At 29.5% G+C, this 57671-nt stretch carries 52 protein-coding genes, 1 pseudogene, 1 riboswitch and 1 other annotated feature; of the genes and pseudogenes, 45 read left to right on the top strand and 8 right to left on the bottom strand.

Annotated elements, in window-relative coordinates:
* The first annotated feature begins 583 nt into the window (after nt 1-583).
* The 13 genes from KQI86_RS05920 (at nt 584) to abc-f (ending at nt 13679) form a co-directional block, all read left to right on the top strand.
* On the top strand, nt 584-1516 hold the full coding sequence (locus KQI86_RS05920) for an ABC transporter ATP-binding protein (protein ID WP_216438365.1): 933 nt from the start codon (nt 584-586) through the stop codon (nt 1514-1516).
* A 25-nt stretch (nt 1517-1541) separates the two neighbouring features.
* Complete coding sequence (locus tag KQI86_RS05925; RefSeq protein WP_216438366.1) at nt 1542-2318, top strand: ABC transporter permease; 777 nt, start codon at nt 1542-1544, stop codon at nt 2316-2318.
* A complete protein-coding gene (locus KQI86_RS05930; RefSeq protein WP_216438367.1) occupies nt 2311-3357 on the top strand; it encodes an ABC transporter permease in 1047 nt (348 codons plus the stop codon). Before KQI86_RS05925 ends, KQI86_RS05930 begins: the two co-directional genes overlap by 8 nt.
* 572 nt (nt 3358-3929) lie before the next feature.
* On the top strand, nt 3930-4508 hold the full coding sequence (locus KQI86_RS05935; protein ID WP_216438368.1) for an RNA polymerase sigma factor: 579 nt from the start codon (nt 3930-3932) through the stop codon (nt 4506-4508).
* Nucleotides 4498-4806, top strand: a complete 309-nt coding sequence (locus tag KQI86_RS05940; RefSeq protein WP_216438369.1) for a hypothetical protein — start codon at nt 4498-4500, stop codon at nt 4804-4806. The genes KQI86_RS05935 and KQI86_RS05940 overlap by 11 nt, the downstream gene beginning before the upstream one ends.
* A gap of 14 nt (nt 4807-4820) precedes the next feature.
* Nucleotides 4821-5417, top strand: a complete 597-nt coding sequence (locus KQI86_RS05945) for a zinc ribbon domain-containing protein (RefSeq protein ID WP_216438370.1) — start codon at nt 4821-4823, stop codon at nt 5415-5417.
* A 195-nt stretch (nt 5418-5612) separates the two neighbouring features.
* On the top strand, nt 5613-6128 hold the full coding sequence (locus tag KQI86_RS05950) for a hypothetical protein (RefSeq protein WP_216438371.1): 516 nt from the start codon (nt 5613-5615) through the stop codon (nt 6126-6128).
* 279 nt (nt 6129-6407) lie between these two features.
* A complete protein-coding gene (locus KQI86_RS05955) occupies nt 6408-7112 on the top strand; it encodes a response regulator transcription factor (RefSeq protein WP_216438372.1) in 705 nt (234 codons plus the stop codon).
* Between the two features lie 18 nt (nt 7113-7130).
* On the top strand, nt 7131-8744 hold the full coding sequence (locus tag KQI86_RS05960; protein WP_216438373.1) for a sensor histidine kinase: 1614 nt from the start codon (nt 7131-7133) through the stop codon (nt 8742-8744).
* Nucleotides 8745-8969: 225 nt separating this feature from the next.
* Nucleotides 8970-10274, top strand: a complete 1305-nt coding sequence (locus tag KQI86_RS05965) for a GAF domain-containing sensor histidine kinase (protein WP_216438374.1) — start codon at nt 8970-8972, stop codon at nt 10272-10274.
* Nucleotides 10275-10304: 30 nt separating this feature from the next.
* Nucleotides 10305-11162 carry a DMT family transporter gene (locus tag KQI86_RS05970; RefSeq protein ID WP_246582703.1) on the top strand — a complete coding sequence of 286 codons (858 nt, stop codon included), beginning with the start codon at nt 10305-10307 and terminating at the stop codon, nt 11160-11162.
* Between the two features lie 106 nt (nt 11163-11268).
* Nucleotides 11269-11415 carry a hypothetical protein gene (locus KQI86_RS05975; RefSeq protein ID WP_216438375.1) on the top strand — a complete coding sequence of 49 codons (147 nt, stop codon included), beginning with the start codon at nt 11269-11271 and terminating at the stop codon, nt 11413-11415.
* A gap of 371 nt (nt 11416-11786) precedes the next feature.
* Nucleotides 11787-13679: a ribosomal protection-like ABC-F family protein gene (gene abc-f, locus KQI86_RS05980; RefSeq protein ID WP_216438376.1), complete on the top strand. Its 1893-nt coding sequence runs from the start codon at nt 11787-11789 to the stop codon at nt 13677-13679.
* Nucleotides 13680-13787: 108 nt separating this feature from the next.
* Here abc-f and map read toward each other — a convergent pair whose 3' ends face one another.
* Nucleotides 13788-14657, bottom strand: coding sequence for a type I methionyl aminopeptidase (map, locus tag KQI86_RS05985; protein ID WP_216438377.1), 870 nt, complete (start codon nt 14655-14657; stop codon nt 13788-13790).
* Nucleotides 14658-15050: 393 nt separating this feature from the next.
* Between map and KQI86_RS05990 the strand changes: the two are divergent.
* The 5 genes and pseudogenes from KQI86_RS05990 (at nt 15051) to def (ending at nt 17863) form a co-directional block, all read left to right on the top strand.
* Nucleotides 15051-15326: pseudogene (locus KQI86_RS05990) on the top strand (CD3324 family protein).
* A 383-nt stretch (nt 15327-15709) separates the two neighbouring features.
* Nucleotides 15710-16315, top strand: coding sequence for a CatB-related O-acetyltransferase (locus KQI86_RS05995; RefSeq protein ID WP_216439509.1), 606 nt, complete (start codon nt 15710-15712; stop codon nt 16313-16315).
* Nucleotides 16316-16537: 222 nt separating this feature from the next.
* The gene (locus tag KQI86_RS06000; protein ID WP_216438378.1) at nt 16538-16747 is read left to right on the top strand and encodes a helix-turn-helix transcriptional regulator; all 210 of its coding nucleotides are present in this window, start codon (nt 16538-16540) and stop codon (nt 16745-16747) included.
* Between the two features lie 118 nt (nt 16748-16865).
* Complete coding sequence (locus KQI86_RS06005; RefSeq protein ID WP_216438379.1) at nt 16866-17402, top strand: nucleoside 2-deoxyribosyltransferase; 537 nt, start codon at nt 16866-16868, stop codon at nt 17400-17402.
* Between the two features lie 11 nt (nt 17403-17413).
* Entirely contained in the window at nt 17414-17863 is a 450-nt protein-coding gene (def, locus tag KQI86_RS06010; RefSeq protein WP_216438380.1) for a peptide deformylase, read from the top strand.
* A 202-nt stretch (nt 17864-18065) separates the two neighbouring features.
* Here def and KQI86_RS06015 read toward each other — a convergent pair whose 3' ends face one another.
* Together KQI86_RS06015 and KQI86_RS06020 are read right to left on the bottom strand one after the other, a co-directional pair.
* Nucleotides 18066-18446, bottom strand: a complete 381-nt coding sequence (locus KQI86_RS06015) for a hypothetical protein (protein WP_216438381.1) — start codon at nt 18444-18446, stop codon at nt 18066-18068.
* A gap of 192 nt (nt 18447-18638) precedes the next feature.
* Nucleotides 18639-18884, bottom strand: a complete 246-nt coding sequence (locus KQI86_RS06020) for an AbrB/MazE/SpoVT family DNA-binding domain-containing protein (RefSeq protein WP_216438382.1) — start codon at nt 18882-18884, stop codon at nt 18639-18641.
* A gap of 219 nt (nt 18885-19103) precedes the next feature.
* Here KQI86_RS06020 and KQI86_RS06025 point away from each other — a divergent pair, with 219 nt between their 5' ends.
* From KQI86_RS06025 to KQI86_RS06050, 6 genes are all read left to right on the top strand, one after another.
* Entirely contained in the window at nt 19104-22031 is a 2928-nt protein-coding gene (locus tag KQI86_RS06025) for an insulinase family protein (RefSeq protein ID WP_216438383.1), read from the top strand.
* 186 nt (nt 22032-22217) lie between these two features.
* Nucleotides 22218-23972, top strand: a complete 1755-nt coding sequence (locus KQI86_RS06030) for a flavocytochrome c (RefSeq protein WP_216438384.1) — start codon at nt 22218-22220, stop codon at nt 23970-23972.
* Nucleotides 23973-24031: 59 nt separating this feature from the next.
* Nucleotides 24032-24274: a binding site (T-box leader), on the top strand.
* 82 nt (nt 24275-24356) lie between these two features.
* The gene (locus KQI86_RS06035; protein ID WP_216438385.1) at nt 24357-24857 is read left to right on the top strand and encodes a tryptophan transporter; all 501 of its coding nucleotides are present in this window, start codon (nt 24357-24359) and stop codon (nt 24855-24857) included.
* Between the two features lie 51 nt (nt 24858-24908).
* On the top strand, nt 24909-26213 hold the full coding sequence (locus KQI86_RS06040) for a M48 family metallopeptidase (protein ID WP_216438386.1): 1305 nt from the start codon (nt 24909-24911) through the stop codon (nt 26211-26213).
* 18 nt (nt 26214-26231) lie between these two features.
* A complete protein-coding gene (locus KQI86_RS06045) occupies nt 26232-26870 on the top strand; it encodes a hypothetical protein (RefSeq protein ID WP_216438387.1) in 639 nt (212 codons plus the stop codon).
* 146 nt (nt 26871-27016) lie between these two features.
* A complete protein-coding gene (locus tag KQI86_RS06050) occupies nt 27017-28804 on the top strand; it encodes a putative bifunctional diguanylate cyclase/phosphodiesterase (protein WP_216438388.1) in 1788 nt (595 codons plus the stop codon).
* A gap of 186 nt (nt 28805-28990) precedes the next feature.
* Here the strand turns inward: KQI86_RS06050 and KQI86_RS06055 are convergent, their stop codons facing one another.
* Entirely contained in the window at nt 28991-29917 is a 927-nt protein-coding gene (locus KQI86_RS06055; protein ID WP_216438389.1) for a DUF4349 domain-containing protein, read from the bottom strand.
* A gap of 154 nt (nt 29918-30071) precedes the next feature.
* On the opposite strand from KQI86_RS06055, the gene KQI86_RS06060 reads away from it, so the two are divergent.
* The 18 genes from KQI86_RS06060 (at nt 30072) to KQI86_RS06145 (ending at nt 49869) form a co-directional block, all read left to right on the top strand.
* The gene (locus tag KQI86_RS06060; RefSeq protein WP_216438390.1) at nt 30072-31232 is read left to right on the top strand and encodes an amidohydrolase; all 1161 of its coding nucleotides are present in this window, start codon (nt 30072-30074) and stop codon (nt 31230-31232) included.
* 24 nt (nt 31233-31256) lie between these two features.
* Nucleotides 31257-31967: a nucleotidyltransferase domain-containing protein gene (locus KQI86_RS06065; protein WP_216438391.1), complete on the top strand. Its 711-nt coding sequence runs from the start codon at nt 31257-31259 to the stop codon at nt 31965-31967.
* Between the two features lie 110 nt (nt 31968-32077).
* Nucleotides 32078-32251, top strand: coding sequence for a MarR family transcriptional regulator (locus tag KQI86_RS06070; protein WP_216438392.1), 174 nt, complete (start codon nt 32078-32080; stop codon nt 32249-32251).
* Between the two features lie 267 nt (nt 32252-32518).
* The gene (locus KQI86_RS06075; RefSeq protein ID WP_246582704.1) at nt 32519-34180 is read left to right on the top strand and encodes a MutS family DNA mismatch repair protein; all 1662 of its coding nucleotides are present in this window, start codon (nt 32519-32521) and stop codon (nt 34178-34180) included.
* A gap of 7 nt (nt 34181-34187) precedes the next feature.
* Nucleotides 34188-34796, top strand: coding sequence for an SOS response-associated peptidase (locus KQI86_RS06080; RefSeq protein WP_216438394.1), 609 nt, complete (start codon nt 34188-34190; stop codon nt 34794-34796).
* A 205-nt stretch (nt 34797-35001) separates the two neighbouring features.
* Entirely contained in the window at nt 35002-35904 is a 903-nt protein-coding gene (locus tag KQI86_RS06085; protein WP_246582705.1) for a ComEC/Rec2 family competence protein, read from the top strand.
* Nucleotides 35905-35929: 25 nt separating this feature from the next.
* Entirely contained in the window at nt 35930-37519 is a 1590-nt protein-coding gene (locus tag KQI86_RS06090; RefSeq protein ID WP_216438395.1) for an ATP-binding protein, read from the top strand.
* A 6-nt stretch (nt 37520-37525) separates the two neighbouring features.
* Nucleotides 37526-38197, top strand: coding sequence for a response regulator (locus tag KQI86_RS06095; RefSeq protein ID WP_216438396.1), 672 nt, complete (start codon nt 37526-37528; stop codon nt 38195-38197).
* 255 nt (nt 38198-38452) lie between these two features.
* Nucleotides 38453-39625: an NAD(P)-dependent malic enzyme gene (locus tag KQI86_RS06100; RefSeq protein ID WP_216438397.1), complete on the top strand. Its 1173-nt coding sequence runs from the start codon at nt 38453-38455 to the stop codon at nt 39623-39625.
* A 45-nt stretch (nt 39626-39670) separates the two neighbouring features.
* Nucleotides 39671-40915 (top strand): dicarboxylate/amino acid:cation symporter, encoded by a 1245-nt coding sequence (locus KQI86_RS06105; RefSeq protein WP_216439511.1) that lies wholly within the window; start codon nt 39671-39673, stop codon nt 40913-40915.
* A gap of 21 nt (nt 40916-40936) precedes the next feature.
* The gene (gene cuyB / locus KQI86_RS06110) at nt 40937-41629 is read left to right on the top strand and encodes a cysteate racemase (RefSeq protein WP_216438398.1); all 693 of its coding nucleotides are present in this window, start codon (nt 40937-40939) and stop codon (nt 41627-41629) included.
* Between the two features lie 61 nt (nt 41630-41690).
* Nucleotides 41691-43103, top strand: a complete 1413-nt coding sequence (locus tag KQI86_RS06115) for an aspartate ammonia-lyase (RefSeq protein WP_216438399.1) — start codon at nt 41691-41693, stop codon at nt 43101-43103.
* 285 nt (nt 43104-43388) lie between these two features.
* Entirely contained in the window at nt 43389-43931 is a 543-nt protein-coding gene (locus KQI86_RS06120) for an NADH peroxidase (RefSeq protein ID WP_216438400.1), read from the top strand.
* A 132-nt stretch (nt 43932-44063) separates the two neighbouring features.
* Nucleotides 44064-44170: riboswitch (TPP riboswitch) on the top strand.
* Between the two features lie 129 nt (nt 44171-44299).
* Complete coding sequence (gene thiC / locus KQI86_RS06125) at nt 44300-45613, top strand: phosphomethylpyrimidine synthase ThiC (protein WP_216438401.1); 1314 nt, start codon at nt 44300-44302, stop codon at nt 45611-45613.
* A complete protein-coding gene (gene purF, locus KQI86_RS06130; protein WP_343216147.1) occupies nt 45614-46978 on the top strand; it encodes an amidophosphoribosyltransferase in 1365 nt (454 codons plus the stop codon). It abuts the gene before it with no gap.
* Between the two features lie 93 nt (nt 46979-47071).
* Nucleotides 47072-47269: a DUF4177 domain-containing protein gene (locus KQI86_RS06135; RefSeq protein WP_216438402.1), complete on the top strand. Its 198-nt coding sequence runs from the start codon at nt 47072-47074 to the stop codon at nt 47267-47269.
* A gap of 403 nt (nt 47270-47672) precedes the next feature.
* Entirely contained in the window at nt 47673-47927 is a 255-nt protein-coding gene (locus tag KQI86_RS06140) for a hypothetical protein (RefSeq protein WP_216438403.1), read from the top strand.
* Nucleotides 47928-48162: 235 nt separating this feature from the next.
* Complete coding sequence (locus tag KQI86_RS06145) at nt 48163-49869, top strand: ABC transporter ATP-binding protein (RefSeq protein WP_216438404.1); 1707 nt, start codon at nt 48163-48165, stop codon at nt 49867-49869.
* Between the two features lie 318 nt (nt 49870-50187).
* On the opposite strand, the gene KQI86_RS06150 is transcribed toward KQI86_RS06145, so the two are convergent.
* The 4 genes from KQI86_RS06150 to KQI86_RS06165 all read right to left on the bottom strand — a co-directional run bounded on the left by KQI86_RS06150 (nt 50188) and on the right by KQI86_RS06165 (nt 55228).
* Nucleotides 50188-52524 carry an ABC transporter permease gene (locus KQI86_RS06150; RefSeq protein WP_216438405.1) on the bottom strand — a complete coding sequence of 779 codons (2337 nt, stop codon included), beginning with the start codon at nt 52522-52524 and terminating at the stop codon, nt 50188-50190.
* Complete coding sequence (locus KQI86_RS06155) at nt 52521-53204, bottom strand: ABC transporter ATP-binding protein (RefSeq protein WP_216438406.1); 684 nt, start codon at nt 53202-53204, stop codon at nt 52521-52523. The genes KQI86_RS06150 and KQI86_RS06155 overlap by 4 nt, the downstream gene beginning before the upstream one ends.
* Nucleotides 53205-53269: 65 nt before the next feature.
* A complete protein-coding gene (locus KQI86_RS06160; RefSeq protein WP_216438407.1) occupies nt 53270-54514 on the bottom strand; it encodes a sensor histidine kinase in 1245 nt (414 codons plus the stop codon).
* A complete protein-coding gene (locus tag KQI86_RS06165; RefSeq protein ID WP_216438408.1) occupies nt 54515-55228 on the bottom strand; it encodes a response regulator transcription factor in 714 nt (237 codons plus the stop codon).
* Between the two features lie 747 nt (nt 55229-55975).
* Between KQI86_RS06165 and KQI86_RS06170 the strand changes: the two genes are divergently transcribed.
* The 3 genes from KQI86_RS06170 to KQI86_RS06180 all read left to right on the top strand — a co-directional run bounded on the left by KQI86_RS06170 (nt 55976) and on the right by KQI86_RS06180 (nt 57194).
* The gene (locus KQI86_RS06170; protein WP_216438409.1) at nt 55976-56644 is read left to right on the top strand and encodes a DUF6773 family protein; all 669 of its coding nucleotides are present in this window, start codon (nt 55976-55978) and stop codon (nt 56642-56644) included.
* 36 nt (nt 56645-56680) lie between these two features.
* Entirely contained in the window at nt 56681-56875 is a 195-nt protein-coding gene (locus KQI86_RS06175) for a helix-turn-helix transcriptional regulator (RefSeq protein ID WP_216439513.1), read from the top strand.
* Nucleotides 56876-56936: 61 nt separating this feature from the next.
* Entirely contained in the window at nt 56937-57194 is a 258-nt protein-coding gene (locus KQI86_RS06180) for a hypothetical protein (RefSeq protein WP_216438410.1), read from the top strand.
* The last annotated feature ends 477 nt before the right edge of the window (nt 57195-57671 follow it).

Raw genomic sequence — 57671 nt, forward strand, 5'->3', positions numbered from 1 at the left:
CTATAATACTAAGAGACTACAAAAAAGATTAAACGGCCTAAGCCCAATGGAATTTAGAGCTTTGACCGGTTAGGTCAATTTTTGTTATTTTCACTGTCTACTTGACAGGGTGCAGTTCAGGTCAAACATGTACAGCATCTTAACGGTATTTTTCTAAAATAAATTAAGAATTTCTAGATTTTGCTCAAATGCATAGAGCACATTAAATAGCATTTTTAAGTTTTGCACAATAAAATTAAAAAGTAGATATTTGAGATAAAAATTGATTGCATCTCATGTTAAGTGTAACATTTTTTTATTACAAAATTCTTTTCCTTAAATATTTGTAAAACATAAAAGAGCTAAGCATGTAGTGAAATAGCGACTTTTTTCGGAGCGGCTTCACTATATGCTCAGCTCTTTGCTTTGTATCTCCAATTATCTTTGTAAAAACTTATAATTGTAAAATCAAATTAGTCAATTTTGCCCTAATCCTTATTAAAAATGACTTAAGTCACTTCAACTTATGACTTAGAGTTATGATTTAACATACTAAGATTTTATAAAATATAAGTATAAGTAAATAAAAGGGGCGATTTTATATATGGGTATTAAATTGAAAAATATTATTAAAAGGTACGGAAATAGCTTGGCTGTAGATAATATAAGCTTAGATATAGAGGATGGAGAGATATTTGGATTATTAGGACCTAATGGAGCGGGAAAGAGTACAACTATAAAGATGATTATGGGACTTTTAAAGCCTAATAGTGGAGAGATTTTTGTAAATGAAATTGATGTAATGAAAAATAGCTTAGAAGCTAAAAAAATATTAGGGCTTGTTCCACAAGAGCTTGCTATATATGAAAATATGACGGCTATGGAAAATGTAGAGTTTTTAGGGAAATTGTATGGATTAAGAGGTAAAAAGCTTAAGGAGATGGCAGAAGAGGCTCTACAGTTTACTGGGCTTATAGAAAAAAGAAAGGAAGTACCTAAAAAGTTTTCAGGAGGTATGAAAAGAAGGTTGAATATTGCCTGTGCCATTGTTCATGAACCAAAGATAATAATTATGGATGAGCCTACTGTAGGGATAGACCCTCAATCTAGAAATCATATTTTAGAATCTATAAAGGAGCTTAATAGGAGAGGGGCTACTATTATATATACTAGTCATTATATGGAAGAGGTTGAAAGCATATGTAGTAGAGTGGGAATCATTGATTTTGGTAAATTAATAGCTTTAGGAAGTAAAGAGGAATTAATAAGTTCCATATCAGAAGAGCAAAAAATAATAATTGAGGGTTATAATATAAGCTTTAACCCTATAGATGAGATAAAAAAAATAGAGGAAGTTATCGAGGTTAATTTAAAAGGCAACAGAATTGAGGTTATATGCAAGTCACCTAATGAAATTTTACAAAGAGTGTTAGTAAAACTAGGAGAAGGAAATGTAGTAGTTAGAAGTATTGATATAAAACAAGCGGATTTAGAGAGTGTATTCTTAAAGTTAACAGGAAGAAAATTAAGAGATTAATTATAGTATTTGGAGGATAGGAATTATGTGGGCAATAGCATATAAAAATATAAAAGATATGTTTAAAAATATATTTCTCCTTGGGTTTCTAATAATAATACCCCTTTTCCTTATTGGTCTTATTAATAGCATGGCTGGAACTGGAGGAGATATAGTTAATGATCATTCTAATTCAATAGTTGAATTAGTTATACTCTCATCTTCTAATGATAATTCCGCTATTCAATATTTTTCTACCACAACCCTTGTGCAATTTACCTTATTAGGAAGTATGATTGCAGCTTCTATGCTAGTAGGGGAAAGAGAAAAAAACACACTTCTTAGGATGTTTGCAGCACCAATTAGAAGAAGTGAAATGCTAGCTGGAATCTTGATAGGACATTCTTTAATAGTGTTATTAATTACAAGTGCAATAATAATTCTTTCTAATTTAATTTTTGGTGTGAATTGGGGGAGTTCGTCCTTAAATATTATTGTTGTAACCATTTTTGGGGTATATATAGCAACATCTCTTGCTTTTATAGTATCAGGAGTTTTTAAAAGCACTAAGGTGGCAGGGACAGTTGCTTCATTTATAGTCATATTCATGACCTTCGCCAGTGGGGGCTATACTGGTGGAGATAGATTTGAATTGGTATCAAAGTTTACAATAAACAAATGGATTTCCGATGCCTATTTAAAGCTTATGGAAGGTGGAGATCTTAATAGCGTAAAGATAAATTTGATAGTTTTAGGAATAATGGGAACAGTTTTTATGATTATCGCCAGCATTATTTATAGGAGGGAGAATATTTATGAATAGTATAGTGATTGCAATAAATTTAATAAAAAGAATGCTAAAAGAAATAAATATATTTGGGTTCATTTTCTTTCTTCCTATATTATCAGCAGTACTTGCAGTGGTTATGTTTGGAAACACTGAAAAAGTTGCTGTTGGAATAGCAAATTCCCAAAGTGTAGAGTATTATCTCGTAGAATATTTAAAAGATAGCGGTAAATATGATATTAGGTTTCTGGAAGAGGAACAGATAGAAGAAAAGGTAAAAGATAAGGATATAGAGATAGGGGTAATATTTCAAAAAGAATTTTCATCAAATTCTAAGGATAAAATAAAAATAGTTTCTCTTAATAACGATGAAAATGTACAGGTATTAAGAGGGGAAATTGAAGGATATTTAGCTGCATTAATGAGTGGTAAGGAAATGATAGAATATGAAAAGACTACACTAAAATCAGAAGAATATGAAAAGGGTAGGGCTTCCATAGGTTTACTTTCTATGTTTATACTGATGTTTGCAGGATCAAGTATTGGATTCTTACTTCAAGATAAAAGAGAAAAAAATTTCATGAGACTATTTTCTACTCCAGTAAAAGAATATGAGGTGGTACTAGCACATATTATGGCTAATTTTCTTCTTGGAATATTGCAAGTTAGTTTATTTTTGATAGTAAGCACATTTATCTTTAAAATTAGCTGGGGAATATCACCTTTATGGGTTTTCGTTATACTGGCAGCTTATCTGATAACGTCAGTAGGATTTTCTGTAGGTTTGGTAGGAGTGGTAGACGATAGTGAAAAATATAATTTAATTCTTACACTCATAGCCATAGTTACAAGTATATTAGGAGGAGGTTTTTTCCCAACTGATTCATTAAATGTTGTCATTAGAAAAATATCAAGTTTTATGCCCCAAAAATGGATGGTGGATTCCTATACGAAGCTTGCAAATGGAGGAGGCATTAGTAGTATACAAATAAATTTATTAGTGCTTATACTCTTTGGAGTGGTTTTTTTCACCTTTGGTATAAAAACTCTCAAGCCAGAAGAAAAAGATTTATAGAAAAATTGTGGCATAAAACTATCTATATCAAATTAATTTAGCAATTATAAGTTTTCACATAAAGGTATTCCAAAGCATAGAGCTAAGCAGGTAGTGAAGCCGCTCCAATAAAAAGTCGCTATTTCACCACCTACATAGCTCTTAGTATTTTACAAATATCCTTATCTACCATCTATTCATCTAAGCATCTTTAAAAGTTTCTAGATTTCGCTTAAATGTATAGGCGCATTATATAGAATTTTTTAAGTTTTGCACAACAAATAGGTATTTACAATATGTATAATAATCAATATCTGAAAATATATTTTTAAAATATAAAGGAATTAAGTATATAATGGGAGGAACGCCTTTTTCTGAAGTGACGTCATTATGCACTTAGTTCCCATTTTTAGATACTCAATCATCATTGTAAAAATTTATAATTGAGTATCTAATTTGTCATAATCTAATTTTGAAAAAACATATATGCTTAACTATTTTAAATTATAATTTTCAGTGTATGAAAATTTTTCTGTTTTTTGCGAACCTAAACGTAAGTGAAGCGTAAAACATAAATGAAAGGGGGAGAAGATTTGAATGTAGAGAGCAGATATATCTTGCAAATGTATAACAATGATAGAGAACAGGGGCTAGAATTTTTAGTGGATAAATATAAAGATTCCCTATATAAATTTTCTCTCCATTTATGTAAAAATTCAAATGAAGCAGAAGATCTTTTTCAGGATACCTGGATAAAAGTATTTAAAAACATAAATACTTTTGATGAAAATAAAAATTTTCAGACCTGGTTATTTACTATATGTATGAATTCATATAAAGATAGATATAGAAAAAGTAAGAGATGGTTGAATATAATAAGAGATTATTTTGATAACGAAGAAAAACAGGAGGAAATGGGAAAGGTATATTCTACAGAAAATCTACCTGAAGAAGAAACAATTAAAGACTATGAGAAATACATGATTAAAAAAGCTGTTAAAACCTTAAAGGATGAGTATAGAATTCCTTTAATACTGTACTACTTTCAACAGCTAAGCTATAAGGAAATTAGCGAAATTCTTTCAATCCCTGAAGGTACTATTAAATCTAGATTAAATAAAGGCAGAAAACTTATAAAGGATTATATGGAGGTGAATCACTATGATGGATGAAAATAGATTGGAAGAATTGCTTTTTGAAATAGGAGATGAAACCGTAGAAGCTCCAAGAGAACTAGTAATAAAAACAAAAACTTATATGTATGATAAATACCATAAACTTTTTATATATTTAATACCTTTAAGTATAATACTTTATACAATATTTGCTTCAACTATAGTGTATCTTTCTTTACATTACATTAGTACTAAATATATATACATCATGTTAAATACTGCATTTACTATAAGTAATGCGACAATAGTTATATTTTTATTATTATATTCAAAGTTTAATGAATCAATAAATTAGGAGTGTGATATATTATGAGAATGGCATCTTTCTTAGTTATAATTCCAATGGCTATCTTAGCTGTGTTAGGAGCTATAATATATGTAATTTTCCAAAGTACTAGAAATGAAAATGGTAAAACATATGATAGTGATAGTAACAAAAACCCTTTCAAGATTTTGTTTTATGTATTAGCAGGTTTAGTGGGATTGGGCATTGTTTTATTTGGGGCAAATATTTTTACTGGCTTACACATTGGTGGAGAAGAGTTTTGGACAGTATTTCCTGCTATGATCTTTATACCTTTAGTATTTTTAATACCTATTACAATACTTATTGTTATAGGAAGATTTGTTTATTATGATGCCAAAAGTAGAGGAATGGACCCTTGGTTATGGTTACTTGTAGTTATATTTGTTCCTAATTTTATTGGCTTGATAATATATTTAGTAGTAAGAAGTTCCTATACTTCAAACAATAGAAAATGCTTTAACTGTGGAAGTTATGTGAGGGAAGATTATAATATATGCCCTAGTTGCGGAAACCACTTAAAGAATAGCTGCTCTCAATGTGGAAGGGCTGTTGAGAAAGGTTGGAGTATGTGTCCTTATTGTGGAAATCACTTGAGTTAGTTAGTGAATAGTAGAAAGTTATAATTCTAATATTATAAACATGAAACTAAGTATGCCATTGGTATGTACTTAGTTTCATATTTGTATTCAAAATTATTTTTATAAATGTGTTATAATTAACATATAAAGAAATTTTTGGTTCCAAATGGGGAACTAATTAGTTATCACATAAATTATATAGAGAGGGGATTAACAATGAAAAAAAGTAAAAAAATTATAATAGGAATTATATTTGCTTTTTTAGTGTGTTCTTTAGAAGTTTACAGATATATCAATATTAACAAAAACATTGATGAAAAAAATAATTTTAATGTAGAAAGTAGTTTTAATGAGAAAAGTAGTTTCAATATAAGTCAGGTAGATTGGACGGGGCAAGCAAAATGGTGGACTGACAATAGTGGAGATGATTTATATGATATTAAATTTGAATTTTTTGATGGAACAGATATAAAGGAGATAATAACTGAAAATGCTAATTATGATATGAAAATAAAAAGTGATGTTGGTAATGGAGAATTAAATATTAAAATTTATAATGGTGAAAAAATATTATTTGATAAAAGTGGTAAAATAGAGGATACTGTAACAATTTCAAATAATGGTAGCAAAAATGTAAGGATTGAACTTACAGCAAAAGAAGCAGAAGGTCATGTTAAAATTGAACTAATGCCCAATATAATAAGAGTTTCTAAAGATATTTTCAAAATATAGGCTGTGGCAGATTATTTAGCAATTGTAATTTTCTAAAAAATAATTGATTGTGCAAATGAGAACTGGTTATATAATGAAGTGGCTTCATAAAAGGCATTTTATTATGTAATCAGTTTTTTGTCTTAAAAGAAGATAAAAAAATAAATACTTTACTTCCTATTACCAAATTAAGAATTAAGTTCTAGTTTTTTTAAGAAAACATTAAGAATATTTGTAGATTTATCATAATTGTTTTATGATAGTATAAGATATAGTTGTTATAGAAGGAGGCTTTTAGCTATGACAAGGGAAACTATTTTAATTGTTGATGACGAAAAAGAGATAAGGGATTTAATTGGAATATATCTAGAAAATGAAGGGTATAAAGTAATTAAGTGTGGCAATGGAATGGAAGCTTTAGATTACTTACAAAGCCAGGATATAGATTTAATAGTACTAGATATAATGATGCCTAAAATGGATGGCATGGAAGCATGTATGAAGATTAGAGAAGAAAAGAGCATGCCTATAATTATGCTATCTGCTAAAAGTGAAGATATGGATAAAATATGGGGACTGACAGCAGGGGCAGATGATTATGTAACAAAACCATTTAATCCATTAGAACTTATAGCTAGAATAAAGTCACAGCTAAGAAGATATAAAAAATTTAATACTAGCTTAGTAGTTGCTCAAGATGAAAATATTATTGAAATAGATGATCTTATAATAAATATAGCAACCCGTGAAGTAAGAGTTGGAGAACGTGAAATTAAACTTACTCCAATTGAATTTTCCATTTTAGAGCTCTTATCAAGGAATAAAGGCATCGTATTTAGTATAGAAAAGATATATGAAAGGGTATGGAAAGAAGATTTCTTTAAATCAGATAATACCGTTATGGTTCATATAAGAAAGTTAAGGGAAAAAATTGAAGAAGACTCTAGAAAACCAAAATATATAAAAACTGTATGGGGTGTAGGATATAAAGTTGAAAATATGTAAGAAGATATGAGGTGAAACATGATTTTAAAAAGAATATTTAAAGGTATTTTTGGAGGACTATGGAGATTTTTCACCAAACCTTTTAGATGGCTGTGGAAACTTTTTATTAGAATTGTTAGGGGATTATGGGCATTCTGTGCGAAACCTTTTAAGGTAGTTAAAGATAAAGTATTAGATTTATATTACAATCTAAAGGGTAAAGTTAACCAAAATATAAGGTGGGAGCTCATTGTTATATTTGGGATATGCCTATCCCTATCGTTTATATTCTTTACTTTAACTAATTCTTTTTTTTCAAAACCTAGATCCTATTCTGAAATAAATTATCAAAATAGTATACGACAAATGTCTAATGTAGCATTAGAGATAGGATATAATTTAGATAATAAAAAGATTAGCATTAAAGATAGTAAAACCATAAGTGAAGTATTAAATAATCATAACGATGATTCATCAAATAAAATATTAATAGTTGATGAATCAGGAAAAGTAATATATAAGACTAATAATGCTGAAGAAACTCACTTGGATATGCATGCAGTTATAAGAAATGCAATGAGTTTTAAAAATGGTTATGATCAAGGAAGAGATTATGATAGCAGTATGGGAGAATTTATAACCTTTTACCCTGTTGGATTTTCTGATAGCAGAGCCTACGTTGTATTAAAAGGAAGCCCTAGAGGAGACATTGAAACAAAGTATTATACTCAACAGAGATCATTCTTTGCACTAGTATTATCTGTAATATTTTTTATTGTAATTTTTTACTTTATAACAGGAAGAAAAGTAAGATATATACAGGAAATAGCATTAGGTGTTATGTATATTGCAAAGGGTCAATTGAATTTTAGGATTGATCAAAAGGGAGAAGATGAGTTGGCAAATTTAGCTCAAAATATTAATTTTATGACTGGAGAATTAAGAGATAAAATTGAAAAGGAAAGAGAGTTAGAGAAAACTAAAGGTGAGCTTATTACTAATGTATCTCATGATTTAAGAACTCCACTAACTTCAATACTTGGATATTTAAATTTAATAAAAGACAGTAAGTACAGTGACAAAGAGGAAATGATGGAATATATAGATATTGCCTATAATAAATCTGAAAAGTTAAAGATATTAATAGATGAATTATTTGAATATACTAAGATTACCAGTGATGGTATAAAATTAAATTTAACAGAGATAGCTTTAACTGAGTTAATAGAACAATTGACTGAGGAATTCGTACCTATATTTGAAGAAAACAAGATAAATGTAACTAAAGATTTACTAAAGGAAAGTATTAAGGTAACAGCTGATGGGGATAAGTTAGCTAGAGTATTTGAAAACCTTATAGTAAACGCAATAAGATACAGTTATAAGCCAGGGGACATTAGAATTACTCTTGATAAAGTTGAGGACTATGCTTTATTTAGCATATCAAACAGAGGGGATAATATAAAAGAAGAAGATTTAGATAAGATATTTGAAAGATTCTATAGATTAGAGAAATCAAGAGCTGAAATTACAGGGGGAAGTGGATTAGGACTAGCCATTTCAAAAAGTATTATAAATTTACATGGTGGTGAAATATGGGCCGAATCCAAAGATAATATTATTACTTTTTTTGTAAAAATATCTACAAAATAAAATACATTACATCAAAGTATATGTATTATCGTATTAATTTTATATGTAAAAAAGATTCTTTATTACAAAAGGGTCTTTTTTTACAGTTTTTTGTAGATAATTATGGGATATTTGTTCAATACAAGAGTATAAATTTTTGATATAATATTTTTTGCGGGCTAGTAAAGTGTTAGAAAATTAAAGTTTGATGTTAATTTCTGTAAAAAAAGGGGGCAAACTAAAATAATGATTTTAGATATCATTAATAGTACTTTAAATAGTATAGAATCTAAAAAAGATTTTTCCCTAGATGACATTGACTTAGAAGAGGTTTTTTGTGAATTGTTTAAACTATCTATAAAATATTCAGAAGCAGAAAAAGGGTATTTAGTTATTGTCAAAGATAATAATATGTATTTTAAAAAAGGAAATGATATGGTTTTTATAGAAGAAATGGTTGATATTTACAGAGAAATATTATATTATGTTAAAAGACGTTTAGAGACTGTTATTATCAATGACGGGGAGAATGATTTTAAACATAATAAAAATTCTTATATTATCAAAAATAGGATAAAATCCTTACTATGCATGCCTATAACCTATAATGACAAATTAATTGCATTGTTGTATTTAGAGCATAGAACTAAAACTTTTGTCTTTAATAACGATAAAGTAAAGATAATAAAATTTTTATGGAAACATACTATTTCTACTATGGAGGATAAAATGTTAAACTATAAGAATAAAAAAAGAGATGAAGCTCTAGAATATCAAAAATTGAAAAAAGAATTAATACTAAATATTTCTCACGAGTTAAAGACACCAATTAATGTTATACATACTGCATTGCAAATGTGTAATTTAGTTGTAGATGACTCTGAAAATAACAATTCAGCATTACTTAAAACTTATTTTAATATTATGAGAAAGAATTGTTATAGACTTCTAAGAATAGCAGATAATACTTTAGACATTTCTAGTATAGATTCTGGTTGTTGTGAACTAAATATTGAGAATATAGATATAGTAAGTTTAATTGAAAATATTACAATGTCTTCAGTTCAATATGCAAAAGCTAAAGGAATAGAGCTAATTTTTGATACAGATGTTGAAGAAAGATATTTAGCTTGTGATGGAAATAAAATTGAAAAAATAATGTTAAATTTACTTTCCAATGCGTTGAAGTTCACTAAAAAAGGCGGACAAGTTCTTGTTAAAATAAAAGATAGGAATGATTATATTTATATATCAGTGAAGGATACAGGAATTGGGATTAAATCCGACAAAATAGACGCAATTTTCGATAAATTCGAACAAGCGGATAGATCATTATGTCGAAAAAATGAAGGTAGTGGCATTGGATTGCCATTAGTAAAAGCATTAGCTGAGATACATAATGGTAAGGTATGGGTAAATAGTGAGTATGGTAAGGGAAGCGAATTCATAGTAAAATTACCTATAAAAAATTGTACCATGGAGAATCATAATTTTTATCATTTTACGGACTTAGACAAAATCAAAATTGAGTTTTCAGACATATATTTATAATAGTACTATATTTTATAAGGAGGATGAATATTGACTGAAATAAATAATAGAGGTAAGGCTATTGCATATATGATTTTATCTTCATTATGCTTTGCGATTATGGCCGCCTTAGTGAAAATGTCAGGTGATATACCTACGGTGGAGAAAACATTTTTTAGGAACTTTGTTAGCTTAATAGTTTCCGTATCTATAATATTTAGAAAAAAACAAAAACCCTGGGGAAAGAGAGAGAATAGAAAACACTTGATTTTAAGAGGGGTTCTTGGAACTATCGGTATGATAACTTATTTTTATTGCATAGATAATATGCTGCTAGCAGATTCCTCTATGCTAAATAAGGTTCATCCGTTCTTTACTATAATTTTCGCGGTGTGGTTTTTAAAAGAAAAGCTTCCTAAAATACAAATACCAGCTCTTATATTGGCATTCATAGGTATATTATTTGTAATGAAGCCTAAATTTGACATGACCATAATACCAGCTATAATTGGTATATCTTCTGCAGCTTTTGCAGGAGGAGCCTATACCGTCGTTAGATATTTAGGAGATAAGGAAAATTCAGAGATTATAGTTTTTTATTTTTCCTTTATTTCAACTTTAACAGCTATAATGATAATTCCTTTTAATTATTTACCTTTAACTTTAAGTCAATTTACAATGCTGATTGGTGCAGGAGTATTCGCTGCTATAGCACAATTTTCTTTAACTATATCTTATAAGTATGCCCCTGCTTCAGAAGTTTCTATATATAACTATACAAACATAATATTTGCACAGATAATAGCTTTCTTTTTGTGGGCAGAAGTTCCAGATATTTATAGTATAATAGGATATTTTTTAATAATAGGTTCATCATTAATGGTATTTTTATATAAAGGAAAAGGATAAGTTTTTACAATTTTACTGCGCAAAACTTAAAAATGTGAATTGAAAGTTAATTTAAAATATGCTAAGATTAATTTATTGAACAAAATGTTTTATGGAGGTGAAAGGTATGGCGAATTTCTTTTTAGTAAACACAATTTTAGATAGATTGCCAATGTCATTATCTGGAATTACACATGTTAATTTCGATTTTACGGGAGGAGTCTGTCCAAAATTGAATAATGTACTAAAAAGAAGTAAGTTATCTTTGCCTTAAATATATTATAATCATGTTATTTTTAACCCAGGTAAGGATTAGCTTGCCTGGGTTTTTTAGTTTTGATAGGATAAAACTAATGTTAACTACTCATTTATGTTTAATATATAATCTTTAAAAAATGATTTTAATATTATACAGCCTATATAAGCTGTAATATTAAAGCTGTAGCTTTGAATCATAGTATTATTTTTTATGAAAAAGCTTCATTTATATATTTTATTGAACCTCTTAGATTATATAATGAATTAGTTATAATTGATTGATATTAAAGTTAAAAATACAAAACCTGGGTAAGTGTTTCTTGCTCGGGTTTTATTATTTTTAAAAGAAAAATTAATATTAGTTAACACATAAGGGAGGAGTTAATTATGATAGAATTAGCGTTAAAAGAAGTAGAAAAATATTTTGGAGGTAATAGAATTTTTAACAATATTACTTTTGAAGCTCAATGTGGAGAAAGAATTGGATTAATAGGGAGAAATGGTACCGGTAAAACTACAGTTTTTAAAATTATTGCAGGTATTGAAAAACAGGATAAAGGTTCTATAACTATACGAAAAAATTCAGTAGTCGGATATTTAGATCAAATACCTAATTTCCCTAAGCAATTTAAAGTAATGGATGTTTTAAAAACTGCCTTTGAAATTCAATATGAAATAAATAAACAACTAAAAACCTTAGAAATAGAAATGGCTACTTTAGATGGAGAAGAATTAGAGCATACATTAAAAAAATATTCTCAGCTCAATGAAGTTTATGAAGCAGAAGGTGGTTATGAAATAGAAGAAAAATTAAGCAAGATTTGCACTGGGTTAAAATTTAATGAGGATTTTCTAAATAGGGACTTTGTAAGCTTAAGTGGTGGGGAAAAGACTATTGTAGTATTAGGTAAAATTTTATTGCAAAATCCAGATGTACTGCTCCTTGATGAGCCTTCAAATCATTTGGATATGACATCAATAGAATGGCTTGAAGGTTATCTTAAAGCATATAAAGGTATGGTGATAGTAATATCTCATGATAGATATTTTTTAGATAGAGTGGTAACGAAGATAGTTGAAATAGAGGATGGAGAAACTTCTATTTATGATGGCAATTACTCCTATTATGTTAAAGAAAAACAAAGAAGAGTTTTTGAACAATTTGAAGCTTATAAAGATCAACAGAAAAAAATAAAAGCTATGGAAAAAGCTATAAAACAACTTAGAGAATGGGCTGTTCAAGGGGATAATGAAAAGTTTTTTAAAAGAGCGGCAAATATGCAAAAAAGGTTAGATAAAATACAAAAAATTGATAAGCCAATATTGAATCAGCCTAAAATTCAGCTAGATTTTATTGAGGCTGATAGATCAGGCAAAGATGTAGTAAGTTTTAAAGGTATAGGAAAAAGTTTTGGTTATAAGAAAATATTAGAGAATGTGAGTTTGGATGTTAAATATAAAGGGCGCATAGCATTAATTGGAGATAATGGCAGTGGAAAATCAACCATCGTAAAAATGATTTTGGAAGAATTTAAGCCAGATTATGGGGAAATAAAATTAGGAGCTAACACTAAGATAGGATATCTTCCGCAAAATGTAATTTTTAATAATGAAGATTTAACTGTGCTTGAAACATTTAGAGAAGGCATGACCATCTCAGAAGGATCAGCTAGAGGAATATTAGCTAAATTTTTATTCTATGGAGAGAGTGTTTTTAAAAAGGTTAAAGGTCTCTCAGGAGGAGAGAAAAGCAGGCTTAAACTTTGTAAATTAATTCAAAATGATATAAATCTGCTTATACTTGATGAGCCCACGAACCATCTTGATATAGATTCAAGAGAAATGCTTGAAGAAGCATTAATGGAGTTTAAAGGAACTATATTTTTCATATCTCATGATAGGTTTCTTATAAATAAAATTGCAGAAATGATATGCGAAATAGAAGATAAAAAAATTATTAATTATTATGGAGACTATGAGTATTATAAGGAAAAGAAAAAAGAAATTAAAAGAAGTAATACAGAAGTTTCTAGCAAAAATAAAATAAATAAACCACAGAATATAGAAAAGCCTAAAAACATAGTAAGTAATAAATTAAAGGAGGCTGAGAGATTAGAAAAAATAATAGAAGAACTTGAAAGAAAAGTAGAAAATATAGACAATGAAATTAATAACAATGGAAGTGACTATGATAAATTAGTAGAGCTAGATAAGGAAAGAGCAAGGATTCAAGAAGAATTAGATATAATGCTTAAAAAATGGATAGAGCTGAATGATTAAAATATAGTTAAGTATAATTTTAGATTAGCACAAGAGAGGCCTATTTATTTTTAGTTTCAGCTGGAGTTTTTATAAGAAATATTTGCTCCAGCTGAGACTTATAAGAATTTATTTACTAAGTATTTCTACCCCATCTTCTGTTACTAATATTGTATGTTCCCATTGGGAAGAAAGGGATCCATCTTCAGTGAATACTGTCCAATCATCTTCAGAATCTATTACTATTTCATAGGAGCCTGCATTTATCATAGGCTCTATTGTAAATACCATACCAGGTACTAAAACCATACCTTCTCCACTATTGCCATTGTGAGCTACAAAAGGTTCTTCATGAAATTCAAGTCCAATACCATGGCCACCAAAATCTCTTACCACAGAGTAGCCATGCTTTTCTGCATGCTCTTGAACGGCTGCCCCTATATCACCTAAAAATCCCCAAGGTTTTACAGCTTCTATACCCTTATACAAGCATTCTTTTGACACTTCTACTAACTTCTTTGCTTCTTCACTTGCCTCTCCAATTATGAACATCCTTGAAGCATCTGAATAATATCCATTTAATATGGTGGATACATCTATATTTACTATGTCTCCATTTTTAAGAATTCTATGCTCACTAGGAATACCATGGCATACTTCATCATTTATTGAGGTGCACAAGCTTTTAGTATATCCTTCAAAGTTAAGAGTTGCTGGGACTGCTCCTTGGGATATAGTGTAATCATGAACTAATTTATCAATTTCCTCAGTGCTCATACCTTCTTTTATATTTTTGGCAACTAAATCCAGTACAGCGTTATTAATTTCAGCACTTTTTCTTATACCTTCAATTTGTTCTTTAGTCTTAATGATTTCTCTTGGTGGAATTTCAAAGCCCTGCGCTTCTAAAATTTCTAACTTCTTATCGAATTCAATGTGGCATTTTTTATATTTTAATCCACTTCCACACCAACATAAATCATTCCTATTTAAATTCATATCAACATCTCCTAATATTTTTATAATGTTTTATTTATTATTTTATAGCTATAAGTTAAATTATACCGCTATAGTCACAATTTTAAAATATGCTTTAATTGTATCAGTAGTTCTTATTATAATCAAAATCATATATCTTTACTTTATAAATATATATGATAGAATTACTCCAGACTCAGTTCAATAATATGAATTCAAATTGATAGGAGGACTATGTATGAAATCTACAACAAAACGTACTGCCCACCTAGGCTCTGTGCAAAGACTGCATGAAACAAAGGGAACAAAGCCTTGTTCAGAGCCGAACTTTATTAGATTAATTTAGATTAAAATTGTTTTGTGTGGTCTTTGCTTCATTATTTACAGATTAAAAAGTAGATAGGAGCAAGGATTATGAAATATAAAAAGGCACAAAATATATTGCCAGAAGATATAATTGAATTAATTCAAGAATATATATAGGGTGGGTATTTGTATATACCTGTAAAACATGAGAATAAGAAAGCTTGGGGAGAGAATAGTGGTGCAAAAGATAGTTTAAAGGAAAGAAATAGAGAGATCTTTGATTTATATAATCAAGGAATATCTATTAGAGAACTTGCTCAGCAGTACTATCTTACTGAGCATAGTATTAGAAGAATAATTAGACAAGAAAAACAAATAATATAAATACAAATCGGTATTTTAATATTATCAATATAGATAATTAAATACCGATTTTTTATTTGCAATTTTAGAATTAAGTATAAACAACTTTGATACAGAATCATTTATGAACTTGAGAAGTGAGAAAAGCCAATGATATGATGTGATTAGAAGGATTAATCGTCAATAAATAAATTTTAAAAGGAGAATTTTTAAAAAAGGGAAGTAATGAGTATTTTAACTGTTAAAAATATGAGCTATAGATTTGAAGATAGATTAATATTAGATGAGCCAACAAATTATCTAGATGTTGAAGCAAAAGATGAATTTAAGAGAGCGGTAAGAAATAACGTAATAATATAAAATAGAGGTGTTTAAGGTTGGAGAATAAAGTTTTTGAAACTTGGATGAATGGTTATATAGTTAAAGACCATATAACAAATAAAAATATAGAAGTGGGAGACTACACATATTATTCAGGATATTATCATGAAAAGCATTTTGAAGATCACTGTGTTAGATATCTTTCGCCAGATATGGATGGCGTAGATAAACTTAAAATAGGAAAGTTTTGCTCTATTGGTTCTGGAGCAATATTTATAATGGCTGGTAATCAAGGTCATAAGCATGATTGGATTACAACATATCCGTTTTTTTATACACCGGACCTTAATGAAAATGCTTTAGATGGATTTGAAAAAAAGGGAGATACTATTGTTGGAAATGATGTATGGATAGGGACTGAGGCTATGATAATGCCTGGAGTTAAAATTAGTGATGGTGCTGTTATAGGGGCGCGAGCAGTGGTTACTAAGAATGTTGAACCTTATACAATAGTGGCAGGGAATCCAGCTAAAGAAATAAAAAGAAGATTTTCGCAAGAAGAAATACAAATGTTACTAGAAATTAAATGGTGGGATTTAGATATAAACATCATAAAAAAATATATTCCCCTTATGTGTAGTAATAATATTGAAGAATTTCTCAAAATGATTAAAGGTGAAATGAGGTGAAAATTTAATATTTTTAAAAGATATTAAAGAAAAAAGTATCAAAAGAAATAAAAGCCGAGTTTAAATAGTTGGTATAATATTTATTGAATTTGTACAACACATTGTTGAGCAAATTCTTTTTTTAGTTATTATATGATTTTCATGTAAGGTTAACTTGACATAAAGATTATATGGATATATAGTTATTATGTAAGGTTAACATTACATAGGAGAAGTGAAAATATGAAGAATAGAGTAAGAGAATTTAGAGAAGCTCGTGGGCTTACTCAAGAACAGCTTGGAAAACTTGTAGGTGTATCAAGACAAGCTATTAATGCAATTGAAACAGGAAAATTTGAACCATCCATTTGGTTGGCTTATGATATTGCTAAATTATATGATAGCACTATTGAGGAGATATTTCTTTTTGAGGAAAGTGAAAGGAAATCATAAGATGAATTTCCTCAAAGGCACTTTTAAAGAAAATTTTTAGTTACATAGAAGCAAAAATAAAAGAAATTATTAATAGAGATTTTAAAATAGCAACTTGATATATAAAGGAGAGTTATATATGAAAAAAGTTTTAATTAATTACACCTCAAACCAAAAACAAGGTTATATAGCGGGAGGTTTATTCAATGAAGCAGATGTTAAGCAAAGATTATACGAGGGAGAACAATTAAAAAATACAGATATTGAATTCTACAATCCAATAGAAGCTCCTTGCAATGATAAATCAAAACTGCCTACTGCTGACGATATATTTACAATGGATACTGAAAAAATATTAAAATCTGATGTGATAGTAGCGGATATATCTACCAAAGACGAAGGAGTGATGGCTGAGTTAGGCATTGCTTGGGCTTGTAACTATATTCATCAATTAGCTGAAGAAGGTTATACATTAGAAGATATATTGAAATATATTCCTAAGAAGGAGATAAAAGCGCATTTATCTGATATAAGAAAAACTACTTCTAATCAATATGAAAACAATTATATTCCTTGGGGATTCAATCAATATGTAATAGGCATGATAGAAAATAACGATGGAAAAATATATGATAGCTTCAATAAAGTAATAGAAGATATTAGTAACAATAAGTGAGGTTAAGAGAAATGGCTTTAAGAAATATTAGACATTTAGAGGATGAGATTTTAAGAAAAAAGTCCAGGGAAGTTGAAATAGTAGATGACAGAGTAAGGCAAATACTTAATGATATGGTTGACACTATGTATAGTATAGAAAATTGCGGCGGATTAGCGGCTTGTCAAGTGGGGATTCTCAAGAAACTTGTAGTAATTGATATGGGACAAGGACTTATAAAATTAGTTAATCCTAAAATAATTAAAGAGGAAGGTTCTCAAAAAGTCATTGAGGGATGCATGAGTATTCCTAACAAATGGGGTTATGTTTTAAGACCATACAAGGTAACCGTAAAAGCATTAAATGAAAATGGTGAAGAAATTATATTAACAGGCACAGGAGATTTGGCAAAATGTTTCTGCCATGAAATTGACCATTTAGAAGGCATACTGTTTATTGATAAAGTAGTTGAATATGTATAGTTAAAATAGCTGTTTCTACATTATAAATTTCTACAAAGATAATTTGGTTTCACAAATATAGAGCTAAGTACGTAGTAAAGCCGCTCCGGAAAAAGTCGCTTTTTTACTACATGCTTAGCTCTTTTATTATTTATAAATATATTTTTAGAATTATAAGGTTCTACAAAAACAATTGGGCTATTTTTATATTTTACAATATTGCTTATATATTTGTTTGAAGCTTAGGGCATCCTTGGCTAGCTTTACTGCAGCCATTACAATTACCCTTTAAAGCACAGCCTTTCGTTTCATTTGTTTCATTTAAAGAAGTGGCTTTTACCATGAATCCTTTATTTGTATATATTAGCTGTATCTCATTTACTTTATCTGCAAGTTCTTTATCGTAGACTATAGATATATCTTCAACCTTATCTACAAAGTCCATTTCTTTTATTGTATCTAGTAGGATTGATACCTTTGGAGTTTTGCAACATCCTTGGTTATATGTTAATTTTAGGCAATTATATTCATCATCATATTTAAATAAATTTACTAATTGATTATAAGCATTATTTGATATTTTTATTTTTATTTTTTTATCCAAAAAATTCACCTCAATTCACTATTTATTATATACTTAATTAAAAGCTAAATTGTAAATTATTAATGAACAAATTTAATTTTTAATATATAATATTGCAATAATGATTAATATTAGGTAAATTAGTAGTGTTATGCAGATTAATAATATTAAATAAAAAATAGCTTGCAAAATGCTCTGCAAGCTATGATAATCTTATTTGTCTTCTTTTAATTCATTTAGACAGTTTTGGCATACAATTTTACCTTTATAGTGTGTAATGTTCTTTGCATCGCCGCAGAATATACATGAAGGGTTGTATTTTTTTAGTATTATCTGCTCACCATCTACAAAAATTTCTAAAGAATCTTTTATCTCAATATCCAACGTTCTTCTTAATTCAATTGGAATTACTATTCTTCCGAGTTCATCGACTTTTCTAACTATACCTGTTGACTTCATTTAGTGAATCCTCCTTAATACAATATTCGACTTATATTAATAAAATAATAACAGTAATAACATAATTAGTCAATAAGTTATTTATAAGTTTAAATACACTTGATTAATAAATATAAAATAAATTTATATAAAATTAATATTTTTTTGTATATTTATTGCCTATAATATATTTTATGAGGGATTTATTATAATGTTAATAAAATATTAGGAGGTAATGAAATGAATTTTCAAATAGGTGATATTTATAGTGGTTTTAAACTGGTGGATAAAAAAACCGTAGAAGAGGTAAACTCACTAGCGCTAATTTTTCAACATGAAGCTACAGGAGCAAAATTGTTAAAACTAGAAAACGAAGATGATAATAAAGTTTTTTCAATAAGCTTTAGAACTCCCCCACACGATAGTACAGGTGTAGCTCATATATTAGAGCATTCAGTTTTATGTGGCTCAAGAAAATTTCCATCAAAGGAGCCTTTTGTAGAACTTATAAAGGGATCATTGAATACTTTTTTAAATGCTATGACTTTTGCAGATAAGACAATGTACCCTGTTGCTAGTAAGAATAAAAAAGATTTTTTTAATTTAATGGATGTGTATTTAGACGCAGTTTTATATCCAAATATATATAAATATCCTCAAATATTTATGCAGGAAGGTTGGCACCATGATTTAGAAAGTCCAGAAGGGGAAATAACCTATAAGGGAGTAGTATATAACGAAATGAAAGGTGCTTTCTCTTCACCGGAATCTATACTTATGAGAAAAATACCTGAATCTTTATTCCCAGATACTACTTATGGAGTAGAATCAGGAGGAGATCCAGATCATATCCCAGAGCTTACATATGAAAATTTTATTAACTTCCATAAGAAATACTATCACCCATCAAATAGCTATACATTTTTATATGGTGATGGAGATACTTTAGAGGAGTTAAGCTTTATACATGATAATTATTTAAAAGATTTTAAAAAGATAGATGTAAATTCTTCAATAGCTATTCAAAAATCTTTTGGAAATATGGTTGAAAATGTAGTGGAATATCCTATTTCTCAAAATGAGGGAGAAGAAGATAAAACCTTCTTAAGTTTAAACTTTGTTGTTGGAAAAGCAACAGATGAAGAGCTATATTTAGCCTTTGAAATTTTAGAACATTTATTATTGGAAACTTCAGCAGCGCCACTTAAAAAGGCACTTATACAGAGCGGTATAGGTAAAGATGTATTCGGTAGCTTTGATAATAGTGTGCTTCAGCCTACGTTAAGTATAATAGTTAAAAACTCCAATGAACAGAAAAAAGATGAATTCAAAAACTTAGTATTTACCACTTTAAAAGAATTGGTGGATAAAGGCATAGATAAAAAGTTGATTCAATCATCATTGAATATTAAAGAATTTTATTTAAGGGAAGCTGATTATGGTGGGTATCCTAAAGGACTTATATATGGTATAAAATGCATGGATAGCTGGCTTTATGACCATCATCCTTTAATGCATTTAAGTTATGAGCCACAGCTAAAGAAAATAAAAGAAAGAGCAGAAAAAGGATATTTTGAAGAACTTATAAATGAATATCTATTGAAGAGTGATCACAGTTCCCTTTTAATTGTAAAACCTAAAAAAGGCCTTGCAGAAGAGAAGGATAGAAATACAAAAGAAGAATTAAAAGCTTATAAAGAAGGATTATCAAAGGATGAATTAAAGGAAATCTTAGATGAAACTGAAGAACTTGTTAAGAGGCAAAATACTCCAGATTCACAAGAAAACATAGAAAAGATTCCTCTTTTATCAATAGAAGATATAAGTAGGGAAACGGAAAAACTTCCTATAGAAGTTTTAGATGAAGGCGGAATAAAGGTATTAAAACATGATATATTTACAAATAAAATTGCCTATGTAGATTTATACTTCAACACTGAAAATGTTCCACAGGAGTTAATTCCGTATATAGGATTGTTATCTGGAGTTCTAGGCAAAGTAAGTACTGAAAAACATGATTATGAAGATTTATCAAAGGAAGTAAATATAAATACTGGAGGAATTTATTATTCAGCAACAGCGTATTCAAACAGTGTCAATGTGGATGAATTTACTCCTATGCTTAAAGTAAAATCAAAAGCTCTAGTTTCAAAACTGGGTGATTTATTTAAGCTATTGTTAGAGGAAATCAGAAGCAGTAAATTTGATGATAGCAGAAGGATTAAAGAAATACTTTCAGAACTAAAATCAAGAATGGAAATGACTATATTTGATAGAGGACATATGATAGCTGTAGGAAGGGTAGCATCTTACTACTCAGCAGTAGGAGCATATTTGGAGAGAGTATCTGGAATAAACTTATATCATTTTGTAGTAGACCTTGAAGAAAATTTTGAAAGTAAAAAAACAGAGATAGAAAGTAATTTAAATAAGCTATGCAAATTAATATTTAATAAAGAAAATGTAACAATAAGCGTTACTTTAGAAGAAGAGGATTATAAAGAATTTAAAAAGGAACTTCCTATTCTAGTTAAGGGATTTGGCGATAATGCTTTTGAAAAGGCTTCCTATAATTTTGATTTAAAGCCTGAAAATGAAGGTTTAATGACATCAGGAAAGGTACAATATAATGCAAAAGGATATAACTTTAAAAAGCTAGGATATAAGTATACAGGTACAATGCAGGTGTTAAAGACTATTGTAAGTTTTGATTACTTATGGAATAAAGTAAGAGTTCAAGGTGGAGCTTATGGATGCTTTGGAGGATTTAATAGAAATGGAAATATGTATTTTGTATCTTATAGAGACCCTCATCTAAAAAACACATTAAATGTTTATGATAAAACTTTTGAATATATAGAAAATTTTACGGAAGATGAAAGAGGTATGACAAAATATATAATTGGAACGGTAAGTGATGTGGATTCTCCTCTTACACCTTCTATGAAGGGTGATAAGGCTTCAGCTAATTATTTTAGTGGAGTTAAATATGAAGATATTCAAAGGGAGAGAGAAGAAATATTAGACACAAAAGTGAATGATATTAAAAAATTAGCACCTATAGCTAAAGATTGCATGAAAGAGCAATATATATGTGTTCTAGGAAATGAAGATAGAATAAAAGAAGAAAAAGATATGTTTAATAATCTTATTCATATATTCAAATAACGTTAATAAAAAAACAAAGTATTAGGGTAATGATTACTCTAATACTTTGTTTTTTATTGAATAAATACTATTTTTATAAAAAGTTATAATTAATATACAACAATGAATCATAGCTATTGATAAATATTGGTAAAATGTAATATAATGTTTGCATAAAATATAACAAAGTTAAAGGGGATGTATTAAATGAAAAAGTTTAAAAAACTGGCAATGGCGATGACTTTAATTTTTATGTTCTCTCTAGTGGGTTGTGGAGGGAGTGAAAATACTTCTGGGGATAAAACAAAATTTAAATCAGGAAAATATATTGGGGAAGCCAAAGGACATAATGGAAATATTAAGCTAGAAGTAGAAGTAGATGAAGAGAAAATAAAAGATATAAAAATATTAGAACATAAAGAAACTAAGGGATTAAGTGATCCTGCTTTAAATGATATACCAAAGGAGATAATAGAGAAGCAAAGTTTAGCTGTAGATGTTATTTCAGGTGCTACGGTTACAAGTAACGGTGTTATAGAAGCTATAACTTTAGCACTTAAAAATGCTGGTGGCAATATTGATGAACTAAAAAAGGTATCTGGAAGTGATGATTCATCGAAAAAAGAATTAGTTAAAAAAGAAGCAGATGTTATAGTAATTGGAGCAGGGGGCGCTGGAATGTCCGCTGCTGTTGCTGCGGCAGAAGAAGGAGCTAAAGTAATTGTATTAGAAAAAATGCCTATGATAGGTGGAAATACCATTAGATCCGGTGGAGCATATAATGCAGTTGATGTAGAAGCTCAAAAGGCTCAAGGAATAGAAGATTCAATAGATAAGCATTTTAAACAAACTTTTGAAGGTGGAGATAAAAAGGCAGATGAAAAGTTAGTTAAAATTCTTGTTGAAGGTTCTCTTGAGGGAAAGAAATGGTTACAATCCTATGGTATGAAATTTAATGAAAAAATAGGTTCTGTAGTAGGTTCTTTATGGACAAGAACACATCAAGCTTCAGATGCAGCAGGAACAGGATATATGAATACATTAAAAGAGGCAGGAGATAAATTAGGCGTTGAAATATTGCTTAATACAAAGGCTACAGAGCTTATAGTTGAAAATGATAGAGTGGTAGGAGTTAAAGCTGAAGATAAAGATAAAAACCTACTTGAATTAAGAGGAAAAAAAGGCGTGGTTATAGCAACAGGAGGATTTGCTGCTAATGTAGAAATGAGAACGAAATATGTACCTAGTCTAACAGCTGATAAACCGACTACTAATCATCCAGGAGCTACAGGGGATGGTATAGTTATGGGAGAAAAAGTAGGAGCTGATTTAGTTGGTATGGAGCATATTCAGTTACTTCCAATGGCTATAGAGCTTACTGGACCAACTATAAACGTAGAGAATTCTATTTTTATAAATAAAGAAGGAAAAAGATTTATAAATGAAGATAACAGAAGAGACAAGTTGTGTGAAGCAATAATGAAACAAAAAGATGGACAATATTATATGATAAATGACTCTCAAATAATAAAAGAGAAGAATGAGCTTGGTGACAATATAGAGGAATTAATACAAAAGGGAGTAGTAATAAAAGCTGACTCCATAAAAGAATTAGCGGAAAAAATTAAAATTGATGAAAAAGTATTGCAAGAAACAATAAATGAATTCAATAAAGCTGTAGAAAATAAAAAAGATTCCTTTAATCGTACATTGTGGAAGAATAAAATAGAAAAAGCACCATACTATGCAACTTTGAGGCATCCAGCAGTTCACCACACCATGGGTGGATTAAAAATAAATGAAAAAACTCAAGTACTAAGTAAGTCAGGAGAAATTATTCAAGGTTTATATGCAGCAGGGGAAGTAACTGGTGGTATACATGGTGGAAATAGATTAGGAGGAAATGCTCTTCCTGATACTATAGTTTTTGGTAAGATAGCAGGAAAAAATGTAGTAAAATAAAAAATACCTCTTGAAAACTTCGAAATAAAATGGTAAACTAAAAATCAAAATTGATATGTTTAAATTCATTGATGAGGAAGAGTAGTTAAAGTTGATTATTCCAAGAGAGTGGAGGATGGTGTGATCTCCATAGTATAGATTTTAATGAATGGACCTCATAGAAGTAAATTGAAATCCTTTGTGGAGAGTAGTGGTTACCGGAAGCCTACCGTTAAAAAGGCTAGGATATGATTGTATCCGAATAAGAGATGTGCTTTTTAGCATAACTTAGGTGGTACCGCGAATAATACTTCGCCCTATTTTTAGGGCGGAGTTTTTTTATTGTATAAAAACTTAAGCGCGCTTTTGTAAATATAAATTTAAAAATTGAAAGGGGTTTTTATTATGACATTGAAAAAATTTGTATTAAGTTCAGTATTGTTAGCAGCAGGTTTACTTCTCCACCAAATCTCACCAAATTTTATATTTGGTATGAAACCAGATTTCTTACTTTTAATGATGTTTGTATGTCTAACCTTTGTTGAAGATTATAAATTCGTATTTGTTATTGGAGTAATTTCAGGAATACTTACAGCTCTTACTACAACTTTTCCAGGGGGACAAATACCAAACTTTATAGATAAGATAATAACATCACAGTTTGTTTATATTTTTATGAAAATATTTAATATAAAATTAGATAAAAGTAAGGGAGTAATTATTACAACTTTTTTGGGCACATTAGTAAGTGGAACTGTGTTTTTACTACTTGCTTTAATAATGGTAGGATTGCCTGCTAGCTTCGCTGCACTATATCCTACGGTAATACTTGCTACTTGTATTAACTCTGTAGGAATGGTTTTTACACTTAAAATGTTAAATAGGGCAATTAAATACGCACACTAGATTATATATATCTACCTTTTATAATATAATGGTTATAAGGGAGGGATGTAGTTGAAAAAATCATTTTACTTGACTTTGACCGTATTTTTTACTTTTATATTTTTATTTGTTTTTTCGGTTAGATACTTTGAAAATTCAAATATGGAAAAACTAAAGAAGGATAATTCTTATACTGTTGTTTTAGACAATACTACTAAAGCCAGTATTGCAAAAGTATCAGATAAGGCTATACATTACAGAAAAATAAATTTAAATATTTGGTCTGTTAATTTAATATTAAGCTTTGCTATACCTATTATTTTTATATTAAGTGGACTATCGAGAAAGTTAAGTGAATTCGTAAAGAGAATAAGTAGAAACTATATTATTCAACTTGCATTATTTTTTATTTTCTTTACGCTTATAAGCTGCATTATAACTTTTCCCTTAGACTATTATAGAGGTTTTGTTCATAGACATAATTTTGGGTTGTCTAATCAAACTTTTTATAAATGGTTCAGTAATTACTTAAAGGGATTTACTATTAATACACTGATTACTTCTATATTTATTTGGGTTCCATATTTTATTATCAATAAAAGCCCAAAAAGATGGTGGCTCTATAATGGACTTTTATCTATACCAGTATTAATGTTTGTTACATTTATTTCTCCTATGTATATAGATCCTCTATTTAATCAGTATACTCCTATACAAAATAAAGATCTGCAAACTAAGATTGAGGAACAGTTAAAAATAGCCGATATAAGTAATAGTAAGGTGTATCAGGTAAACAAAAGTGTAGATACAAAAGAAATGAATGCATATATGACTGGCGTATTTAACTCTAAAAGAATTGTTTTATGGGATACCACTATAAATAATTTGACTCAAGGGGAAACATTATCAATCACAGCTCATGAAATAGGTCATTATGTCATGGGAGATGTGTGGAAGTCCATAGTTTTAGGAGGAGCACTCTTTACTTTGGTCTTATACCTGGTAAATAAATCTTTGCTTTGGATTTTGCATAAATGGAGAGATATACTTGGAGTAAGAAGAATTGTAGATGTGGGAGCTATGCCTTTGATTATTCTATTGCTTAATATATTTTTATTTTTAGCTAATCCCATAACTAATACATATTCTAGATATGTAGAAAGGGAAGCGGATAGGTATGCTCTTGAACTTACTAAAGATAATTCCTCTGTAATAACCTCTACTATTAAACTTCATGAAAATAGCTTAAGCTTACCAAAGGTTAGTAAAATTTATGAGGTGTGGTACTACAGTCATCCAAGTTATTATGATAGAGTCATATTTGCTAAGGAGTACGCACCATGGAAGGAAAATAAACCTTTAAAATATATAAAATAAAAATTATGAGGTGATTATATGTTTGTGAATTTAAATGAATTAGAATTAGAGAGTATAAAAAATTTAATTACTGATAGGATAAGTCAATTAAGAACAGATATGGATGGAGATGCAGAGAACGAAGAGGAATTTAAAACTATAATTAGAGATTATAAAAAGTTGTTAGAGACCATAGATAACAATAAATTTACTCAGGAAAAACTAAATTCCATCATAGCCGAAGAATTTAATTCTTCTGAGAATAGCGATAAAAAGCTTAAAGATGTTTTACCTCAAGGATTTGAAAATATACTTAAAGTTTATATTTACAACAATAAAGATGAAGTATTGAAGTATATAAAAGATTTCATAAAAAAGGATAGTGTGAAAGATACTCTAAGAAGAGAAATAGATAAGATGATGGCAGGAGTAAATATTGCCATAAGAAAATTTGTAAATGTAGATAGCTTATGCGACAACATAATAAGCGGCATACAAAATTATGTGGAAAATGAGGACAACTCATTTAAAATAATAGAATCTATATATAGTGGAATAGATATTATAAAAGAAAAGAATTTAAGGGAAGTTCTATCCTACATTCCTTATGAAGGCAAAAAAACTATTATTAATTTTATGGCAGAAAAAGTATATTATATCCTAGACAATTACAATTAAATAGAAAAGATATTAATAAAAAATGTAAAATTTGATATTTTTATTGTCTAAATATTAAAAATTCATTCAATTTATGGTAATATATACTTGGTAAAATATATATATTACATAATTATAATGAGTAGGTGTTGTTTATGGGGATTGCTATGGATTCAAAACTTGATAAGGTATGTCATATATGCACTAACTTAGGTGTAATGGAAGAAGAGTTCAAAAATCAATATGAAATGTTGAAAAAAAATGAGGAAGCTCTAAGGGTTAGTGAAGAAAGATATAGACTGGCAGTAGAAGGGGCAAACGACGCTTTATGGGATTGGGATTTTACAAATAATAAATTCTTCATATCTGAGAAATGGAAAGAAAAAATACCTTTAGAGGTTTTGAATCCTAAATTAAGCATAATAGGTAGATGGACTAGGTTGATACATCCTAAAGACTTAAATGACACGCTAAATGCTTTTAAAGAGTATTTAAGAGGAGGTAGTGATTACTTCTTCAGTGAATATAGGTTGAAAATAAAAAGTGGTGAATATAAATGGGTTTTAACTCGAGGAAAGCTTTTAAGAGATAGGGACGGAAAGGCAATTAGAATGGCAGGTTCCCTATCTGATATAACTGATAGAAAAAACTACGAAGAAAAAATAAAACAATTGGCTTACTATGATAGATTAACTGGATTACCTAATTTTCATTGTTCTAAAGAAATAATCGGTGAAAAAATAAACGCATATAATGGTGAAAGTAGAATTGTTTTATTTTTAGTGGATTTAGATAATTTTAGAAACATAAATGATACATTAGGCCACAAATTTGGAGATAAACTTTTAATAACCGTTAGCGAAAAGATAAAAAAATTTATTAATAAAAAAGATATTTTATGTAAAGTAGGAGAAGATGAGTTCTTAATCATTAAAAATATGAAGGGAACAAAAGAAGAGGTTGAAATTTTTGCAAAAGAAATACTAAATCATTTTCAAGGACCCATATGTATAGAAGAACATGAGATATATACTACAGTTAGTATTGGTATAGATATATACCCTAATAATGGAGAAGATGCTTTTTCATTGCTTAGAAATGTGGATACCGCTATGTATGCTGCTAAAGAAAAAGGAAGAAATACTTATGAGTTTTTTAACACTAGTATATATAAAGAAATTTTAGAAAAAACAAAGCTTGAGGCTGATTTAAGAAGGGCAATTGAAAATGATGAATTCGAGCTATATTATCAACCTCAAATGAATTTGAAGACTGAAAAAATTATTGGTGCAGAAGCATTGATTAGGTGGAATCACCCTACAAGAGGCTTAGTATCTCCGGCATATTTCATTCCTTTAGCAGAAAGCACGGGTCTTATAGTATCCATTGGAAAATGGGTAATAGAAACGGTATGCAATCAGTATATGGAATGGAAGAAAAAAGGTTATGATGAAATTGTTATATCAGTAAATGTATCTTCAATACAGCTACAGCAAAAGGATTTTATATTTTTTATTAAGGAGACCCTGGAGAAATATGATATGAAACCAGAGCTATTAAATATTGAAATAACAGAAAGTACCTTAATGAAATCTATAGATTCTGTAGCGGAAAAGTTAAAATCTCTTAAAGATCTAGGAGTTGGAGTGTCTTTAGACGATTTTGGCACAGGGTATTCTTCTTTAAGCTATTTAAAGAAGCTTCCAATAGATACTTTGAAAATTGACAAAAGTTTCGTTGATGATGTAAAAAACGGCTCTGTTGAGGAGGCTATAACTGCTGAAATAATTCAACTTGCACATAAAATGAAAATAGATGTTGTAGCTGAAGGAGTTGAAGAAGAGGTTCAACTTCAAGTTTTAAGAGTACAAAATTGTGATAAAATACAAGGATATGTTTTAAGCAGACCATTACCCAAAGAAAAGGTGGAAATTTTTTTAAAAAAACAACATTAATTTAAAGACATTAATATATTTGAAAAGAAAAAAACGGAAGATATATCTTCCGTTCCTAAGGGGGAGGTCTGGTTCTAATTAAATAATTTTACTGTTATTTTTAAAAATCTATTATATATTTATTATATAGGTAAAATATTAAATTAAAATTATGAATATATTAACAAACAATAAACATTTTATAATTTAAATATCTTTTTTGTTTCTTTTAAATAAATTTTTTAAATTGAGTTTTTTGTTTTTACTAAAATACTTAAATATAAGTATAAAAGGTAGTATGGTTATCAAGTAAGGTATTGATGATATGATAAATATTATCAATAATTTAACTAAATATACTACGTTTTCTACTGATGAGATGAAACCATAGTATGCTTTATCTTTTAAGGATAGAGGGTTTGCTTTTTTATATTTTTGTACTTCGTATAAATTTATATTTAAAGTGGAGTATTCTATTAGATTATTCCATTTTTTTAATGTTCCGGTGAGAGTTTCTATTTCATAGCCCACTCTTTCTAATTCTCTTTCTATTTCTAACATATCTTTTAATTCACCGGATTTTTTTAGTAGCTCTAAAAGTCTCTCTTGTTGTATTTTCAAAGATTTAAGACGTGCTTCAGTGTCGAAATATTGAGAAGTAATATCTGTAGTATTTATATGCTGGTTAGTTATATTTCCAAGGTTTTGAAGATCTTTAATAAATTCATTAAATTTTTTTACTGGAATTCTTATAGATACTTCAGCAAATCTATTTTCTATAGAGGGGTCATTATCAATTCTTTTTCCCGTAATATTAGAATTCTCTATATACCCTCCAAAGGATTCTACCTTCTTTGATAATTCTAAAGTACTGTTATCAAAATTTAAGGTTTGTATTTCTATATTGGCATTTTGTATGATCTTTCTATCTGCTATTTCTGCGGCAGGGGAGGAATCTTTTTTGGTATTTTCGGTAGATATGGAAGAATCATTGTCTTTAAGGTTATAAATTTCAGTTTCTGCATTTTTTACTGAGCTAGAATATTCATCATGAGATTTTTTTGAGGATCCGCAGGATGTGAATATGAATAAAATCACTAATAATCCAACAAGATATTTTATGGATTTTTTCATAAATTAATAACCTCCTTAAATTATTATCTTTATATTATATACGTGAAAATAAAGGGAAAAGTATGGTAATATAAATTTACATGAATATAAACATGAAGCCGTAAACATATAAATATACATAAATACTTAAAAATATATAAAGGGGATGGATTTATTGTTGTTAATTAAAAACGGAAAAATAATTACTATGAACGGTAAAAACTATGAAAATGGATGCATATTAATAGAAGATGGAAAAATAATTGAAGTTGGAGAAAATATAAAAATTCCTGAAAAATGTGAGATTATAGATGCTAAAGGGGGATGGGTTACACCAGGATTTATAGAAGCTCATTGCCATATTGGTTTAATTGAAGAAGGTATGGGTTTTGAAGGAAATGATATAAATGAGATTACTGATCCTGTAACTCCACATTTAAGAGCTATAGATGGAATTAATCCCTTTGACACAGCATTCCGTGAAGCATTGAAGGGTGGAGTAACTACTGTAATGACGGGACCTGGAAGCGCAAATGTAGTAGGAGGACAATTTGCAATCATTAAAACCTGCGGAATTTGTGTAGATAAAATGGTAGTAAAGGCTCCCAGTGCCATGAAAATTGCTTTTGGAGAGAACCCAAAAAGAGTTTATAACTCTAAGGGAAAGATGCCAATAACTAGAATGGCTACGGCAGCATTGTTGAGAGAGACTCTAGTAAAGACTAAAAATTATAAGAATAAAAAAGATGAAGCAGTTTCAAAGGGAGAGAGTTTTGATATTGATTTAAAGATGGAAGCTTTAATACCAGTAATCCAAAAGGAAATACCTCTAAAGGCTCACGCTCATAGGGCTGATGATATACTAACGGCTATAAGAATTGCCAAGGAATTTGATGTGATGATGACATTAGATCATTGTACAGAAGGGGACCTTGTTGCAGAACATATAAAAGAATCCGGGTTTCCTGCTATAGTTGGGCCAACTCTTACATTTAAAAGTAAGATAGAGGTTAAAAATAAGAACTTTACTACTCCGGGAACATTAAATAGAAAAGGAGTTAAAGTAGCTATAACAACAGATCACCCTGTACTTCCAATTGAGTATTTGTCAATGTGCGCAGGACTTGCCGCTAAAGCGGGATGGACGGAGGAAGAAGCCTTAAAAGCAATAACAATAAATGCCGCTGAAATAATTGGAATAGATGATAGAACTGGAAGTATTGATAATGGAAAGGATGCTGATATAGCAATTTTTGATGGAAATCCATTGGAGAGCCTAACAAAAACTTTATATACCATAATCAATGGGGAAGTTGTTTATAAATATGAAGGGTAGAGTAATTTTTATGGAGAGGGGTATATGGAATCTTATCAAAAAATAAATGAATTTAGGGATAAGATAGTAGAAACCTTTAAAGAGAGAGTGGAATGTGTACTGCTTACAGGAAGTTTATCCCGAGGTGAAGTGAGGAAAAAAAGTGATATTGATATGTGGGTATTCTTAGATGAAGTGAAGTATGGAGATTTATATAAAGTAGGAGAGATAGTTAAATCCCTCCATCCTCATCCTAAGCTGAATCCTCAAATTACATCCTTTAAAGAATGCTTACTTCCTCATTTTACTCGTGAGTATTCTCCTATTCAGTACAAGACAGATGGGAAGATTTTATATGGTAGCTTAAATGTACCTTATCCCAATAAAAAAGATTTTATAGAAGGCACCAAGAACTTAAATGTGTACATTATAATGGGAATAAGACATTTCATATGCATTAATGAAGGAGAAGAATCTCTTTTAAGTAAAAAGTTATTAAAAAGAATTCTAAAGCCCTTAATGTGGGCTTTAAGATATAAATATTCTGCTATAAATGGAGTTTACCCATTGACCTTAGAGGAATTAAAAAAGTTTTCTAACGATGATGAAATTTTTTTAATAAATATATTTGAAAATCTATTAGAAGATAAGTATGGTATGTATGTAGGAAAAATAGAAATAATATTAGAGGAAGCATATAAATTATGCCAAAGTTTAGTTTTAGAGTTGGAAGACTACGAAACTTATATAAAATGATATTTATATAAGTTTTTTAAACAAATTATTAATTAATATTGATTTTTAATTAATAATTGTTTATTATATATGTAAGAAAAGGAAAATAATATACTTAGGAGGGAATTGTTATGGAAATAAAAGATAAAGTGTTAGATTTACTGAAGGGTTCAGAGCCACTAAAATCGGGTGAAATCGCTGAAAAATTAGCAGTAGATAAGGCAGAAGTGGATAAGGCTATTAAGAATTTAAAGAAAGAAGAATTAATCGAATCACCGAAAAGATGCTATTATAGTGCAAAATAAGCTCAAAATTTTGAGCTTATTTTTTATGTACTTTTATTTCTAAATTTATTGGATAAAGTATTTAATTATGGCATAATGAATTAGAAGATAGTAAATAAAAGTAAGCAGGTGAAAAAATTGAAAGATAAAAAAACTGTATATATAACAAGAAAAAATAAATTTAATACTTTGTATGATAAACAAAAGAGAATAGCTAATTTAATTAGTATATTTAGATTTGCAACTTTTATAGGAGGGTGTATATTTTCTTTTTTCATTTCCCGTAAAATGAACAGTTATATTTTTACTTTGATATCATTTTTATTGTGGATTACATTATTTCTTTTTTTAGCTAAGATACATGAGAAATTAATTAAAAATAAAAATTTGGTGGAAAGAATTATACATATAAATGAAAAAGGAATAAATAGAATAGAGGGCAAGTGGAGAAGTTTTGGAGAAGATGGAGAGGACTATATTGATGAAGATCATTCATTCTCAGGAGATTTAGATTTATTTGGACTTAGTTCTCTTTTTCAATACATCAATTGCACTAACACCTTTATGGGAAAAACTAAATTTAAAAGTACTTTAGAAAACCCTAGTTATAGTGAAGATGAAATAATGAAGAGACAGGAAGCTATAAAAGAATTAGGAAGTAATATAGGATGGAGACAAAGATTTGAGGGAGAGGGAGTTTTAAAAGAGGATAAACAAGGACATGTGGATAGACTTTTAAAGTGGTGCGTGGATAAAAAGGACTTATATAGTAAAAACTATATAAAAACTTTAACTACTAGTATACCGCTATTTACTATAGTATTTATAATATTGTCTTTCCTAATGGGGGGGTTATATTATTATGGAGCATTATTTTTTATTTTTATCAGTATAGTAGCATTATTTAATGATAAGAAGAAAAGAAACTATGCATTGCAAACTGTATTTTTATATAAAAAATATATAGAGAGCTACTATAATATGATAAGTTTAATAGAAAAAGAAAAGTTTCGTTCTGAATATCTTGTAAGCTTGAAGGAAAGAATAGTTGAAAATGAAGGTGAAAAAGCGTCAACAGCTATAAAAGAATTAATGAATATTTCTCAAAGTATTTCTGATAGAGGCAATTTTTTTTATGTTATATTTAATATCTTATTTCTTTTAGATTATAAGCATATGATTAAATTAGAGATGTGGAAGAAAAAATGGGGGAAACATTTAGAAGAGTGGCTTAAGGTTATAGGAGAGTTTGAATCCCTATCTAGCATAGCTATCCTTTCTTTTGAAAATCCTGATTGGACTACTCCAACTATACAAAAAGAAAAACTTATAATAAGAGGTAAGAAGGTTGGACACCCACTTTTAGGAGATAGAGCAGTAAAAAATGATTTCTCCATAGGTGAGGGAGAAAAAATTCTTTTGATAACAGGTTCTAATATGTCAGGTAAAAGTACTTTTTTAAGGACTACTGGAATAAATCTTTTACTTGCATACATAGGAGCACCAGTGTGTGCTGAGGAATTTACTTGTTCTTTGATGGATATATATACTTGTATGAGAATTAGTGATAATTTAGAGAGAAATATATCTTCTTTCTATGGGGAATTGTTGAGGATCAATAAACTTATTGAAGGAGTTAAGACAAAAAAGCCAATATTCTTTTTGTTAGATGAAATATTTAAGGGAACTAACTCTGTGGATAGGCATACAGGAGCAAAAATATTAATAAATAAATTAAGTAAAGAGAAAGTTTTGGGATTGGTATCTACTCATGATTTAGAGTTAGGTAGCTTAGAAGAGCATAATTCTAAAGTTAAGAACTATCATTTCAAGGAATACTACGAGAACAACCAGATACACTTTGATTATAAACTTAGAAAAGGAGTATCAACTACTAGAAATGCTCTATACCTGATGAAAATAGCGGGTATAGAGGTTGAAGAGGGGTAGGTTATATATGTGTGGAAGATTTTTCTTAAATGGTGATTTAGAAAATGTTATAACATCTTTTGATTTGATAAATAAAGAAGATGATAAGAAATGTTTTGATGGAAAAGAAATATTTCCAAGCAATACGGCTCCTATAATTAAAGGAGATAATACATTGCATTTCATAAAGTGGGGATTTACTTTGAAAAATAATAAAAACTTAATCATAAATGCTAGAAGTGAGAGTATCGAAGAGAAGTATTTATTTAAAAAGGCTCTTAAGAATAGATGTGTAGTTCCAGCTAACGGATTTTATGAATGGAAAGGTGAAAAAGGCAGTAAGATAAAGTATAAAATTTCATTAAAAGATGAAGAGATTTTTTCTATGGCTGCATTATATGATACTTTCATAGATGAAAAAGGGCAAACTTATGAAGCTTTTACGATTATAACAACGGAAGCTAATGAGGAAATGAGTGAAATTCATCATAGGATGCCAGTTATGTTTAAGTTAGGGGAAGAGAAAGTTTGGTTAGCTGGAGATGAGAATTTAGAAGAAATATTAAAACCCTATAAAAATGGTTCATTGAAGATCGTAGAAGATAGCGGATATGAACAGATGTCACTGCTATTCTAAAGAATTTTTGTATAGAGTGTTTAAATCTATTATGATTTTGTCCCAGATAATTTAAAAGAGAGAAAACTTAAAAACCTTTAAGTTTTCTCTCTTTTATCTTTTATCTTGTAACTTTTCGCCCTTTAGTTTAGAAATGACCTGTACAACTTAACTATGAATTACTATAATTGGTTTAGAGGATACTTTGTTTAGAGGAGATGATTATTTGAAGAAAAAAAACGCGGTTAAATATGTAGTATTTAGTTTAATTATGGTGCTTTCTTTATTTCTATTCGGATGTGTAGAAGAAAGCAGTCTAATTCCTAAAGAGGATGGAGCTAAGGGGAATGGAAAGCTTCAGGTTCATTTTATAGATGTTGGACAAGGAGACGGCATACTAGTAGAATATGAAAATAATTATATGTTGATTGATGGAGGGCCTAATGCATCAGCAGATAAATTAGTTAGCTATTTAAAAGAAGAAGGGGTTAAGAAAATAGACTATTTAATAGCTACTCACCCTCATGAAGATCATATTGGTGGAACTGATGTGGTCATAGATAATTTTGATATAGGAAAAATGTACATGCCAAAAGCGACAGCTAATACAAAAACTTTCAAAGATGTGGTTGCTAGCATGAAAAAGAAAAATTTAAAAGCAACAGTTCCAACCCCAGGTGAAACTTTTAAATTAGGGGATGCAGAAGTTTTAATATTAGCACCAAATAGTTCTACTTATGAAAATACAAATAATTATTCCATTGGATTAAAGGTTACTTATGGTGACAATTCTTTCTTATTCACTGGAGATGCAGAGATTTTAGCAGAAAAAGAAATAATTAAAAATGGGCTTGATATTAAAGCAGATGTAATTAAGTTAGGACATCATGGAAGTAGAACTTCTAGTTCAGCAGCATTTTTGAAAGAAGTAAATCCACAATATGGAGTAATTACTCTTGGCAAAGGAAATGATTATGGACATCCACATAAAGAAGTTATGGATAGGGTTAAAAATATGGGGATTAAAATTTACAGAGTGGATGAAGCAGGAGATATTATAGCAACTAGCGATGGACAAAACATAAAATTTAATGTGGCTGAAGGAAGCTATAAAACAGGTAGAAAGTAGTTCCTTAAAATTGGGGTGAGAAAGTATGGGGAATAGCAATATTAAATTAAAAACCAAAATAGTATATTTAAGTTTTACAGTTGTTTTTATATCCTTGGCAATCACTGCTGTGTTTATGAGCAAACTTAGAATGTCCTGGGTTAGAAAAGAAATGGAAATTAACTTAATGAATACTACTAAAATACTTTCAAAATCCCCAATGGTTATAGAAATTCTAAAAAACAAAGGAGAAAAAGAACCTTTACAAAAATACATAAAAGATATAGCGGTATCCTCTAAAAATATAGATCAAATAGTTATAATGGATTTAAGTGGAAATACATATGCAAATTCTGATTTAGAAGAGATTGGATTTAACAAGGATATAAGCATAGGTGAGGAAGCGGCCTTAAAAAACAACATATATCTAAAAGATATGATAGAGAATTTTGGGAGGCTCATTATTACATTTGTTCCAGTGAGAGATGAAAAAGATTTACCTGTAGGCTATGTAACTGCAAAGGTAACTATGAAAAATATAGAAAGATATAACTATGAAATATTAGTTGCAATTATACTAGTAGTTACTTCAGGGCTGATGATTGGTACTGTTAGCTCATTAATAATTTCAAATAGCGTAAAGAATTCATTGCTAGGATATGAAGCAGAGCAGATATCGAAATTATTCATTCAAAAACAAGAAGTGTTGGACTCCTTAGATGAAGGAATAATAGCTGTAGATGAAAATCTTAAAATCACTCTTTATAACAGCGCAGCTATCGATATTTTGGGAGGAAAGGAAGATATTATTGGAGAAGATGTGTTTAAACTAATTCCTAACTCCAATCTATCGGAAGTGTTTTTATCTGGTGAAGCTCAGTATAACAAAGAGATGATAATAAATGATACAATAATACTAACCAATAGAATTCCTATATTAGAAAAAGAAAAGGTCATTGGAGCTGTAACAATTTTCAGAGATAAAACAGAATTGACAAGACTTGCAGAAGAGGTAACTGGAGTAAAACAAGTGGTAGAGGCATTAAGAGCCAATAACCATGAGTTTTTAAACAAGCTTCATGTAATATTAGGATTGATTCACATTGGAGAAACGGATGAAGCTAAAAGGTATATAATTAACCAAACAAAAATTCATCAACAAAAAACAAGCATTGTAATTAATAAAATTAAAGATTCTACAGTGGCAGCTCTTATGCTAGGAAAAATAAGCAGAGCTAAGGAAATGGGTGTGGATTTAAGTATTAATCCTAAAAGCGTATTGAATAAATGCACTGGTAGGGTTAATAGCCATAATATGGTTACCATAGTGGGAAATCTCCTTGAAAATGCTATTGAGACTGTGAGTATAACCGAAAAGGATGAGAAAAATGTAGAAATACTCATATTGGAAAGCGATAAAAGCATAGTTATAAAGGTTATTGATACAGGAGATGGAATTGAAAGAGAAAATATTGAACACATATGTAAAAGTGGATTTTCTACTAAAGGAGAAAATAGGGGAAGGGGGCTTTTTATTGTTAAAGGAATACTGGATAATTTAAAAGGAGAAATTTATTTCTTTACAGAACCTGCCAAAGGATCAGAGGTTAAGGTAATTATTCCAAAGGGGGATTAAATTAATATGATTAAGGTTTTAATTGTTGAGGATGATCCAATGGTTGCTCAAATTAATAGAAAATACGTAGAGAGCATAGATGAATTTACTGTAATAGGTGTATGCAACAATGGAAAGGAAGCCTTAGGGTTAATTAAAGAAAAAGAAGTGAACTTAATAATATTAGATCAATATATGCCCAAGCTCGATGGTTTAAGCTTTTTAAAGGAATTGCGAAGCTTAAATATTATGACTGATATAATAATGGTAACTGCTGCTGATGATACCGATATATTAAATGAAGTTTTAAAATTAGGAGCAGTTGATTATCTTATAAAGCCCTTTGAATATGAAAGGTTTAGAGATGCATTAAATAAATTTAAGATGAGATATAGAATATTTAACTCAAAAGCTACAATTAATCAAGGGGATATAGATAAAATTACAAATGCTAATAGTATAATGTTTAACGAGGATGTACAAAAAGGTATAAATGAGAGAACATTAAATAGAATCAAGAACTTCATAAAAAGATATAAACAAGAGTATTTTACTTGTGAAGAAGTAGCAGAAGAAATGAAGCTATCAAGGGTTACCATAAGAAGATATCTAGAATATTTAAGCCTTATTGAAGAGGTGTATAGAGATGTGGAATATGGTGAGGTAGGAAGACCAAAGACAACCTATAAGTGCATGTAAAATGGTCATGGCGTAGAATTATCAAAATATTTTAAATATTTCGTTATAATATTAACAATAATAAATAAATTTACAAAATCATAATAATACTTATAAAATGTTGGAATTATTTGAAATTTAAATTATTATATACATATATAAGTGATGTATGCATGAATTCAATTTTATATTATTATATATATAGTAGTATTAGAGATATATAGGTCAATTTTATAATTGATTTTTATATAAACTTATTTAAGGAGAGATGGAATTATGGATTACAAAGAAATGAGTTTAAAACTTCATGAAGAAAAATGCGGGAAAATAGAGGTTGTATCAAAGATATCAGTGAAGAATAAAAAGGATCTGAGCTTAGCTTACACCCCAGGAGTTGCAGAACCTTGTAAAAAGATTCATGAAGATGTTGAAAATGTTTATAAGTATACTGCTAAAAAGAATTTAGTTGCTGTAGTTTCAGATGGTACAGCTGTTTTAGGCCTTGGAGACATTGGACCTGAAGCTGCTATGCCTGTAATGGAAGGAAAATCAATATTATTTAAAGAGTTTGCCAACGTAGATGCTTTTCCAATATGTTTAGCAACAAAGGACGTTGATGAAATAGTTAAAACTGTAAAGTACTTAGCACCAACCTTTGGAGGAATTAACCTAGAGGATATAGGCGCTCCAAGATGTTTTGAAATAGAAAGAAGGCTAAAAGAAGAACTTGATATACCAGTGTTCCATGATGACCAACATGGTACAGCTATTGTGGTTTTTGCAGGATTAATCAACGCAGTAAAACTAGTTAATAAAAAGATTGAAGAAGTAGAAATTGTTATCAATGGAGCAGGAGCAGCAGGTATATCCATATGTAAGTTGTTAATGGCTGGAGGAGCTAAAAATATAGTTATGGTTGATAGACAGGGTGCATTAGTTGAAGGAGCTGAATGGATGAATGAGGCTCAAGTTGAAATTGCCAGCCTTACAAATAGAAAGTTTGAAAAGGGGGAATTAAAGGAAGTAATAGGAGGAAAGGACGTATTCATAGGAGTTTCAGCACCAAATGTTTTAACTACTGAAATGGTAGCTAAAATGAATAAGGATGCTATAGTTTTTGCTATGGCTAACCCAATACCAGAAATATACCCAGATGAAGCAATAGCAGGTGGTGCAACTGTAGTAGCAACAGGAAGATCAGATTTTCCAAATCAAATTAACAATGTACTAGTTTTCCCAGGCATATTTAGAGGAGCTTTAGATGTAAGAGCTAAAGCTATAACTGAAGATATGAAATTAGCAGCTGCAAGAGCCATTGCAAGCATAGTTAAGGAAGATGAATTAAATGCGGAATATATAATTCCAGATGCATTCAATAAAGAAGTAGCTCATGTGGTAGCAAAAGCAGTGGGGGATATTGCAATCAAAACTGGAATGTCAAAATTATAATTAAAAGTTAATAAATAAGGGGGTTTTTTTATGGGGAATAAAAAAATGAGTCTGGTTACTAAAATTATGATCGGTCTTATTCTTGGGGTTATAGTTGGGCTATTATTCGTATCTAATCCTAAAATTGCAAATACCTATATAAAACCATTTGGTACGCTATTCTTAAATCTAATTAAAATGACTATAGTACCACTTGTATTTGCATCCTTAGTTGTTGGAGCAGCAAGTATTGGTGACATTAAAAAGCTTGGAAGAATAGGCGGAAAAACCATGCTTTACTTCTTCGTCACAACAGCTTTTGCTATAGTGATCGGTTTAGTAGCAGCTAATATATTTAAACCAGGCGTAAATGTTTCATTAGCGGCAGCGGCTGCACAAGAGGTAACTGAGGCACCATCAATAATTCAAACTTTTTTAGATATAATACCAACAAATCCAATAGATGCTATGGCTAAAGGGAATATGCTTCAAATTATATTCTTTGCCTTATTCACAGGAGTTGGAGCTACTTATATAGGGGAAAAAGGTCAGCCCTACTTAAAATTCTGTGATAGCTTAGCAGAAATTATGTATAAGATTACAGAAATAATTATGGACTTAGCGCCATATGGTGTGTTTGCATTAATAGTTCCTGTTATTGCAAGCAATGGTCCAAAGGTATTATTACCGCTTATTAAAGTAATACTTGTTTGTTATGTAGCATTCTTCTTACATGCATTATTAACTTATTCAGTTTCAGTTAAGATTTGGTCAAAGATATCACCAATGAAGTTTTTTAAAGGCGCATCACCGGCTTCAGCTATAGCTTTTAGCACAAGCAGTAGCTCAGGTACGTTACCAGTTAGTATGAGAATAGTTCAACAAGTCTTTGGTGTATCAGAATCAATTGCAAGTTTTGTTCTTCCACTTGGAACCACAATTAATATGGATGGAACAGCTATATATCAAGGAGTTTGTGCTGTGTTTATAGCTCAAGCTTATGGTATTCCACTAAGTATAGGGCAACAGGTAACTATATTATTAACAGCTACATTAGCATCTGTTGGAACAGCAGGAGTACCAGGTGCAGGATTTATGATGCTTATGATGGTTCTATCCTCAGTAGGACTTCCACTAGAAGGTGCAGCATTAATTGCTGGTATAGACAGAATATTAGATATGGGAAGAACAACTGTTAATGTTACTGGTAATATAGCCGCATCTATTGTGGTTGCAGCCACTGAAGGAGAAATAAATTATGAAAATGCATCCATAATGGGTAGTGGCAAAGATAAATCATTGAAAGCTTAAATTTAATTGGGGGAGTTTATTATGGGTAAAAGGGTAGGCATATTAGGTGGAATGGGGCCTAAAGCAACGGCAGATTTACTTGATAAAATAATAGACTTAACGCCAGCTAAAAAGGATCAAGATCATATCCATATTATAGTAGATAATAATCCTAAAATTCCAGACAGAACTGGTTATATTATGGGGGAAGGTGAAAATCCTATAGGCGCTTTGTTGGAGACAGCTGTACGATTGAGAAATAATGGAGTTGATTTTATTATAATTCCTTGTAATACTGCCCATTATTTTTATGATAAATTAGTAGAGGCTGTGGAGATACCCTTTGTAAACATGATAGAAGAAGTGGGAAAATATATATTAGATAAATTCGAAAAGTGTAAAGTGGGATTATTAGCTACCATGGGAACTTATGAAGGTAAGGTATATGAAAAATATTTTAACCCACTAGGAATAGATGTAGTAGTTCCTACAGATGAGGTTAAAGATATGATTTTAGATTTAATTTATAGAGTTAAGGCTGGGGAAAGAGAATTTAAAATAGAAGAGTTAAGCTACATGTTAAAGGGATTTAAAGATGAGAAGGTAAATGTAGTTATTCTAGGATGTACAGAATTACCTTTGATCTTCAATCCATTAAAAGATGACTTTAGTGAATTTAACTTTATATCTTCTACAGATATTTTGGCAAAGAAAACTGTAGAATTGGCAAAATAAAAAACTTGCCTGGCATAATTAAATAACTAAGGTAGAATTATTATTAATGGGGGGATAGCATATGCTATATAGAATAGAAAGCGACTCAATAGGTGAAAAGCAGGTTCCAAAGAATGCTTATTATGGAGTTCAAGCTTTGAGAGCCTATGAAAATTTTAATATTACAGGAAAAAGAATTCATCCTGAGCTTATTAAAGCACTGGCAGAAATAAAAAAGGCAGCAGCAATAACCAATATGGAAATTGAACTGCTTAATAGGAAAAAAGGAGATGCTATAGTTAAGGCTTGCGATGAAATTATTGAAGGAAAGCTTCATGATCAGTTTATAACTGATCCCATACAAGGGGGAGCAGGAACTTCAATGAATATGAACATTAATGAAGTTGTAGCTAACAGAGCCACTGAAATTTTAGGTGGAGAGCTAGGAGATTACAGTTACGTTCACCCAAATGATCATGTTAACTATGGACAATCTACTAATGATGTAATTCCAAGCAGTGGTAAAATTGCAACTATAAGATTATTAGAGAAGGCATTAGTTCAGTTAGATAACCTTATTGATGCTTTGTTGACTAAAGCAAAAGAGTTTGATCATGTTATAAAAATGGGAAGGACTCAGATGCAGGATGCAATTCCTATAAGACTTGGACAAGAATTTCATGCTTATGCAAATGTAATAAAAAGAGATGTAGTAAGAATAAAGAGAGTTAAAGAGGAATTAAAATATATCAATATGGGAGCTACAGCTATAGGAACAGGTTTAAATGCAGATGAAATGTATGTTAAACATATTGTTCCAAATATCTCTAAAGTTACTGGACTCGATTTAGTTCAAAATGATGATTTGGTTGATGGCACTCAAAACTTAGATGGATTTGCTGCAGTATCAAGCGCACTTAAAGTATGTGCAATAAGCCTCTCTAAGATGAGTAATGATTTAAGACTATTATCATCAGGACCAAGGACTGGTTTTGGAGAAATAAATCTTCCTCCGAAACAAAATGGCTCATCAATAATGCCAGGGAAAGTAAACCCAGTTATTCCAGAGGTTATGAGTCAAATTGCATTTAGTATTATAGGTAATGATATGACTATTACTATGGCAGCAGAAGCTGGTCAATTAGAATTGAATGCTTTTGAGCCAGTATTATTCTATAAATTATATGAATCAATAGAAACTCTTACTAATGGGGTAGAAACTCTTATTGTAAATTGTATTAATGGTATTACTGCAAATGAAGATCGTTGCAGAGAGTTAGTAGAAAATAGCGTAGGTATAATAACAGCTCTATGTCCTCATATAGGATATAAGGATTCTGCTAGAATAGCAAAAAATGCTATAAACACTGGAGAATCTGTAAAAGAATTAATATTAAATGAAGGTCTATTAAAAGAAGTAGAGTTAGAGACAATACTAGATTCATATGGCATGACCGAGCCAGGTATATCTGGAAAGGAACTACTTAAAAAATAAAGCTCTATCTAAACTTTAAAAGTTGTTAAATTTCTATTAAAAGTTAATGGCAAATTTTGCTGTTAACTTTTAATGTTTTATAATATATTGTAAGGATGAATAAAAAGAATATATAATTCCCTTAAATATATTAGATTTAATGAGGGTTGATTAAATTATGGAAAAAATATATTCTTTTTTAAAAAAGCTATTGCAAATTAATAATTATTATTATATAATAATAAATGTAAAGCAGAGATGTAAAAAAATAAATTAAAAAATGAATTATTTAGGAGGAAGTTAAAAATGAAAAAATTTGTATGTACAATATGCGGATACGTTCACGAAGGAGAGCAGGCACCAGAAAAATGTCCGCTATGTGCTGCTCCAGCAGATAAATTTATAGAAAAGACTGAAAACATGGCATGGGCTGATGAACATAGAATAGGAATAGCTAAGGATGTAGATCCAGAAGTTGTAGAAGGATTAAGAGCTAATTTCATGGGAGAATGTACAGAAGTAGGAATGTACTTAGCAATGAGCAGACAAGCTGATAGAGAAGGATATCCAGAAGTAGCTGAAGCTTATAAGAGAATAGCTTTTGAAGAAGCAGAACACGCAGCAAAATTTGCTGAATTATTAGGAGAAGTTGTTTGGGCTGATACTAAGAAAAACTTAGAAGCAAGAGTAGAAGCTGAACACGGAGCATGTCAAGGAAAGAAAGACTTAGCAACTTTAGCTAAGAAACTTAACTTAGATGCTATCCATGATACAGTACATGAAATGTGTAAAGATGAAGCAAGACATGGTCAAGCTTTCAAAGGATTATTAGGAAGATATTTTAAATAAAAAATTGCTATGCAATTAAAAAAGGTTTCTAGTCATTTGACTAGAAGCCTTTTATTGCTGATGTTTTACTTAGTAAAATATTTTCATTGACAATGGACAAACCTTGTGTTAGATTTAAGTTGTTAAATAATTGAATATTTCTAGGGGAGCCTATAAATAGGCTGAGAGTGAGATGGGATCTCAGACCCTCATAACCTGATTTGGATAATTCCAACGTAGGGAAGAGCTTATATAATTTAAGGACCACAATTTTATTTATATAAGGTTGTGTTTTTTTTATTGTAATTAAGAAGTTAAGAAGTCAGAAAGTTATGAGGGAAGCTAATGCTTTCCTTTTTTTATTAAAATTTATGAAGGAGATGGGTTAAATGAATTATACAACTCAAATGGATGCAGCAAGGAAAGGTATTGCAACAAAGGAGATGGAAAGAGTAGCTCAAAAAGAAAACATGAGAGTAGAAGATTTAATGGAGCTAGTTGCACAAGGGAAGGTTGCTATACCAGCAAATAAGAATCATAAAAGTTTAGATGCAGAAGGAGTAGGAAAGGGTCTTAGAACTAAAATTAATGTAAATTTAGGTATATCAAAAGATTGTTGTAATATTGAAGTTGAATTGAAAAAAGTAAAAAAGGCTATAGAAATGAAAGCAGAAGCTATAATGGATTTAAGTTGCTTTGGTAAAACACAAGAATTTAGACAAAGATTAATACATATGTCACCAGCTATGATAGGAACAGTTCCTATGTATGATGCAGTTGGTTTTTATGATAAAGAATTAAAGGAATTAACAGCAGATGATCTATTTAGAGTGGTTGAAACTCACGCTAAAGATGGGGTAGATTTTATTACTATACATGCTGGTATGAATAGGGAAACAGCTAAGATATTTAAGAGGAATCCAAGACTTACTAATATAGTTTCAAGAGGAGGATCTCTTTTGTACGCTTGGATGGAACTAAATGATAAGGAAAATCCTTTTTATGAACAGTACGATAGACTTTTAGATATATGTGAAAAATATGATGTTACCATAAGTTTAGGCGATGCTTGTAGGCCAGGATCTATAGCTGATTCAACAGATCCAAGTCAAATAAAAGAACTTATGACCTTAGGTGAATTAACAAAAAGAGCTTGGGAGAAAAATGTACAAATTATGATAGAAGGCCCAGGACATATGGCTCTAAATGAAATTGAAGCCAATATGGCTTTAGAAAAGAAACTTTGTTATGATGCACCTTTCTATGTTTTAGGACCTATTGTAACAGATGTAGCTCCGGGCTATGACCATATAACAAGTGCTATAGGAGGAGCTATTGCAGCTACTTATGGAGCGGATTTCTTATGCTACGTAACTCCAGCAGAACACTTAAGACTTCCAGATTTAGAGGATATGAAAGAAGGTATAATAGCTACTAAAATTGCTGCTCATGCTGCTGATATCGCAAAGGGCATAAAGGGAGCGAGAGATTGGGACAATGAAATGAGTGTGGCAAGAAAAGAATTAGACTGGGAGAAGATGTTTGGACTAGCTATTGATGAAGAAAAAGCTAGAAGATATAGAGAAAGTTCAATTCCAGAAGATGAAAAAACTTGTACTATGTGTGGGAAAATGTGCGCAGTTAGAAATATGAATAAAGTAATGGAAGGTAAAAATATAAATATTTTAAGAGAAGATGATTAAGTGAATGGGGATAAATTAAAAGAAGAATGTGGAGTGTTTGGTATTTTTGCAAAAGAAAATACCAATGCTCACATGATGACCTATTATGGTCTATATGCACTACAACACAGGGGAGAGGAAAGCTCAGGTGTTGCTATAACCGATGGTAGTAACATAGAAGTGTGCAAATCTATGGGACTAGTTTGTAATTTAATGCAGGTGGAGAGATTCAAAGCTTTAAAAGGGAAAGCAGCTATAGGACATGTGAGATACTCAACCACAGGGGATAGTAATATAATAAATGCTCAGCCATTTTTAATTAAGACTAGTTTAGGAGACATTGCTTTAGCTCACAATGGTAATTTAATAAATTCCCGTGAACTAAGAGAAATTTCAGGTAAAAAATTAAACCTTCAAAGTAGTTCAGATAGTGAAATAATTTTAAAACTAATAGGTTTTGAAATAGAAAAAGGAAATAGCATAGAACAAGGATTGATAAATACATTGAAGATAATAAAAGGAGCCTATGCCATAACTATTTTAACAAAAGATAAATTAATCGGTGTAAGAGATCCTTTTGGAATAAGACCTCTTTGCATAGGTAAGCTTGATGATGGATATATAATTTCCTCAGAAAGCTCTTCTATCAATGCTTTAAATGGAGAATTAATAGAGGAGGTAGCTCCAGGGCAAATAGTAACCATAGATACTAGTGGATTAAAAAAGTTTAATTTTTCTAAAGAGGAAAAGAGCTCTCTTTGTGCTTTTGAATATATATATTTTTCAAGAGAAGATAGCATAATAGATTGTATCAGTGTTTATAAATCCAGGTTTTTATCAGGAAAAGAATTATTTAAAGAAAATTCCATAAAAGGAGATGTGGTTATAGGAGTACCTGACTCTGGAATACCGGCAGCGATGGGTTATGCAAAAGAGGGAAATATACCTTATACTGTTGGATTGATTAAAAGCAAGTATGTAGGAAGAACTTTTATAGATCCTTGTAAGGAATTAAGGAAAGAAAAGGTACGGATCAAGTTATCTCCAATAATTGAGAATATAAGAGGGAAAAGAGTTATTGTAGTGGATGACTCCATGGTAAGAGGAACAACTGCAAAGATTATAGTTAAAATGCTGAAAGATTCAGGAGCTAGGGAAGTCCACTTCAGAATTGCTTCTCCAATGGTAATCCACCCCTGTAGCTTAGGTATTGGTATCAAATCTGATAAAGAATTAATATCCTTCCATAAAGGGAAAAGTTCTATAGAAGAAGTGGTAGGAGCAGATAGTATAGAGTTTTTAAGTTTAGAAGGATTTCATAATGTTTTAGGTAAAGATAAAAACTTTTGCTTTGGATGCTTTAATGGAGAGTATCCAATAAGGTAATAAAATTTAAAGAATAACCCTAGTGTTTTTGTAGACAATAAGATTAATAAACAATATATTGCTACTAAAATTAAAAGGGGTGAATCAATTTATATGAAATGGGAATATAAAACACTTACCGTTGATCATTTTCTAAGTTCGGACAGCAGCTTAACAATAGAAGAGCAATTAAATAATTATGGGAAAGATGGATGGGAGTTTGTAGGAACTTTAGAAAAGCCATATACCACATTGGGCAATACAAAGTTGGACAGTAATTCAATGATATTTAAAAAATCTGTTTCAGAGTAATGAGCTATACATAAGGTTTAATTATTAGAATAATAAATTTTACCTACATGATAAATAAAAATCTAATAAAAGATAGGAAAAAAATTACTATAGGGAAGCTTTCTTATAGTAATTTTTTATATTTAAAAATCCTACAAAAAACCATTTAATAAATTGTATATTTATATTAAATATTTGGAAGAGTAATCAATATTTTGTATAATATAATAAATAAATAGTTATAGAAAATCATAAAGAAGCATTAAGTTTTTAGGATACTTTAAGATTTATACCACATATTCAAATTGATGAAATTAAATACTTCAGTAGGGAGCATACAGGCAAATAGGTGGAATATAATTCAATAAATAGAACAAAAATTGATACCAATAAAAGATAAAAATATTTGAGAGAAGGGGGTATTATGGATGGAGTAATCCTTGTTTTTATATCTATAGTAACATTTTTGATAACAGCTATGTGTGCAGAGGAGTTTTTTAAGACAAAATCTTCAACTAATATGGTATTAATGGGGATAGAATTTACTTTAGCATCCATAGCTTTTTTTCTAATTAGAAGTAATTCACATGGTGATAGCGATTTTATAGTATTGTTATTAGGAACTGTATTCTTAACTGAAGGTTTATCGATAAGTATTTATGGCTTTTTTAGAAAGTAGAAGTGTTGATATTGAAAATAGTGCTTTTGGATTATATTCAAGAGAGGGATTTAAAAAGGTAGCAATTTTAGACACTTCCTAGACAATGAAATTGGATTTATTGGATTAATTAATTTAAGTTTATATTTAAAGCAATATCAGGTTAAAAATAATACACTTATATGGTATACTAAAGATTGGTACAAATATATGATATAATTATAATTTAATAATTGAAGTATAAGGAGGGGGTATTGTGGTAAGAGATTTTATGAAATATTATAAACCACATAAAAAACTATTTATTGTAGATTTAATTTGTGCTTTTTTTGTAGCTATTTGTGATTTGTTTTATCCTATGATAACAAGAAACATAATAAATGATTATGTTCCCAATAGAAAGTTAAATTTTCTTATTATATGGAGTGTAGTTTTACTTATAATATATTTGGTGAAAAAGGGACTAAATTATTTCCTTCAATATTGGGGACATGTAGTCGGAGTTAGAATGCAAGCAGATATGAGAAGAGATATTTTTAAACATCTTCAAAAATTGCCTTTTAAGTTTTTTGATGAAAACAAAACAGGAATTATAATGTCTAGAATAGTTAATGATTTAATGGACATTTCAGAGCTTGCCCATCATGGACCAGAGGATTTATTTATATCAATTGTTATGCTTATAGGTTCATTTATAGTTTTATGTACAATAAATATTCCATTAACTATAATTACTTTTGCTTTTATACCAGTATTAGTGATGTTTGCAATAAAGAAAAGAATTAAAATGGATGAGGCTTTTACGGAAACTAGAGTAAAAATAGGAGAGGTAAATGCGTCTCTTGAAAACTCAATCGCAGGAACAAGAGTATCCAGAGCTTTTGTTAGTACAGATTATGAAGTAGAGAAGTTTGAAAAAGATAATAATAACTTTAGAGTAGCTAGGGAATATGCATATAAAGCTATGGCAGAGTTTTTCTCAGGAATGAATTTCATAGTGGATTTTTTAAATTTAGCTGTATTGTCTTTAGGAGGATATTTTACATACCTAGGTAAGATTAATTTAGGAGATTATGTTGCATATCTACTATATATAAGTATGTTTATGAATCCTATAAAAAAACTTATTAACTTTGTTGAGCAACTACAATCAGGAATGACTGGATTTAAAAGATTTTGTGAAATTATGAATGAGGGAGTAGAGGAAGATTCTCCTGGAGCAATAGAAATAAATGATGTAAAAGGTGATATTGCATTTAATAATGTAAGCTTTAAGTATGATGATGAAGAAGGAAGAGTGCTAAATGGTATTAATCTTAATATAAAGTCAGGAAAAACTATAGCCTTAGTAGGGCCATCTGGTGGAGGAAAAACTACTTTATGTAACCTGATTCCAAGATTTTATGAGGTTGATTCAGGAAAGATTACTATAGATGGTACAGACATATCCGCTGTAACAAGAGAATCTTTGAGAAAACATATAGGAATAGTTCAGCAGGATGTATTTTTATTTACTGGTACTATCTTAGAAAATATTCTTTATGGAGATCCAGATGCCACAGAGGATGAGATAGTACAAGCGGCTAAAAGAGCTAATATTCATGATTATATAATGAGTTTACCAGAAGGATATGACACTTATATAGGAGAAAAGGGATTAAAATTATCCGGTGGTCAAAAACAAAGATTATCTATAGCAAGAGTCTTCTTAAAAAATCCTAAAATATTAATACTAGATGAAGCAACTTCTGCATTAGATAATGCTACAGAATTAATGATTCAAAATTCTTTAGAGGAATTAGCAAAGGGAAGAACTACATTAATAGTTGCCCATAGACTTTCAACAATAAAAAATGCAGATGAAATAATAGTATTAACTCCAGAAGGAATAAAGGAAAAAGGAAGTCATGAAAAGCTAATAAATCAAGAAGGAATATATGCATCTTTGTATAATGCGGTTTAAATTAAATATATATTTGTAGAATATAAAAGAGCTAAGTATGTAGTAAAAAAGCGACTTTTTCTGGAGCGGCTTTATTATATGCTTAGCTCTATGATTTTGATAACTAATTATATTTTGTAAAACTTAAGGGAGATGAGATATATAGTGGGAGGAGCGCCTTTTTTGAAGTGACATCACTAGGTATCTCATCTCCATCTTTTGGATAACTTAATTATTTTGTAGAACCTATAAATGTGAAAACGACTTAGGAGTGTAGTAAATAAAAAATGCTATATAACGCTAATTATGCCGATTCACTGCAATAAGAACTTCTTAAATTTAATATTCAGCAATGTTTGTAACAATATTCAGTTTTCGTATTTTACTAATTGGACCAATAATTGATACGTAGGTTGCTAGTATTACTAAAAAAATTATAATTATTAATTCATGAATAGGAACTGCCCAAGATAGTCCCCACCTTGCAGTTATAGATTTCATAAAAATTAATCTGTGTAATGGTAATCCTATCATACATCCTACAATGCATCCGCAAATAGTATAAGTGGCAGCTTCAGCAGTAATCATTCTTTTAAGCTGCTCTGTACTCATACCAATTGCTCGCATGTAGCCATATTCTTTCATTTTTGCTGAAATGCTCATATTCATGCTGTTGATGATGTTGAATACAGTTATAGATGCAATGCACACAAGGAATCCATAAATAAAAACAGAAAAAGAAAATCTTGCCGCTCTGACTTCTTGATTATTGCTACGTAAATCTGAAAAAATGTAATCCTTGGCTAAATTTTGAATAGCTGTTATATCTTCTTTAGTGGCATTTTTATTAATCTGAATATCAATAATGGTATAGCCAGGCTTACCTATAATCTTCTTGAAGGTATCCTCATTACAGATCACTGTCTGCTCGCCATTTTGTCTATCAAAAGGACTGGTAGCTAATATTCCTGCTATATTAACTGTACTAGTTCCATGTGACGTAGAAATTTTAATTTTATCACCGACTTTCCAAGGTAAATCCTGTGAATAAGCAACTAATACATTTCCACTCCCTTCCTCAACTGTCTTGATATCTCCATCTACAAGTTGATCTTCGGCCCATTTAAATTGATTCTTTTCATAGGAAACAAGGTTAATCATTCCTTTAGATTGGTTGACAGTAACAGGAATATTATAAGAAAAGGCTCGACCATAGGCTCGTTTAACACCAGGAATACTCATAGCCTTATTTAGCATTTCATTTGGAATAGATTGTGTATTATCTTTACTAATTATAGACAAATCTGGAGACCAAGGCTTTCCCGGTTTAATAGCCTGATTCATGAAATCAATTCCAACACTAAAGCACAGAAATAAAACAATGCTTATAGAAAAGGATCCTACCATCAAAAACAAATTCTTTTTTCTTATATAAGCATGATACATGCCTATAGCAATATCAACTTTTTTATTTTTTATATTTACAGGCTTTTTATATATTTGATTATTTGATTGATTAATTTCTCCATTAATTGCGCTTAAAGGAGATACTCTGGATGCTTTTTTACTAGGAGAAAAGGATGCTAGTATAACAGATAAGAATCCTACACTTGTGCCTGATATCAAACTAATTAAGCTTACGTTAAACACAGGCATTTCACTAAAATACGCTGGATTTACATTCCTTAAAAAAGCACTTAATATCCAAACAGTTACCGTTCCTGATAATAAACCAATTGGAATAGCTTTAAAACTAAATCTCAAACCTTCATAAAGTACATATCTTTTCACTTGAGATTTAGATGCTCCTATGCATCTCAGCAATCCAAAAAATCTAATTCTCTTCATAACTATTGTATTAAAAGAACTTGATATCATTAAAATTGCGGCGATTAAAATCAATATAAAAAGAATAAAAGCTATGACGTATAGTTGAGCTATATAACTATCATTGCTTTGCCCTAAAGCCGCCATCAGATATTTATTTTGTTGTATTTTGTCCTTTTCAATAGATAATTTATTAGAAATATCAACAATAGTATTTTGCATATTTTTATGAGGTTTAAATTGAAGATAAAATCTATTTGGATAACTGCTTTCAGGGAAATTATTCATCAGACCTTCAGGAGTTAAAATAGAACCATATCCATCATTTTTAAGCAAAATGGATGAATCGTTACAAAATCCTGAAATTTTAAATGTGATTACTTTCTTATCAGGAGTATCAATTGTTATCTCATCACCAATAGCTAATTTAAGGCGATCTTTTGCTGAAATGTTAATTAACATTTCATTTGGTTCAGTAGGATAGCTTCCTTCCTGAACTTGTACGTCCATTTGCTTGGCCATTTCTTTATCAACTCCATTGAGATACATTGTTTTTCCCTTTAAAGTATAACCACCACTTTCATCAATAATAAAAATCCACCCTCCATAAGCAGTTTCTGGACGTGCAGAAATTAACTTTGCCTGCTCATTTGTTATATCTTTGAACATAACATGCCAATTACCATATTGATTAATCATGCTAATTTTTTGAGTTTTTATCTCCATTTCTGCCATACCAAAAATAGTTGTTACAAGAAACACAGCAATTATAATACTGACCAATGTCATTTTATTTTCTTTTTTATGAACTTTATTATATTCTTTCACCAGATCTAGATAGTGTGTCATTTTAGAACACCTCCAAGATCTGAAAGTTCACCATCCGTTACACAGAGAATGCGATCTGCAGCAGAAGCTATATTAACGTTATGGGTAATCATTAAAATGGTTTGTTGATAGCGTTGTGACATAGATTTTAACAGTGAAATAACATCATTACTGTTTTTAGTGTCAAGATTGCCCGTAGGCTCATCGGCTAAAATAAGCATTGGATTTTCAATTAACGCTCTCCCAATTGCTACTCTTTGTTGCTGTCCACCAGAAAGCTGATTAGGCATATGATTCCTTCTATCTTTTAAACCTAAAATCTCTAATATTTCTTCTACAAATTGCTGATCCGGCTTTTTATAGTCTAATAGTAGTGGAAAAATAATATTCTGTTCCACATTCAATTCAGGAATTAAATTAAAAGCTTGAAAAACAAATCCTATATTTCTACGCCTAAATACAGTTAATTTCTTCTCATTCATAGAAAATATGTCTCTTCCATCAATAATTACTTTTCCTGAAGTTGGTGTATCTAATCCACCAATTTCATTTAATAAAGTACTTTTACCTGATCCAGATTCCCCAACAATTGCAACAAATTCTCCCTTTGCAACCTTGAATGAAACGTTCTTTAAAGCTTGGACTTTATTTTCGCCACTTCCATATACTTTACTTAAATTTTTTACTTCTAATATATCCATTCTTCATTCCACCTTCCTTTATTGGTAGAATAACAAATTATCCTTACTCTCAAGTGTATCTAATCTTACTTATTTGTAAGCTTAATGAATGTAAGAGTGAATTCTGTTCCTACATTTAATTTACTGTTAACCGTTATAATGCCTCCATTAGCTTCTATAATAGATTTAGCCAATGATAATCCAAGTCCAGCGCCATCACGATTTTTTGAATATTTACTTCTATAAAAACGCTTAAATATATTAGGTATATCTTCTGGATGTATTCCTTTGCCATTATCTACAATCTTTATTTCTATGAAAATAGGGGTTTCTCTACAACTAACACTTATAGTATTTTCTACTGTCGTATGATCTAGTGCATTTTTAATTATGTTTCCAATTGCTTCAATCATCCAGTCACGGTCACATGTTAACGAAATAGTAATATCACCATTATAGGAAATTTTCTTATGCTCATTTTCAGCTCGTGTTTCAAGAGGTTCAATTGCATCTTGAATAATATATAAAACATTATCTTTTCTTTTTTCCAAATGTATAATTCCAGTCTCTAATTTTGCCATTTTTAATAAATTTAATACCAATAATTCCATTCGCTCTATAGAATTATTGGATTTCGCAGTAAATTTTTTGATTGTATTAGGATTATCATATTCATCAATTATAATTTCATTATACATTTTTAATGCAGCAATAGGAGTTTTTAATTGATGAGAAATATCCGAGATCATTTCCTTTAAAAATTCTTTCCTTTGTTTTTCTTTTTCAAGATGAGTATACAGCATAGTGGCCATTTCATTAATGGATCCTAAAAACTGCGAAAAAATTCCTTCCTTCTCACTATCTAATCTAACTGAAAAATCACCTTCTATGTACTTATGAATTATATTTGCAGCTGATATAATAGAGTTTTTTTGCATATTTAAATAAGCTATTATTAAAGCTAAAATCATAATAGAGAATATAGTCAAAAAATAAAGCAAATTATGTTTGTTATTTTTATTGAACTCTTTAATACTAGGTAAATATGCATTTTTTATATCAGTTTTATAACCTATAGACTTCAATAACTTTTTTCCATTTTCAATTTGTGCTGAATTTTTTTGAGAAGTAACAACTTTAGCCACATCAGCTGGAGACATGCCTTGTTCCAATAGATATCCCGCTATCTTAGCATCATTATTCAGTATTATCTCTTTCATACTATTCACATTTTGTGATAGGATAAAAAATCCACTACTCCATAAAAAAATAATTAAAATTAAAATACCACTTACTAAAAATCTATTAATCCTATCTCTTATGAAGTCCAATTACTTCACCCCACTAGGTTCATTTTTCCATTTATATCCCATCCTGCGCACTGTTAATAATATTTTAGGATTGGATGGGTTTTTCTCAATCTTCATTCTTAATCTTCTAATATATACAGATAAAGTATTATCATCTATATAGTCACCATTATTATCCCAAAGATAATCAAGTATTTGTTGTCGAGTTAAAATCCTATTTTCATTTTCCATGAGATAACATAATAAACGATATTCAACGGAAGTAACCTCAATTTCTTGTCCATCTTTAAATGCTCTATTCTCTAATAAATTCACTGAAATATTATTGGATTCAAGAATGGTTGGTTTTGATTGAAAAATATTAGAGCGTCTTATTAATGCTTGAATTCGAGAAATAAGTTCATTTAATTTAAAGGGTTTTGTAATATAATCATCTCCGCCAATGTCTAAACCCTTAACAATATTAATCTCCTCATCTAATGCAGTAAGAAAAATAATTGGAACAGTTGAATTTCTTCTAACATTTTTACATATATCATATCCAGTACCATCTGGCAGAGTGATATCTAGAATGAGTAATTCAAACTTATTTTTAGATAATAAATCTAATGCCTCAGCAACGGTTTGTGCAATGTGTAAATTGAATCCAGCCTTTGTCAAAGAATACTCCAGACCATCAATTAAACTTATGTCATCTTCAACAAGCAATATATTTATACATTTTATTTCTATCATTTTACTCCACCTTTTGTATTTTTTATCCTTGAGCTTCTTTGAACTTTGAATAATCATATAACGTTTATAAAATTATAGGTACCTTTAATTTCCACATTTTAAGAAGGCTCTTTTTACCATTTATTATATTTGTTGAAACCAATAACATCAATCCATAATTTTCCTTTGAGCGATCTATTATCTATTTACCTAAAAATCTATTATCTATATTAAATGCATAGGGCGCATTACATAGCATTTTTAGGTTTTGCACAATGAAATTATAAAGATAATTATTTGAGAGAAAAATTGGTTACATATCATGTTAAGGTTCAACGTTTTACAGATAAGTGAGGATTAATGGGAAGAGCAGTAAAACCATTGATTTTAAAGGATTTCTTTAAATTTATCCCAATCGTTTGGTATATTTTCTGTAATATTAAGTTATTTATTATGTTAAGTGTAACATTTTTTACTGTTAACTTTCTCTTTAAACATTTGTAAATTATAAAAGAGCTAAGTATGTAGTAAAATAGCGACTTTTTCGGAGCAGCTTCACTATATGCTTAGCTCTCTATTCATGAAATTAAATTATCTTTGTAGAAATTTATAAATGTGAAACTAATTTATTAAGTTTTCATATATGGCATATATTTATAGTGAAATACAATTTATATATTATACTATGTAATATATATTTGACATTTAGAAATATATAATATACTATATTTATTATAGAAAATAAAATAAAATTTGGAGATGGTTATTTTGATTAAAAAATTAAAAGATGAGCGTATTATAAAAGAAACTAATAAAATTAGTTCACCTCTTTATCTGTTAATACTTATTTTAACAGTCACAGTGGCAGTAACTAAATACATTTTTTTTACACAGGAACTTTCTAATTATATTTTAGAAATAGCAGCTATAACAGTATCTATGGGTTATTTAATTAGTAACTCATTAATTAATGGCATTCCGATTTTTTCTTCAGACGATGAATGTATAAATGAGTTGCAAAATAAATATCGTGCACGTAGCTTTGAAATTTGTTTCTATACTTATGTATTTGGTGAATTTATTGCATTACTGGTACCAGGGCAAGCGCTTGGCATAACAGCTCTTTATATTTTAATATGGATTGTACCAAGTGCTATTTTTACAGTAAAAGCGGTAAAAAGGGGACTACTCATTTGGGGAGGCGAAAATAGAAAGAAAAAAACAATTGTAGACTTTAAGAAGAGAGTTATATTAGGTAGTTTATTTTATGGAACATTTATGAGATGGGAGTATTTATGGGAACAGGGAAAGTTTCAACCAATGGAAATACTAAAAATACTTGGAGCGGCTGCAATGTGGGGTATACCATTTTATTTTACTATGAAACTGATTATATCTAATGGGGAGAAAAAATCTAATAAAGAATTAGAAGAGTAATATAACTATTATAGATAAAAGTTGGTGGTGAATGATATGAAGAATAAAAAGATGAAAATTGCTAGAATCGAATGTGATATGTCTCAAGAGCAGTTAGCCGAAGCTGTTGGTGTTGCTAGGCAAACTATTGGACTAATCGAAGCAGGTAAATATAATCCATCACTTAATTTATGTATTGCAATTTGTAAGGCTTTGAATAAAACTCTAAATGATTTATTTTGGGATGAATAGTAAATAAATAATAATTTAATAGATTTTTCTAAAATACGACAGCATAGAAAGGAGAGAGATTATGAGTAACTATTTTAAAATGACACTTCCAGCACTTATATTTTCTAGTTTAATCTTTTATTTCATTTATAAAAAAGTAAATATAAAAAAGTTAATAGGCAATAAAAATAGTAGAAAAATAGGTGCTATTCTAATTACATTTATATTATATGTGGTAGGTTTAGAAATTATAGATAGTTTTAATACTACAAAAGTATACCATGATTTATTTATGGGATTATTTCTCGGTCCATTTATAAGTATTATGTCATTTGTTTAATAAGTTGATAATAGTAAAAATATATGATACATTGAAACTCCTCCTTAAGATTTTATGCAATGAGATACTTAAATTATCTTTGTAGAAACTCACAATTGAGATATTAATTTATAGTTATAACAAATAAAAAATGCTATATAATGCTTCTTATGCTAATTCACTGCAATAAGAACTTCTAGAATTTATTCTATAAAAATCCCTAATGCTGACAAACTCTCTTCGGTCAAACATGTACAGCATCTTAACGGTATCTTTCTAAAATAAATTAAGAATTTCTAGATTTTGTTCAAATGCATATTTCACATTACATAGCATTTTTTTAAGTTCTACATAATAAAATTGTAAAGATATATTTGTAAAACATAAAGGAACTAAGTATATAATAAGAGGAAAGCCTTTTTGAAGTGACGTTATTATGTACTTAGTTCTCATTTTTGGATACCACAATTATTTTTGTAGAAACTTATAAATGTGAAA

This window comes from Clostridium mobile (genome assembly GCF_018918285.1).
GTDB lineage: Bacteria > Bacillota > Clostridia > Clostridiales > Clostridiaceae > Clostridium_AW > Clostridium_AW mobile.

What these genes read in the sequence shown, in the direction of transcription:
- KQI86_RS05920 (WP_216438365.1), top strand. Translation starts at nt 584, where the DNA reads ATGGGTATTAAATTGAAAAATATTATTAAAAGGTACGGAAATAGCTTG.
- KQI86_RS05925 (WP_216438366.1), top strand. Translation starts at nt 1,542, where the DNA reads ATGTGGGCAATAGCATATAAAAATATAAAAGATATGTTTAAAAATATA.
- KQI86_RS05930 (WP_216438367.1), top strand. Translation starts at nt 2,311, where the DNA reads ATGAATAGTATAGTGATTGCAATAAATTTAATAAAAAGAATGCTAAAA.
- KQI86_RS05940 (WP_216438369.1), top strand. Translation starts at nt 4,498, where the DNA reads ATGATGGATGAAAATAGATTGGAAGAATTGCTTTTTGAAATAGGAGAT.
- KQI86_RS05945 (WP_216438370.1), top strand. Translation starts at nt 4,821, where the DNA reads ATGAGAATGGCATCTTTCTTAGTTATAATTCCAATGGCTATCTTAGCT.
- KQI86_RS05950 (WP_216438371.1), top strand. Translation starts at nt 5,613, where the DNA reads ATGAAAAAAAGTAAAAAAATTATAATAGGAATTATATTTGCTTTTTTA.
- KQI86_RS05955 (WP_216438372.1), top strand. Translation starts at nt 6,408, where the DNA reads ATGACAAGGGAAACTATTTTAATTGTTGATGACGAAAAAGAGATAAGG.
- KQI86_RS05960 (WP_216438373.1), top strand. Translation starts at nt 7,131, where the DNA reads ATGATTTTAAAAAGAATATTTAAAGGTATTTTTGGAGGACTATGGAGA.
- KQI86_RS05965 (WP_216438374.1), top strand. Translation starts at nt 8,970, where the DNA reads ATGATTTTAGATATCATTAATAGTACTTTAAATAGTATAGAATCTAAA.
- KQI86_RS05975 (WP_216438375.1), top strand. Translation starts at nt 11,269, where the DNA reads ATGGCGAATTTCTTTTTAGTAAACACAATTTTAGATAGATTGCCAATG.
- abc-f (WP_216438376.1), top strand. Translation starts at nt 11,787, where the DNA reads ATGATAGAATTAGCGTTAAAAGAAGTAGAAAAATATTTTGGAGGTAAT.
- map (WP_216438377.1), bottom strand. Translation starts at nt 14,657, where the DNA reads ATGAATTTAAATAGGAATGATTTATGTTGGTGTGGAAGTGGATTAAAA.
- KQI86_RS05995 (WP_216439509.1), top strand. Translation starts at nt 15,710, where the DNA reads ATGAATGGTTATATAGTTAAAGACCATATAACAAATAAAAATATAGAA.
- KQI86_RS06000 (WP_216438378.1), top strand. Translation starts at nt 16,538, where the DNA reads ATGAAGAATAGAGTAAGAGAATTTAGAGAAGCTCGTGGGCTTACTCAA.
- KQI86_RS06005 (WP_216438379.1), top strand. Translation starts at nt 16,866, where the DNA reads ATGAAAAAAGTTTTAATTAATTACACCTCAAACCAAAAACAAGGTTAT.
- def (WP_216438380.1), top strand. Translation starts at nt 17,414, where the DNA reads ATGGCTTTAAGAAATATTAGACATTTAGAGGATGAGATTTTAAGAAAA.
- KQI86_RS06020 (WP_216438382.1), bottom strand. Translation starts at nt 18,884, where the DNA reads ATGAAGTCAACAGGTATAGTTAGAAAAGTCGATGAACTCGGAAGAATA.
- KQI86_RS06025 (WP_216438383.1), top strand. Translation starts at nt 19,104, where the DNA reads ATGAATTTTCAAATAGGTGATATTTATAGTGGTTTTAAACTGGTGGAT.
- KQI86_RS06030 (WP_216438384.1), top strand. Translation starts at nt 22,218, where the DNA reads ATGAAAAAGTTTAAAAAACTGGCAATGGCGATGACTTTAATTTTTATG.
- KQI86_RS06035 (WP_216438385.1), top strand. Translation starts at nt 24,357, where the DNA reads ATGACATTGAAAAAATTTGTATTAAGTTCAGTATTGTTAGCAGCAGGT.
- KQI86_RS06045 (WP_216438387.1), top strand. Translation starts at nt 26,232, where the DNA reads ATGTTTGTGAATTTAAATGAATTAGAATTAGAGAGTATAAAAAATTTA.
- KQI86_RS06050 (WP_216438388.1), top strand. Translation starts at nt 27,017, where the DNA reads ATGGATTCAAAACTTGATAAGGTATGTCATATATGCACTAACTTAGGT.
- KQI86_RS06055 (WP_216438389.1), bottom strand. Translation starts at nt 29,917, where the DNA reads ATGAAAAAATCCATAAAATATCTTGTTGGATTATTAGTGATTTTATTC.
- KQI86_RS06065 (WP_216438391.1), top strand. Translation starts at nt 31,257, where the DNA reads ATGGAATCTTATCAAAAAATAAATGAATTTAGGGATAAGATAGTAGAA.
- KQI86_RS06070 (WP_216438392.1), top strand. Translation starts at nt 32,078, where the DNA reads ATGGAAATAAAAGATAAAGTGTTAGATTTACTGAAGGGTTCAGAGCCA.
- KQI86_RS06075 (WP_246582704.1), top strand. Translation starts at nt 32,519, where the DNA reads ATGAACAGTTATATTTTTACTTTGATATCATTTTTATTGTGGATTACA.
- KQI86_RS06080 (WP_216438394.1), top strand. Translation starts at nt 34,188, where the DNA reads ATGTGTGGAAGATTTTTCTTAAATGGTGATTTAGAAAATGTTATAACA.
- KQI86_RS06090 (WP_216438395.1), top strand. Translation starts at nt 35,930, where the DNA reads ATGGGGAATAGCAATATTAAATTAAAAACCAAAATAGTATATTTAAGT.
- KQI86_RS06095 (WP_216438396.1), top strand. Translation starts at nt 37,526, where the DNA reads ATGATTAAGGTTTTAATTGTTGAGGATGATCCAATGGTTGCTCAAATT.
- KQI86_RS06100 (WP_216438397.1), top strand. Translation starts at nt 38,453, where the DNA reads ATGGATTACAAAGAAATGAGTTTAAAACTTCATGAAGAAAAATGCGGG.
- KQI86_RS06105 (WP_216439511.1), top strand. Translation starts at nt 39,671, where the DNA reads ATGAGTCTGGTTACTAAAATTATGATCGGTCTTATTCTTGGGGTTATA.
- cuyB (WP_216438398.1), top strand. Translation starts at nt 40,937, where the DNA reads ATGGGTAAAAGGGTAGGCATATTAGGTGGAATGGGGCCTAAAGCAACG.
- KQI86_RS06115 (WP_216438399.1), top strand. Translation starts at nt 41,691, where the DNA reads ATGCTATATAGAATAGAAAGCGACTCAATAGGTGAAAAGCAGGTTCCA.
- KQI86_RS06120 (WP_216438400.1), top strand. Translation starts at nt 43,389, where the DNA reads ATGAAAAAATTTGTATGTACAATATGCGGATACGTTCACGAAGGAGAG.
- thiC (WP_216438401.1), top strand. Translation starts at nt 44,300, where the DNA reads ATGAATTATACAACTCAAATGGATGCAGCAAGGAAAGGTATTGCAACA.
- KQI86_RS06135 (WP_216438402.1), top strand. Translation starts at nt 47,072, where the DNA reads ATGAAATGGGAATATAAAACACTTACCGTTGATCATTTTCTAAGTTCG.
- KQI86_RS06140 (WP_216438403.1), top strand. Translation starts at nt 47,673, where the DNA reads ATGGATGGAGTAATCCTTGTTTTTATATCTATAGTAACATTTTTGATA.
- KQI86_RS06150 (WP_216438405.1), bottom strand. Translation starts at nt 52,524, where the DNA reads ATGACACACTATCTAGATCTGGTGAAAGAATATAATAAAGTTCATAAA.
- KQI86_RS06155 (WP_216438406.1), bottom strand. Translation starts at nt 53,204, where the DNA reads ATGGATATATTAGAAGTAAAAAATTTAAGTAAAGTATATGGAAGTGGC.
- KQI86_RS06165 (WP_216438408.1), bottom strand. Translation starts at nt 55,228, where the DNA reads ATGATAGAAATAAAATGTATAAATATATTGCTTGTTGAAGATGACATA.
- KQI86_RS06175 (WP_216439513.1), top strand. Translation starts at nt 56,681, where the DNA reads ATGAAGAATAAAAAGATGAAAATTGCTAGAATCGAATGTGATATGTCT.
- KQI86_RS06180 (WP_216438410.1), top strand. Translation starts at nt 56,937, where the DNA reads ATGAGTAACTATTTTAAAATGACACTTCCAGCACTTATATTTTCTAGT.